Source organism: Kitasatospora sp. NPDC101183 (genome assembly GCF_044767945.1).
Classification (GTDB): Bacteria; Actinomycetota; Actinomycetes; order Streptomycetales; family Streptomycetaceae; genus Kitasatospora.
Window position 1 is genome coordinate 1 of sequence record NZ_JBIWOW010000019.1, and the last position, 52,889, is coordinate 52,889.

Annotated in this window: 53 protein-coding genes and 1 pseudogene (1 of these 54 running past the window's edge); 20 read left to right on the forward strand and 34 right to left on the reverse strand. The window is 74.1% G+C overall.

Going from position 1 to position 52,889, the window contains the following annotated elements; translation table 11 throughout:
* Both ACIRRS_RS25615 and ACIRRS_RS25620 read left to right on the forward strand, forming a co-directional pair.
* A pseudogene (locus ACIRRS_RS25615) lies at positions 1 to 94 on the forward strand (ABC transporter ATP-binding protein); the annotation flags it as partial.
* Positions 95 to 138: 44 nt separating this feature from the next.
* A complete protein-coding gene (locus ACIRRS_RS25620) occupies positions 139 to 2,703 on the forward strand; it encodes an ABC transporter permease (protein ID WP_402975090.1) in 2,565 nt (854 codons plus the stop codon).
* Here ACIRRS_RS25620 and ACIRRS_RS25625 read toward each other — a convergent pair.
* Positions 2,690 to 3,934, reverse strand: coding sequence for an RNA-guided endonuclease InsQ/TnpB family protein (locus tag ACIRRS_RS25625; protein ID WP_402975092.1), 1,245 nt, complete (start codon positions 3,932 to 3,934; stop codon positions 2,690 to 2,692). The genes ACIRRS_RS25620 and ACIRRS_RS25625 overlap by 14 nt on opposite strands.
* 290 nt (positions 3,935 to 4,224) lie before the next feature.
* Between ACIRRS_RS25625 and ACIRRS_RS25630 the strand changes: the two genes are divergently transcribed.
* A complete protein-coding gene (locus tag ACIRRS_RS25630; RefSeq protein ID WP_402975095.1) occupies positions 4,225 to 4,518 on the forward strand; it encodes a hypothetical protein in 294 nt (97 codons plus the stop codon).
* A 90-nt stretch (positions 4,519 to 4,608) separates the two neighbouring features.
* Here ACIRRS_RS25630 and efeU read toward each other — a convergent pair whose 3' ends face one another.
* The 4 genes from efeU to ACIRRS_RS25650 form a co-directional block, all read right to left on the reverse strand.
* Positions 4,609 to 5,445 (reverse strand): iron uptake transporter permease EfeU, encoded by an 837-nt coding sequence (gene efeU / locus ACIRRS_RS25635; protein ID WP_402975097.1) that lies wholly within the window; start codon positions 5,443 to 5,445, stop codon positions 4,609 to 4,611.
* A gap of 35 nt (positions 5,446 to 5,480) precedes the next feature.
* On the reverse strand, positions 5,481 to 6,767 hold the full coding sequence (gene efeB / locus ACIRRS_RS25640) for an iron uptake transporter deferrochelatase/peroxidase subunit (RefSeq protein WP_402975100.1): 1,287 nt from the start codon (positions 6,765 to 6,767) through the stop codon (positions 5,481 to 5,483).
* 151 nt (positions 6,768 to 6,918) lie between these two features.
* Positions 6,919 to 8,070: an iron uptake system protein EfeO gene (gene efeO, locus ACIRRS_RS25645; protein ID WP_402975103.1), complete on the reverse strand. Its 1,152-nt coding sequence runs from the start codon at positions 8,068 to 8,070 to the stop codon at positions 6,919 to 6,921.
* A gap of 133 nt (positions 8,071 to 8,203) precedes the next feature.
* Positions 8,204 to 9,034, reverse strand: coding sequence for an ABC transporter ATP-binding protein (locus ACIRRS_RS25650; RefSeq protein ID WP_402975106.1), 831 nt, complete (start codon positions 9,032 to 9,034; stop codon positions 8,204 to 8,206).
* A 260-nt stretch (positions 9,035 to 9,294) separates the two neighbouring features.
* Here ACIRRS_RS25650 and ACIRRS_RS25655 point away from each other — a divergent pair, with 260 nt between their 5' ends.
* Positions 9,295 to 10,890 carry a M4 family metallopeptidase gene (locus tag ACIRRS_RS25655; protein ID WP_402975109.1) on the forward strand — a complete coding sequence of 532 codons (1,596 nt, stop codon included), beginning with the start codon at positions 9,295 to 9,297 and terminating at the stop codon, positions 10,888 to 10,890.
* 10 nt (positions 10,891 to 10,900) lie between these two features.
* On the opposite strand, the gene ACIRRS_RS25660 is transcribed toward ACIRRS_RS25655, so the two are convergent.
* Positions 10,901 to 11,887: a hypothetical protein gene (locus tag ACIRRS_RS25660; protein ID WP_402975112.1), complete on the reverse strand. Its 987-nt coding sequence runs from the start codon at positions 11,885 to 11,887 to the stop codon at positions 10,901 to 10,903.
* A 68-nt stretch (positions 11,888 to 11,955) separates the two neighbouring features.
* Between ACIRRS_RS25660 and ACIRRS_RS25665 the strand changes: the two genes are divergently transcribed.
* Positions 11,956 to 12,975, forward strand: coding sequence for a phosphotransferase (locus tag ACIRRS_RS25665; RefSeq protein WP_402975115.1), 1,020 nt, complete (start codon positions 11,956 to 11,958; stop codon positions 12,973 to 12,975).
* Between the two features lie 44 nt (positions 12,976 to 13,019).
* Here ACIRRS_RS25665 and ACIRRS_RS25670 read toward each other — a convergent pair whose 3' ends face one another.
* The 8 genes from ACIRRS_RS25670 to ACIRRS_RS25705 all read right to left on the reverse strand — a co-directional run bounded on the left by ACIRRS_RS25670 (position 13,020) and on the right by ACIRRS_RS25705 (position 20,251).
* Positions 13,020 to 13,976 carry a helix-turn-helix transcriptional regulator gene (locus ACIRRS_RS25670; protein WP_402975118.1) on the reverse strand — a complete coding sequence of 319 codons (957 nt, stop codon included), beginning with the start codon at positions 13,974 to 13,976 and terminating at the stop codon, positions 13,020 to 13,022.
* A 42-nt stretch (positions 13,977 to 14,018) separates the two neighbouring features.
* Complete coding sequence (locus ACIRRS_RS25675; protein WP_402975121.1) at positions 14,019 to 16,451, reverse strand: excinuclease ABC subunit UvrA; 2,433 nt, start codon at positions 16,449 to 16,451, stop codon at positions 14,019 to 14,021.
* Positions 16,448 to 16,981 carry a pyridoxamine 5'-phosphate oxidase family protein gene (locus tag ACIRRS_RS25680; RefSeq protein WP_402975124.1) on the reverse strand — a complete coding sequence of 178 codons (534 nt, stop codon included), beginning with the start codon at positions 16,979 to 16,981 and terminating at the stop codon, positions 16,448 to 16,450. The genes ACIRRS_RS25675 and ACIRRS_RS25680 overlap by 4 nt, the downstream gene beginning before the upstream one ends.
* A gap of 136 nt (positions 16,982 to 17,117) precedes the next feature.
* A complete protein-coding gene (locus tag ACIRRS_RS25685) occupies positions 17,118 to 18,167 on the reverse strand; it encodes an SDR family oxidoreductase (protein WP_402975127.1) in 1,050 nt (349 codons plus the stop codon).
* Between the two features lie 83 nt (positions 18,168 to 18,250).
* The gene (locus ACIRRS_RS25690) at positions 18,251 to 18,817 is read right to left on the reverse strand and encodes a TetR/AcrR family transcriptional regulator (protein WP_402975130.1); all 567 of its coding nucleotides are present in this window, start codon (positions 18,815 to 18,817) and stop codon (positions 18,251 to 18,253) included.
* Between the two features lie 68 nt (positions 18,818 to 18,885).
* Positions 18,886 to 19,491: a class I SAM-dependent methyltransferase gene (locus tag ACIRRS_RS25695; RefSeq protein WP_402975133.1), complete on the reverse strand. Its 606-nt coding sequence runs from the start codon at positions 19,489 to 19,491 to the stop codon at positions 18,886 to 18,888.
* Positions 19,484 to 19,981: a hypothetical protein gene (locus ACIRRS_RS25700; RefSeq protein ID WP_402975136.1), complete on the reverse strand. Its 498-nt coding sequence runs from the start codon at positions 19,979 to 19,981 to the stop codon at positions 19,484 to 19,486. The genes ACIRRS_RS25695 and ACIRRS_RS25700 overlap by 8 nt, the downstream gene beginning before the upstream one ends.
* A gap of 39 nt (positions 19,982 to 20,020) precedes the next feature.
* Complete coding sequence (locus ACIRRS_RS25705) at positions 20,021 to 20,251, reverse strand: hypothetical protein (protein ID WP_402975138.1); 231 nt, start codon at positions 20,249 to 20,251, stop codon at positions 20,021 to 20,023.
* A 120-nt stretch (positions 20,252 to 20,371) separates the two neighbouring features.
* Here ACIRRS_RS25705 and ACIRRS_RS25710 point away from each other — a divergent pair, with 120 nt between their 5' ends.
* Positions 20,372 to 20,944 carry a hypothetical protein gene (locus ACIRRS_RS25710; RefSeq protein ID WP_402975141.1) on the forward strand — a complete coding sequence of 191 codons (573 nt, stop codon included), beginning with the start codon at positions 20,372 to 20,374 and terminating at the stop codon, positions 20,942 to 20,944.
* Between the two features lie 37 nt (positions 20,945 to 20,981).
* Here the strand turns inward: ACIRRS_RS25710 and ACIRRS_RS25715 are convergent, their stop codons facing one another.
* The 3 genes from ACIRRS_RS25715 to ACIRRS_RS25725 all read right to left on the reverse strand — a co-directional run bounded on the left by ACIRRS_RS25715 (position 20,982) and on the right by ACIRRS_RS25725 (position 25,748).
* Positions 20,982 to 23,069, reverse strand: a complete 2,088-nt coding sequence (locus tag ACIRRS_RS25715; protein ID WP_402975144.1) for an acyltransferase family protein — start codon at positions 23,067 to 23,069, stop codon at positions 20,982 to 20,984.
* Between the two features lie 124 nt (positions 23,070 to 23,193).
* Positions 23,194 to 24,927: a glycosyltransferase family 2 protein gene (locus ACIRRS_RS25720; RefSeq protein WP_402975147.1), complete on the reverse strand. Its 1,734-nt coding sequence runs from the start codon at positions 24,925 to 24,927 to the stop codon at positions 23,194 to 23,196.
* Between the two features lie 254 nt (positions 24,928 to 25,181).
* Entirely contained in the window at positions 25,182 to 25,748 is a 567-nt protein-coding gene (locus tag ACIRRS_RS25725) for a GNAT family N-acetyltransferase (RefSeq protein WP_402975150.1), read from the reverse strand.
* A gap of 306 nt (positions 25,749 to 26,054) precedes the next feature.
* On the opposite strand from ACIRRS_RS25725, the gene ACIRRS_RS25730 reads away from it, so the two are divergent.
* Positions 26,055 to 26,936 (forward strand): lysozyme, encoded by an 882-nt coding sequence (locus ACIRRS_RS25730; protein ID WP_402975153.1) that lies wholly within the window; start codon positions 26,055 to 26,057, stop codon positions 26,934 to 26,936.
* Between the two features lie 37 nt (positions 26,937 to 26,973).
* On the opposite strand, the gene ACIRRS_RS25735 is transcribed toward ACIRRS_RS25730, so the two are convergent.
* The gene (locus ACIRRS_RS25735; protein ID WP_402975156.1) at positions 26,974 to 27,345 is read right to left on the reverse strand and encodes a hypothetical protein; all 372 of its coding nucleotides are present in this window, start codon (positions 27,343 to 27,345) and stop codon (positions 26,974 to 26,976) included.
* A 151-nt stretch (positions 27,346 to 27,496) separates the two neighbouring features.
* Entirely contained in the window at positions 27,497 to 28,132 is a 636-nt protein-coding gene (locus ACIRRS_RS25740) for a maleylpyruvate isomerase N-terminal domain-containing protein (RefSeq protein WP_402975159.1), read from the reverse strand.
* A 162-nt stretch (positions 28,133 to 28,294) separates the two neighbouring features.
* Between ACIRRS_RS25740 and ACIRRS_RS25745 the strand changes: the two genes are divergently transcribed.
* Both ACIRRS_RS25745 and ACIRRS_RS25750 read left to right on the forward strand, forming a co-directional pair.
* On the forward strand, positions 28,295 to 28,909 hold the full coding sequence (locus ACIRRS_RS25745) for a LysE family transporter (RefSeq protein ID WP_402975162.1): 615 nt from the start codon (positions 28,295 to 28,297) through the stop codon (positions 28,907 to 28,909).
* Between the two features lie 51 nt (positions 28,910 to 28,960).
* Positions 28,961 to 29,749 carry an alpha/beta fold hydrolase gene (locus ACIRRS_RS25750; RefSeq protein WP_402975165.1) on the forward strand — a complete coding sequence of 263 codons (789 nt, stop codon included), beginning with the start codon at positions 28,961 to 28,963 and terminating at the stop codon, positions 29,747 to 29,749.
* On the opposite strand, the gene ACIRRS_RS25755 is transcribed toward ACIRRS_RS25750, so the two are convergent.
* From ACIRRS_RS25755 to ACIRRS_RS25765, 3 genes are all read right to left on the reverse strand, one after another.
* The gene (locus ACIRRS_RS25755) at positions 29,724 to 30,164 is read right to left on the reverse strand and encodes a DUF2785 domain-containing protein (protein WP_402975167.1); all 441 of its coding nucleotides are present in this window, start codon (positions 30,162 to 30,164) and stop codon (positions 29,724 to 29,726) included. The genes ACIRRS_RS25750 and ACIRRS_RS25755 overlap by 26 nt on opposite strands.
* A 33-nt stretch (positions 30,165 to 30,197) precedes the next feature.
* Positions 30,198 to 30,362, reverse strand: a complete 165-nt coding sequence (locus tag ACIRRS_RS25760) for a hypothetical protein (RefSeq protein ID WP_402975169.1) — start codon at positions 30,360 to 30,362, stop codon at positions 30,198 to 30,200.
* A 73-nt stretch (positions 30,363 to 30,435) separates the two neighbouring features.
* The gene (locus ACIRRS_RS25765; RefSeq protein ID WP_402975172.1) at positions 30,436 to 31,065 is read right to left on the reverse strand and encodes a TetR/AcrR family transcriptional regulator; all 630 of its coding nucleotides are present in this window, start codon (positions 31,063 to 31,065) and stop codon (positions 30,436 to 30,438) included.
* A gap of 148 nt (positions 31,066 to 31,213) precedes the next feature.
* Between ACIRRS_RS25765 and ACIRRS_RS25770 the strand changes: the two genes are divergently transcribed.
* The 3 genes from ACIRRS_RS25770 to ACIRRS_RS25780 all read left to right on the forward strand — a co-directional run bounded on the left by ACIRRS_RS25770 (position 31,214) and on the right by ACIRRS_RS25780 (position 33,948).
* The gene (locus ACIRRS_RS25770) at positions 31,214 to 31,972 is read left to right on the forward strand and encodes an SDR family oxidoreductase (protein ID WP_402975175.1); all 759 of its coding nucleotides are present in this window, start codon (positions 31,214 to 31,216) and stop codon (positions 31,970 to 31,972) included.
* A gap of 120 nt (positions 31,973 to 32,092) precedes the next feature.
* Complete coding sequence (locus ACIRRS_RS25775) at positions 32,093 to 33,037, forward strand: ADP-ribosylglycohydrolase family protein (RefSeq protein ID WP_402975178.1); 945 nt, start codon at positions 32,093 to 32,095, stop codon at positions 33,035 to 33,037.
* A 71-nt stretch (positions 33,038 to 33,108) separates the two neighbouring features.
* Positions 33,109 to 33,948 carry a GNAT family N-acetyltransferase gene (locus tag ACIRRS_RS25780; RefSeq protein WP_402975181.1) on the forward strand — a complete coding sequence of 280 codons (840 nt, stop codon included), beginning with the start codon at positions 33,109 to 33,111 and terminating at the stop codon, positions 33,946 to 33,948.
* Positions 33,949 to 34,202: 254 nt separating this feature from the next.
* Here ACIRRS_RS25780 and ACIRRS_RS25785 read toward each other — a convergent pair whose 3' ends face one another.
* Positions 34,203 to 34,829, reverse strand: a complete 627-nt coding sequence (locus tag ACIRRS_RS25785) for a MerR family transcriptional regulator (protein WP_402975183.1) — start codon at positions 34,827 to 34,829, stop codon at positions 34,203 to 34,205.
* A 131-nt stretch (positions 34,830 to 34,960) separates the two neighbouring features.
* Between ACIRRS_RS25785 and ACIRRS_RS25790 the strand changes: the two genes are divergently transcribed.
* Complete coding sequence (locus tag ACIRRS_RS25790; protein ID WP_402975186.1) at positions 34,961 to 35,422, forward strand: DUF3291 domain-containing protein; 462 nt, start codon at positions 34,961 to 34,963, stop codon at positions 35,420 to 35,422.
* 2 nt (positions 35,423 to 35,424) lie between these two features.
* On the opposite strand, the gene ACIRRS_RS25795 is transcribed toward ACIRRS_RS25790, so the two are convergent.
* From ACIRRS_RS25795 to ACIRRS_RS25805, 3 genes are all read right to left on the reverse strand, one after another.
* Positions 35,425 to 36,723 (reverse strand): alpha/beta hydrolase family protein, encoded by a 1,299-nt coding sequence (locus ACIRRS_RS25795; protein ID WP_402975189.1) that lies wholly within the window; start codon positions 36,721 to 36,723, stop codon positions 35,425 to 35,427.
* Between the two features lie 169 nt (positions 36,724 to 36,892).
* Positions 36,893 to 38,104 carry an acyl-CoA dehydrogenase family protein gene (locus ACIRRS_RS25800; protein WP_402975192.1) on the reverse strand — a complete coding sequence of 404 codons (1,212 nt, stop codon included), beginning with the start codon at positions 38,102 to 38,104 and terminating at the stop codon, positions 36,893 to 36,895.
* A complete protein-coding gene (locus tag ACIRRS_RS25805; RefSeq protein ID WP_402975195.1) occupies positions 38,104 to 39,141 on the reverse strand; it encodes a phosphotransferase family protein in 1,038 nt (345 codons plus the stop codon). The genes ACIRRS_RS25800 and ACIRRS_RS25805 overlap by 1 nt, the downstream gene beginning before the upstream one ends.
* A 138-nt stretch (positions 39,142 to 39,279) precedes the next feature.
* Here ACIRRS_RS25805 and ACIRRS_RS25810 point away from each other — a divergent pair, with 138 nt between their 5' ends.
* From ACIRRS_RS25810 to ACIRRS_RS25820, 3 genes are read left to right on the forward strand one after another with little or no spacing between them, the layout of a single operon-like run.
* Positions 39,280 to 39,597, forward strand: a complete 318-nt coding sequence (locus ACIRRS_RS25810; protein ID WP_402975198.1) for a hypothetical protein — start codon at positions 39,280 to 39,282, stop codon at positions 39,595 to 39,597.
* Entirely contained in the window at positions 39,597 to 40,991 is a 1,395-nt protein-coding gene (locus tag ACIRRS_RS25815; RefSeq protein WP_402975201.1) for a hypothetical protein, read from the forward strand. The genes ACIRRS_RS25810 and ACIRRS_RS25815 overlap by 1 nt, the downstream gene beginning before the upstream one ends.
* A 20-nt stretch (positions 40,992 to 41,011) precedes the next feature.
* Positions 41,012 to 41,788, forward strand: coding sequence for a hypothetical protein (locus ACIRRS_RS25820; protein WP_402975204.1), 777 nt, complete (start codon positions 41,012 to 41,014; stop codon positions 41,786 to 41,788).
* A gap of 24 nt (positions 41,789 to 41,812) precedes the next feature.
* Here ACIRRS_RS25820 and ACIRRS_RS25825 read toward each other — a convergent pair whose 3' ends face one another.
* The 3 genes from ACIRRS_RS25825 to ACIRRS_RS25835 form a co-directional block, all read right to left on the reverse strand.
* Positions 41,813 to 42,424 (reverse strand): hypothetical protein, encoded by a 612-nt coding sequence (locus tag ACIRRS_RS25825; protein WP_402975207.1) that lies wholly within the window; start codon positions 42,422 to 42,424, stop codon positions 41,813 to 41,815.
* 92 nt (positions 42,425 to 42,516) lie between these two features.
* Positions 42,517 to 42,876, reverse strand: coding sequence for a hypothetical protein (locus ACIRRS_RS25830; RefSeq protein WP_402975210.1), 360 nt, complete (start codon positions 42,874 to 42,876; stop codon positions 42,517 to 42,519).
* A 308-nt stretch (positions 42,877 to 43,184) separates the two neighbouring features.
* On the reverse strand, positions 43,185 to 43,583 hold the full coding sequence (locus tag ACIRRS_RS25835) for a hypothetical protein (RefSeq protein ID WP_402975538.1): 399 nt from the start codon (positions 43,581 to 43,583) through the stop codon (positions 43,185 to 43,187).
* A 314-nt stretch (positions 43,584 to 43,897) separates the two neighbouring features.
* On the opposite strand from ACIRRS_RS25835, the gene ACIRRS_RS25840 reads away from it, so the two are divergent.
* On the forward strand, positions 43,898 to 44,857 hold the full coding sequence (locus tag ACIRRS_RS25840; RefSeq protein ID WP_402975213.1) for a GNAT family N-acetyltransferase: 960 nt from the start codon (positions 43,898 to 43,900) through the stop codon (positions 44,855 to 44,857).
* Positions 44,858 to 44,897: 40 nt separating this feature from the next.
* Complete coding sequence (locus tag ACIRRS_RS25845; protein WP_402975216.1) at positions 44,898 to 45,449, forward strand: nitroreductase family protein; 552 nt, start codon at positions 44,898 to 44,900, stop codon at positions 45,447 to 45,449.
* Between the two features lie 17 nt (positions 45,450 to 45,466).
* On the opposite strand, the gene ACIRRS_RS25850 is transcribed toward ACIRRS_RS25845, so the two are convergent.
* The 4 genes from ACIRRS_RS25850 to ACIRRS_RS25865 all read right to left on the reverse strand — a co-directional run bounded on the left by ACIRRS_RS25850 (position 45,467) and on the right by ACIRRS_RS25865 (position 50,103).
* A complete protein-coding gene (locus tag ACIRRS_RS25850) occupies positions 45,467 to 45,769 on the reverse strand; it encodes a hypothetical protein (RefSeq protein ID WP_402975219.1) in 303 nt (100 codons plus the stop codon).
* Positions 45,770 to 45,879: 110 nt separating this feature from the next.
* Positions 45,880 to 47,958 (reverse strand): HelD family protein, encoded by a 2,079-nt coding sequence (locus tag ACIRRS_RS25855; protein ID WP_402975222.1) that lies wholly within the window; start codon positions 47,956 to 47,958, stop codon positions 45,880 to 45,882.
* A 310-nt stretch (positions 47,959 to 48,268) separates the two neighbouring features.
* On the reverse strand, positions 48,269 to 48,931 hold the full coding sequence (locus ACIRRS_RS25860; protein ID WP_402975225.1) for a response regulator: 663 nt from the start codon (positions 48,929 to 48,931) through the stop codon (positions 48,269 to 48,271).
* Positions 48,928 to 50,103, reverse strand: coding sequence for a sensor histidine kinase (locus ACIRRS_RS25865; protein WP_402975228.1), 1,176 nt, complete (start codon positions 50,101 to 50,103; stop codon positions 48,928 to 48,930). Before ACIRRS_RS25865 ends, ACIRRS_RS25860 begins: the two co-directional genes overlap by 4 nt.
* A 135-nt stretch (positions 50,104 to 50,238) precedes the next feature.
* Between ACIRRS_RS25865 and ACIRRS_RS25870 the strand changes: the two genes are divergently transcribed.
* The gene (locus tag ACIRRS_RS25870) at positions 50,239 to 50,691 is read left to right on the forward strand and encodes a hypothetical protein (protein ID WP_402975231.1); all 453 of its coding nucleotides are present in this window, start codon (positions 50,239 to 50,241) and stop codon (positions 50,689 to 50,691) included.
* A 32-nt stretch (positions 50,692 to 50,723) separates the two neighbouring features.
* On the forward strand, positions 50,724 to 52,835 hold the full coding sequence (locus ACIRRS_RS25875) for an MMPL family transporter (RefSeq protein ID WP_402975234.1): 2,112 nt from the start codon (positions 50,724 to 50,726) through the stop codon (positions 52,833 to 52,835).
* Between the two features lie 49 nt (positions 52,836 to 52,884).
* On the opposite strand, the gene ACIRRS_RS25880 is transcribed toward ACIRRS_RS25875, so the two are convergent.
* Positions 52,885 to 52,889, reverse strand: partial view of a DUF397 domain-containing protein gene (locus ACIRRS_RS25880; protein ID WP_402975237.1) — the 3' end only. The gene runs 274 nt beyond the window's last position; 5 of the gene's 279 nt are visible here — the last part of the coding sequence; the start codon falls outside the window, past its right edge — the gene reads right to left on this strand; it ends in the stop codon at positions 52,885 to 52,887.

The following is a 52,889-nucleotide window of genomic DNA, read 5'->3' on the forward strand; positions in this document are numbered from 1 at the left end:
CGACGGCCGCATCGTCGACGAACTCCACCAGCCCACCGCCGACACCGTCCTGGACCGCATGCGCCGCTTCGACGCCAAGGGCCGCACCAGCTGACTCGCGCCACCGACCCCCGAGCACCCCAGGACTGACTCTCCCCCATGTTCCGCACCGCACTGCGCACCGTACTGGCCCACAAGGGCCGCCTGTTGATGACGACGCTCGCCGTCATGCTCGGCACCGCCTTCGTCGCGGGCACGCTCGTCTTCACCGACACCCTCGGCAGCGCGTTCAAGTCCCAGAACGCCAAGAGCTACACCGACATCGCCGTCACCGTCAGCGACAACCAGGCCGTCGGCCGCGGCTACGACCACCGCGGCGGCACGGCCACCGGCCCGACCCTCACCGAGGAGACCCGCCGCAAGGTCGCCGCCCTGCCCGGCGCCGCCGAGGCCCGCGGCGTCGTCAGCGGCTTCGCCGGCATCGCCGACCGCAAGGGCGCCCTGATCGGCGACGGCTTCTCCACCACCGGCACCAACTACGTGCCCGGCCCGGACGGCACCGACCCGCGCTACCCGCTGGCCGAGGGCCGCGGCCCGAAGAACGCCGGCGAGGTCGCCCTCGACGCCAAGACCGCCGACAAGGGCGGCTACAAGGTCGGCGACACCGTCCGCGTCGCCGTCAACGGCCCGGTGATGGAGCTGAAGCTCACCGGCGTCCTGCACACCAACGACCCCCGGGTGACCTCCGGCGGCTCCCTCGCCGCCTTCGACACCGCCACCGCCCAGAAGCTCTACCTCAGCCCCGGCCGCTTCGCCGAGCTGGACGTCAAGGCCGCCCCGGGCGCCGACGACGCCGCGCTGCTCACCGCCGTCAAGCAGGCCGTGCCGCAGGGCGACTCCATCGAGGCCCGCACCGGCCGCGAACTCGCGGACGAGCAGGACCGGATGATCGAGCAGGGCTTCAAGACCCTCAGCACCTTCCTGATGGGCTTCGCCGGCATCGCGCTGTTCGTCGGCATCTTCATCATCGCCAACACCTTCACCATGCTCGTCGCCCAGCGCACCAGGGAGCTGGCCCTGCTGCGCGCCGTCGGCGCCACCCGCCGCCAGGTCAGCCGCTCGGTGCGGGCCGAGGCCCTGCTCGTCGGCCTCGCCGCCTCGGCGACCGGCCTGCTCGCCGGCGTCGGCATCGCCGCCGGGCTGCGCGCGCTGCTCAACGGCCCGATGGACGCCAACCTGCCGGACGGCCCGCTGATCGTCTCCCCGACCACGGTGATCGCCGCGATCGCCGTCGGCGTGGTCGTCACCGTGCTCGCCGCCTGGCTGCCCGCCCGCCGCGCCTCCCGGATCGCCCCGGTCGCGGCGATGAGCTCGGCCGACCAGCCGGCCACCCACAAGAGCCTGGTGGTGCGCAACTCCCTCGGCCTGCTGTTCACCCTGATCGGGGCGACGGGCCTGGCGGCGGGCGTCCTCGCCAAGGAGATCAAGCTCGTCGGCCTCGGCGCCGCCGCGCTGATGATCGGCGTGTTCGTGCTGACCCCGCTGCTCTCCCGCCCGCTGATCGCCCTGCTCGCCCCGCTGCTGCGGGCCCTGTACGGCACGCCCGGCCGGCTCGCCCAGCAGAACGCGGTGCGCAACCCCCGCCGCACCGCCGCCACCGCCTCGGCGCTGACCATCGGCGTCACCCTGATCACCGCGCTCACCGTGGTCGGCGCCTCCGTGAACAAGGCGATCGACGCCGCCACCGCGAGCGACCTCAAGGCCGACTACACGGTGGCCATGAGCAACGGCTCGATGCTCTCCCCCGACGTCTCCACCCGCATCGCCGCGGCCCCGGGCGTCACCGCGCTCAGCACCGTCCGCGAGGTGCCCGTCCAGACCGCCCACAACGGCGACGAGGACGAGTGGCTGACGGCGGTGGACGCGGCCTCCATCGACCAGGTCGCCAACGTCCAGGTCCGGGAGGGGTCGGCGGACGCCCTCAAGCAGGGCAAGCTGCTGGTGAGTTCGGCCCGCGCCGAGACCAAGGGCTACCGCGTCGGCGACACCCTCGCCGTCACCTACCCCGACGAGACCAAGGGCTCGCTGGTCGTCGGCGGCGTCATGGAGTCCAACACCGCGCTGGCCGGCATCCTCGCCCCCGAGTCCGTCGTGGGCGCCCACGCGGCGGAGGGCACCGGCCCCAACCGCGTCCTCGTCAAGGGCGCGCACGGCGCCACCGGCGAGCTCAAGCAGGCGCTGCGCGACGCGACCGGCGGCAACCCGCTGATCGCCGTCAAGGGCGAGAAGGACATCAAGGCGGAGAACCGGCGGATCGTCACCGGCATCCTCAACATGATGTACGGCCTGCTCGGCATGTCCGTGGTGATCGCCGTCCTCGGCGTGATCAACACCATGGCGATGTCGGTGTTCGAGCGCCGCCGCGAGATCGGCATGCTGCGGGCGATCGGCCTGGACCGCCTGGGCATCCGCCGCATGGTGCGCCTGGAGTCGCTGCTGATCGCGCTGTTCGGCGGGGTCGTCGGCGTGGGCCTGGGCATCGTGGTCGCCTGGGCGGGCGTGCGCACCCTCGCGGACGGCCTCAAGGACATCACCACCGTGGTGCCGCCGCTGCAGATCGCCGCGTACCTGCTGATCGCGGCCCTGGTCGGCCTGCTGGCCGCACTCTGGCCGGCGCACCGGGCGGCGAGGATGGAGATCCTGGGCGCCATCAAGAGCGATTGACTTCCGCTCCCCGGGCTACGGCCCGGGGAGTTCCTGCCACGGCCGGGTGGCCGTCCAGGTGGGTTCCTGCTTCTTCGCACTGTGCCGGGACGGGGCCCGGTCTTACCTGCGCTCGACAGGCTGTCACCGCCAGTCCGGCGGCCTTGGCGATGTTCACGGCGGCGTTCACGTCCCGGTCCAGCCACACCCCGCACGCCCGGCACTGCCAGACACGGACGTTCAGCGGCTTGGGCCCGTCCTTGACACCGCAGTGGGAGCACACCTGGGAGGTCGGCTCGAACCGGCCGATCCTGACCAGGGACCGGCCGAACTTGACGGCCTTGTACTCCAGCATCGAGACGAACGCCGACCATCCGGCGTCGTGCACGGACTTGGCCAGCCGGGTTCGGGCGAGTCCCTTCACCGCCAGGTTCTCCACGGCCACGGCTTGGTTGTCGCGCATGAGCCGGGTGGAGAGCTGGTGGTGGAACTCGCGCCGGGCATCGGCCACCCGTGCGTGGGCGCGGGCGACCTTCGCCCGCGCCTTCTCCCGGTTCCTGCTGCCCTTCTCCTTGCGGGAGAGGGTTTGCTGGGCACGCTTGAGGCGCTTCTCTGCCCGGCGCAGAAACCGAGGGCTGTCGATTTTCGTGCCGTCGGAGAGGACGGCGAAGTGCCCGAGTCCGAGGTCGAGCCCGATCACCGGCTCGACCTCGGGCAGGATCGTCGGCTCGGTCTCGACGACGAAGCTGGCGAAGTACCGGCCCGCGCTGTCCTTGACCACCGTCACCGAGGACGGCACCGACGGCAGCACCCGCGACCACTTCACCCGCACCGCGCCGATCTTCGGCAGCGACAGGTCCCCGCCAGAAGTGATCTTCCAGCAGGCGTTCGCCGTGAACCGGATTGCCTGTCGCGTGTCCTTGCGGGACTTGAACCGGGGCGGCCCTATCCTCGGGCGCCTACTCTTGAGACCGTTGAAGAAGTTCCGGTAGGCGGCCTCCAGATCCCGCAACGACTGCTGCAGCACCACTGAGGACACCTCCCCAAGCCACGCACGCTCGGGTGTCTTCTTCGCGGCCGTGAGCTGCTTGGACAGCTCAGCGGACGGGATGAACCCCAGCCCGGCGGCACGAGCGGTCTCACGCGCCCGGAGGGCATCGTTGAAGACCATCCGCGCACACCCGAACGCCCGTGCCAGTGCCGAACACTGAGGCCCGTTCGGATACAAGCGGAAGCTGTACCGAAGCTGCATGACATCTGTCTATCAGGCACTACTGACAACAGCTCTGAAGGGTAACCACTGCACAGGTCAGCGCAGAGTTCAGAATCGCTTTCACCACCCGGCTGAAACACGGTGCGCTGTGATCAGTCCTGGTAGCACCTCCCGAGCGGAAAGGAGCCCCCGGGCGGTCCGAGAACCCGTCCGGGGCTCCCGCGCGTCCACGGGCGCGCTGTTCCGCGACGGTGCCTGTTCCTGGGCAGGACCGTGAGGTTCCGTTGCTTCCATGACGGTGACGGATTCATCGCGAACGGGGGGCGTTCATGGAGACCGGTCGGATCAAGGGCAGAGGGCCGGACGGCCGGGAGTACGTCGTCCGGATCTTCACGCAGGGCACCGAGGACGAGGACCGCTGGATCGAATGCCTGACCTGCGGCTACCGCAAGCGGGCCGAGTTCGGCGCGCGGGCGAAGGCCGAGGAACACCTCTCCGGCCACTGCGACGGTCCGCTCCAGCACGAGCGCAACCCGACGGCGGTCGTCGGGATAATGATCGTGGCGGGCTTGTTCGTGCTCGTGGGCATCATGATGATCTGGATGTTCAACCAGCGCCCCTGAGACGCGGAACCGCCCCGCCCGGCGTGCTGCCGGGCGGGGCGGTGGGGTGCGAGGCGGTGCGGGGCGGGGCGGTGCGGTCGAACTCGCGGCTCAGGCGGCCGACTTGGCGACGACGGGCTCGGTCTTCTTCCCGCTGAACAGGCCGAAGAACACGGCCAGCGTCGGCACCAGGTACAGCAGCCAGACGACCAGCTGCAGCACCGTCGGGTCGGGCTGGAAGTTGAACACGCCCTTGAGCAGCGTCCCGTACCAACTGTCCTTGGGGATGGTGCTGGAGATGTCGAAGGCCACCGTGTGCAGCCCGGGCAGCCAGCCGGCCTCCTGGAGGTCGTGCACGCCGTACGCGAGGACGCCGGCGGCGACCACGACCAGCATCGCGCCGGTCCAGGTGAAGAACTTCGCCAGGTTGATCTTCAGCGCGCCCCGGTAGAACAGCCAGCCGAGCACCACCGAGGTGAGCAGGCCCAGCGCCGCGCCGATCAGCGGGTTCCAGCCGTCGTCGGTGGCCTGCACCGCCGACCAGATGAACAGCGCCGTCTCCAGCCCCTCGCGGCCGACCGCCAGGAAGGAGGTGATCACCAGCGCGGCGGTGCCCATCGCGAGCGCCGCGTCCAGCTTGCCGTGCAGTTCGGTCTTGAGGTGGCGGGCGGTGCGGCGCATCCAGAAGACCATCCAGGTCACCAGGCCGACGGAGACGATCGACAGCGTGCCGCCGAGCGCCTCCTGCGCCTCGAAGGTGAGCTGCGAGGAGCCGAACTGGAGCACGGCGCCGAAGACCATGGACAGCAGCACGGCCGAGCCGACGCCGAGCCACACCGGCGGCAGCTTGTCCTTGCGGCCGGTCTTGACCAGGTAGGCGATCAGGATGCAGACGACGAGGCTGGCTTCGAGGCCTTCGCGCAGTCCGATCAGGTAGTTGCCGAACACGGCTGACTCCTAGGGGGGTGTGGGGGGAGACGGGATCAGCCGAACAGGGCCTGGCCCCACCACTCCCCGGGCTTGCGGACGCCCGCCGGGCAGGCGAAGTGGGCGGAGCCGACGTGCTGGATGTACTCGTTGAGCTTGTCGCTGCCCGCCAGCCTCTGCTGGAGCGGGACGAAGGCCTTGCGGGTGTCGCGCTGGTAGGCGAGGAAGAACAGGCCGGCGTCGAGGCGGCCGAGGCCGTCCGTGCCGTCGGTGTAGGAGAAGCCGCGGCGCAGGATCATCAGGCCGCCGTTGGCGTCCGGGTGCGCGAGGGCGACGTGCGAGTTCGCGGGCATGGCCGCGAGGTCGGGCGCGTCGAACTCCTTGGCCTTGCCGTACGGGGCGCCCTCGCCCTTGGTGCGGCCGAAGGTGTCCTCCTGGTCCTTGAGCGGGGCGCGGTCCCAGGTCTCGACGTGCATCCGGATGCGCCGGGCGACGAGGTAGGAGCCGCCGGTCATCCAGTCCGGGCCGTCGCCGGGGGCGGCCCAGACGTGCGCGCCGAGCGTGCCCTCGTCGTTGCCCGCGATGTTGTGGGTGCCGTCCTTGAACCCCATGAGGTTGCGCGGGGTCTGCGCGTCCGGGGTGGTGGAGGAGGTCTTGCCGAAGCCGAGCTGGGACCAGCGGATGCTCACGGTTCCCATGCCGATCCGGGCGAGGTTGCGGATGGCGTGCACGGCCACCTGCGGGTCGTCGGCGCAGGCCTGGATGCAGATGTCGCCGCCGCTGCGCTGCGGGTCGAGCTTGTCGCCCTTGAAGGTGGGCAGGTCGACGAGCGCCTCGGGCCGCCTGGCCTTGAGGCCGAACCGGTCGTTGCCGTCCTTCTCGAACAGGCCGGGCCCGAAGCCGATGGTGAGGGTGAGCCGGGAGGCGGGCAGGCCCAGGGCCTCGCCGGTGTCGTCCGGCGGCGCCTCGGCGGAGGAGGGGACGGCGCCGGTGCCGACCTCGCGGCCGCCCGTCATCGCGGCGGCCGCCTTCGTCCACTCCTTGAGCATCTTCACCAGGGACTCCCGGGTGGCCCGCTCGGAGACGTCGAAGGCGGCGAAGTGCAGCCGGTCCTGGACGGGCGTGGCGATGCCGGCCTGGTGCTCGCCGTAGAAGGGCACCTCGGCGGCGGCGGGCGCGGCGGCGGCGGCCGGGGCCCGGTCGTCCTGCCGGGTGGCGGCGGCCACGGAGCCCACGGCGGCGGCGCCGAGCGCGACGCCCGCGCCCGCCCAGCCGATGACGGCCCGGCGGCTGACGCTCGAACCGGCCGGGGTCTGGTGCTGCTGCTCGTTCTCGGCGTCCATCGGCGGACCGGGCCCTTCTCGTTCTGCTCGTTCTGCTGGCTGGTACTGGACCCACGGAGGCCGTGGCCGCCCGGATCGGGCCGCCACGGCTTCGGTGGGGTGAAGTGGGTCGGGTTGAAGTGGGTCGGGGTGAAGTCGGTCGGGCTGAGCGCTACTTGACGACCACGGCGGCGGCCAGCTTCGACAGCGGCTCGCCCAGGGAGTTGACCGCGTCGGAGAAGGTCTTGCGCTCCGCCTCGGTCACCTTGTCGTAGGAGGTGAAGGTGCCGTCCGCCTGCTTGTACTTGGCGAGCAGGGCGTTGATGGCGGTGAACTCGGAGTCCAGCGTCTTGGCCAGCTCCGCGTCCTTCTCGGAGGCGACGGGCTTGAGCAGCTCGTACGCCTTCTGCGCGCCCTCGACGTTGGCCTGGAAGTCGGCCAGGTCGGTGTGGCTGTAGCGCTCCTCCTCGCCGGTGATCTTGTTGGTCGCGACCTCGTCCAGCAGCGACTTGGCGCCGTTGGCCATGCTGGTCGCGGTGATCTCGGCGGAGGGGATCTTCTTCTGCCAGTCCTTGAGGTCGGCCACCAGCTGGTCGGCGAGGGTCTTCTCCTCGTCGCCGATCTTCCCGTCGGCCCACAGGGCCTTCTCCAGGCGGTGCCAGCCGGTCCACTTCTGGCCCTGCTCCAGCTTGTCCTCGCGGGTGTCGGTCTTGGGGTCGACGTCCCCGAAGCTCTCGGCGACCGGCTCGGTGCGCTCCCAGCCGGTGCGCGAGGGGGCGTAGAGGGACTTGGCCTTCTCCACGTCGCCCGCCTTGATCGCGGTGGCGAAGGCCTCCACGGCCGGGACGGTCGCGTCGGCCTGCTCCTGGGCGTACGTGCGGTACGCGGCGACGGCGGCGCCCAGACGCGGGTCGGCCGGGGCGGCGCTGCCGCTCTCGCCGCCGGTGACGGTGATCTTCTGGCGGATGCCGGCGCCGACCATGCCGGGCTTGCAGGCGATCTCGTACGAGCCGGCCTTGATCTCGGCGTTGACCGTCGCCTTGGTGCCGGGGCCGATGTTCTCCCGCTCGGTGACGATCTTGTCGCCCTCGGCGTAGACGTAGACCTCGGTGGTCTTGGAGCCCTTGTTGGCGATCTCCAGCACGACGTGGCCGGCCGGGAAGGAGGTCTTGGAGACCTCGCAGGCCGAGTCGGTGGCGTTGACCTTGACCGCGTCCGCGCCGCCCGCCGCGTCGTCCTTCTTCGAGGCGCAGCCCGCCAGGGCGGCGGTCGCGACGGCGACGGTGAGCAGCGCGGCTGCGGTGGAACGGCGGCGGGCGGGCATGGGTGCTCCAACGGAAAAGGGCATGGGGGTGCCAAGGCCGGGTAATGCGCCGGGCAATCCGGCGCCACTCGTTTAGCTAAGGCATACCTTACGTAAGAACCCTTTACCTTCGACACCCACCCCCCTTGAGCCGTTACCTTCCCGGTGCCCGGCGGGTGGCGGCGCGGGCCGTCCAGCGGCCCTCGTGGCGGCTGATGCGGATGGGGTGGCCGAAGGTCTCGCTGATGAGTTCGGTGGTCATCACCTCGTCGACGGGCCCGGCGGCCAGGCACTCGCCTCCGCGCAGCAGCAGGGCGTGGGTGGTGGTCTCGGGCAGCTCCTCCAGGTGGTGGGTGACCAGCACGCTGGCCAGGTCCGGGTGCTGGTGGCGCAGCAGGTCGAGGCTGTCGAGCAGCAGTTCGCGGGCGGTGAGGTCGAGGCCGGTGGCAGGCTCGTCGAGCAGCAGCAGGCGGGGGCTGGGCATGAGCGCGCGGGCGATCAGGGCCCGGCCGCGCTCGCCCTGGGAGAGGGTGGTCCAGGCGGCGTCGGCCATGGCGGCCATGCCGAGGGTCTCGATGAGCTGCTCGACCCGCTCGACGGCCTCCGGGCCGGGCTTGCGGTGCAGTTCGGGCTCGATGGTGCCGGCGTACCCGGTGAGCACCACCTCGCGGACGGTCAGCGGCGAGCGCAGCGGGTGGCGCGGGTTGACGTGGCCGAGGTGGGCGCGCAGCTCGCGGATGTCGACGCGGCCCAGGCGGTGGCCGAGGACGTCCACCTCGCCCCGGGTGGGGTGGGAGACGGCGCCGAGCAGGGCGAGCAGGGTGGACTTCCCGGCGCCGTTGGGGCCGAGCAGCGCCCAGTGCTCGCCGGGTTCGATGCTCAGGGTGATCCCGCGCAGCAGGTGGCGGCCGTCGCGGACGACGTCGACGTCGCGGGTGCGCAGCAGGGGGGCGGAGGGGTGCGGGTGCGGGGCGGGCGAGGTCATCCGTGCACCGTACAACCGGCCGGTGGGGGCGGCCTCGTGGCGTCCGAGGGCTGGACGGGCGGGCGGCGGACGGGAGTTGGGGCGCGTGATCGACGTGCGACCGGTGTACGACCGATGCGCGACCGATGTGTGGCCGTTTTTGATTTGCACAGGACACAACTTGGCAAAGTTATGACCTTTCCTCTAGCTGCACCTGACTGTTCGCCATCAATCTCGATCGCAGCTCTCCTCCCTGCATCTCCACCCCACTTGGAGCCTGCGTGACCCCCACCACCGCCCTCCGGCGTGCCCGCACGGCGGCCGCCGTCGCGGTCGTCGCCGCCCTGGCCGCCGTGACCGTCCCCGCCACCACCGCCTCCGCCGCCCCCGGGATGCGCGAGGCCGCGATATCCCAGGCCCGCGCCAACGTCGCCCGCAACGCCGGGGTGTTCGGCTACGGCGCGGGCCAGGGCCTCGTCCTCAAGGACGTCGTCCTCGACGCGGACGGCGCCTCGCACGTCCGCTTCGACCGCACCTACCGGGGCCTGCCCGTCGTCGGCGGCGACCTCGTCGTCCACCAGGACGCGCGCGGCCGGCTCCAGGACTCCACCCGCGCCGCCGCCCACGAGCCCGCCGTGGCCAGCACCGTCCCCAAGGTGCCCGCCCAGGCCGGGGCCGCGAACGCGCTGTCCGCCGCCCCCGGCGTCAAGGAGGCCGTCAGCACCCCCGAACTCGTCGTCTGGGCCGCCGACGGCACGCCCCGCCTGGCCTGGCGCACCACCGTCGAGGGCGTCGGCGAGCACGGCCAGCCGGCGGGCCGCGTCGTCGTCACCGACGCCACCAGCGGCGAGCAGATCGAGGCCTACGACGCCGAGCACCAGGCCACCGGCACCGGAAACTCCGAGTACACCGGCACCGTCGGCCTCGACACCACCGCCAAGACCGGCGGCGGATACACCTTGACCGACCCGGTCCGCGGCCACGTCACCAAGGACGCCAGCAACCTCTCCGCGAGCTCGCTCAAGGCCTCCTCGGGCACGGCCTTCTCCAGCGCCACCAACGTCTGGGGCGACGGCCGCAAGTTCTCCACGGACCGCTCCACCGCCGCCGTCGACGCCCACGCCAACACCGCCTGGACGTACGACTACTACAAGAACGTCCACGGCCGCAACGGCATCAAGAACGACGGCAAGGGCGCCACCGTCTTCGTCCACGTCGGCACCAACTGGGACAACGCCCAGTGGTCCGACGCCTGCTTCTGCATGATGACCGGCGACGGCAACGGCACCACCGACCCCGAGCAGGTCGACCTCGACACCATGGGCCACGAGATGACCCACGGCGTCACCAGCGCCACCGCCAACCTGCGCTACAGCGGCGAGTCCGGCGGCCTCAACGAGTCCACCAGCGACATCTTCGGCACCATGGTCGAGTGGTACGCCAACAACCGGATCGACACCGGCGACTACCTGTTCAGCGACCAGTCCACCCCGCCGTGGCTGCGCCGCTTCGACAAGCCCTCCCTGGACGGCCGCTCGGCCGACTGCTGGAGCAGCTCCGTCGGCAAGCTGGACGTGCACTACTCCTCCGGCGTCGGCAACCACTGGTTCTACCTCGCGAGCGAGGGCAGCGGCACCAAGACGATCAACGGCGTGACCTACACCAGCCCCACCTGCAACGGCTCCTCGGTGGCGGGCATCGGCAACCAGAAGGTCGCCAGGATCTGGTACCGCGCGCTGACCGTCTACATGACCTCCACGACCACCTACAAGGGCGCCCGAGCCGCCTCCCTCAACGCGGCCCGGGACCTGTACGGCGCGGGCGGCGCCGAGTACGCGGCCGTCGCGGCGGCCTGGAGCGCGGTCAGCGTCAACTGAGGCACTGTGGCTAGTGGTCGAACCCGACGTGGACGTGGTCGTGGTGGGTGTCGTCGGTGAAGAACTGGTTGCCGACGCCGCCCGCCGGGGCCAGCGGACCGCCCACGTTGTACGAGCCGGCGGCGGCCGCGTCCCGCATGAACGCCTCGATCAGCGTGCGGGGCGTGGCCCGGTCCACGACGGCCCGGCCGTCGATCCGCCACACGTCGAAGGCCCGGCCCAGCGGATGGTCGCTGGGCCGGGTCGTCCCGAACACGTCCAGCGGGTGGCCGCTGCGCACCACGCTGACGGACAGGGCGTACGGGCCGGCCAGGCGCAGCATCGCCTCCGCCACGCTGTCGTGCACGGCGCCGCTGCGCAGGTCCGCCACCGCCTCGGGCGGCAGTTCGATCCTCGGCTCGGCCAGCACCCGGGCCACCGCCGTGGAGGGCGAGGGCACGGCCGCGCCCGGCGCGCCCGGGTGGAGGTCGGTGACCGTCCAGCGGGGCTCGGCCCGGCTCAGACGCACGTCCACCGTGGTGCCGCCCGCCACCGCCGAGCCGTCCGGCCCGCGCGTCCAGCGGCGGCAGACGACCAGCACGCTCGCGGAGTCGGCGAGCAGGCCTCCGTACTGGGCGTCCACCACCTCGACGCTCGCCTCGGGCGCGGTGTCCGTCAGCGTTCCACCGGCCCGGTCGGCGAGGGCGGGCGGCAGGCCCAGCGCCGCGACCCGGGCGCGGGCCGCCTCCACCCCCTGCCCGCCGGGCGGCCAGGCCGCGAGCGCGGCGACCAGCTCGACGGCGCGGCGCTTGACGTCGGGCTGCAGTTCGTCGGGGCCGGGCTGCCAGAGCGGCGGGTGGGGCAGCGGGGCCTGCGTGGCCTGCGTGGCCGCTCGGACGGGCGTCGGGGGCTCGCTCGGCGCCGCCCGTCCGCCGCCGCTCGCGCACCCGCTCGCCAGCAGGCCCGCCCACAGAACCGTGCGCCGGGGCACGCCCGGGGTGTCCGATCCGGTCGTCATCCGGTCAGTATGCGACCTTGACCGCCCGTCAGGTGTCCGCAGCGCACCGGGCGGCAAAGATGAGCAGTATGCTCTCCCGACCGCCCTTCGGCGAGGAACTCCGGTCCCGGCTCGGCCTGCCCCGCCGGGCCCGCCGCCTCACCAGCAGCCCGCGCTCGCGGGTCTGGCAGGCCGAGCTCTCCGGCAGCACCGTGGTGATCAAGCAGCTCGTCGACGCACCGGAGGCCGACGAGCGCTACGCCCGCGAGGTCGCCGCCCTGCGGCTCGCCTCCCGGGCCGACCCGCCCGTCGTCCCGCGCCTGCTCGGCGCCGACCCGGTGCAGCGCGTCCTCGTCCTCGAACACCTGGAGCACGGGCGGCCCCGCGAGGGCTGGATCGTCGACTACGCCACCGCCCTCGCCCGCCTCCACGCCACCGCCCGCCCCACCGACGCCGAAGCGCTGCCGCGGTGGTCCGGCCCCACCCCGGCCGACGTCGACGCCTTCCTCCGCCTCGCCGACACCCTCGGGGCCCCCGCCCCGAACGGGCTGCGCGCCGAACTCGACGCCCTCGTCGACCGGTTGGGCCGCAACGGCGCCCGCCCCGCCCTGCTGCACGGCGATCCGTGCCCGGGCAACGACCTGCACACGGCGGCGGGGGTGCGGTTCATCGACTTCGAGCAGTCCTCGATCGGGGACGGCGCGGTCGAACTCGCCTACCTGCGCGTCGGGTTCCCCACCTGCTGGTGCGTCACGGCCCCGCCGGCGGGCCTGCTCGCCGAGGCCGAGGCCGCGTACCGCAGCACCTGGCGCTCCCTCACCGGCACGGCCGCCCCCGAGGACCTCGCCGACGCCTGCGCGGGCTGGCTCATCCGGGGCGACGCCCTCGTCGAGCGCGCCCGCCGCGACAGCACCGACCACCTGGCCGTGCTCCCCCACCGCGACTGGACCTGGGGCACGGCCACCGCCCGCCAACGCCTCACCCACCGCCTCCGCACCGTCAGCCGCCTCACAGCCGCCACCCGCACCCTCCCCCACCTCCACCACCTCACCACCCACTGGCCCACCCCCTGGCCCACCCTCCGCCCCCTGCCGACGCACCGCCCGTAGAGGCGGATTCCACTGCGGCGCGAGAAGTCGGCCCGGCCGACTTCCTACGCGTACAGCGCGGTGGCGCGGCGGGCGGCCTCGGCCAGGCGGGTGCGGAGGGCGGGCGGGGCGAGGACCTCGGCCTCGGGGCCGAGGCGGAGGAGTTCGTGGTAGCCGATCTCCCAGGACTCGACCGGGAGCGTCACCGTCACCCACCCCTCCCCGTCCGGCGGGCCCGCCGTGGCGAGGGCGTCGGCGGCGGCGACCGGCTCCAGGAGGACGGCGAGCCGCGAGACCGCGAGCGGGCTCAGCCGCACCGTCGCCCGCTCGCGCAGCATCGCCCGGGCGAACTCCCGCGCCGCCGAGGCCCAGTACGCGGCGAGGTCGAACTCCTCGTCCCGCGCGAACCGCTCCTCCCCCGCCTGCGCCGTCTCGAAGCGGTCCACCCGGTACGTGCCCATCCGCCCGGACGGGCCCCGCGCCGCCAGGTACCACTGCCCCGCCTTGAGCACCAGCCCGTACGGCTCCAGCCGCCGCTCCCGCGTGCCGCCCCGCGCCGCGTACCGCCCGTGCAGCACCCGCTCCTCCCAGACCGCCCGCGACACCTCCGCGAGCAGCGGCGGCGTGGCCGTCTCCCGGAACCACGCGGGCGCGTCCAGGTGGAACCGCCGCACCGCCGCCGCGGGCGCGTCGCCGAGCGCCGCCTCGACCTTGAGCCGCGCCGCGAGCGCCTGCCCGGCCAGGCCCATCTCCCGCAGCGGCCCCGGCAGCCCGGCCAGCAGCAGCACCTCCGCCTCGCCCCGTTCGAGCCCGGTGAGCCTGGTCCGGTACCCGTCGACGAGCCGGTAGCCCCCGCCCCGCCCGCGCTCCGCGTACACCGGCACCCCGGCCTCGGCCAGCGCGGCCACGTCCCGCTGCACGGTGCGCTCGGAGACCTCCAGTTCGGCGGCGAGGTCGGCCGCCGTCATCGCCCGCCGGTTCTGCAGGAGCAGCAGCAGCGCGATCGCCCGGCTCGCCCGCACAACGATCCCTCCACCGACTCCAGCAACGACAGGGCACCATTCTCAGCCCAGCAGCGGCACCCCCGCCGCGTACCGCCGCAGGTACCCGGCCGTCGGGGTGTCCGCCCGCGCCACCGCCGACGGCGTGCCCTGCGCCACCACCGCGCCCCCGTCGGGCCCGGCGCCCGGCCCGAGGTCGATCAGCCAGTCCGCCGAGGCGGCCACCGGGATGTCGTGCTCGGCCACGACCACCGTGTTGCCCGAGTCGAGCAGCGCGTCCAGCGCGTCCACCACCCGCTGGACGTCGGAGGGGTGCAGCCCGGAGACCGGCTCGTCCAGCACGACGAGCCCCGCCCTGCGGCCGGCCGCGCCCCGCTGGATCGCCGAGGCGAGCTTGAGCCGCTGCGCCTCCCCGCCCGACAGCTCGGTGGCGCTCTGCCCGAGCCGCAGGTACCCGAGCCCGACGGCGTCCAGCGCGGCGAGGATCTCCGCGAGCGGCCGGGGTTCGGTGAACACCTCCCGCGCCTCGGCGACCGTCAGCTCCAGCACCTGGTCGACGGCCAGCCCCCGGTGGGTGACGGCCAGCGCCTCGGGCCCGTACCGCCGCCCGTCGCAGGCGTCGCAGACCACCCACAGGTCGGGCAGGAAGTGCATGTCGACGAGCCGGCGCCCGTACCCGGTGCAGCTCTCGCACCGGCCGCCGGGCGTGTTGAAGCTGAACCAGGAGGCGCCGTACCGACCGGTGGCGGCGAACAGGGCCCGGATGTGGTCGAAGGCCTTGCTGTACGTGGCCGGGTTGGAGCGCGGGGTGCGCCCGATGGGCTCCTGGTCGACGACGGCCGCCCAGCCGAACCCGTCGAGCCCGGTCACCGTCCCGACCGCGTCCACGGACGTGCCCTTGAGCGCCGCCTCCACGCCGGAGGCCAGCGCGCCCAGCACGCTGCTCTTCCCACTGCCGCTGACCCCGGTCAGACAGGTGAGCCGCCCGACGGGCAGCCGCAGCAGCTCCACCGCCGCGTTGTGGGCGCGCAGCCCGTGCAGCTCCAGCCAGCCACCGCCCCCGGCGACGGGCCTCGCCGCCCGCCGCAGCCGGGGCGCGAGGCCCGCGAGGTGGCGTCCGGTCGCCGAGCCGGGCGTGGCGGCGGCCAGCGCGGGCGGGCCGGAGACGATCACCTCGCCGCCGTGCCGCCCGGCCCCGGGCCCGAGGTCCACGATCCAGTCGGCGCGGGCGATCAGCTCCGGGTCGTGCTCCACGAGCAGGACGGTGTTCCCGGCCTCCCGCAGTTCGAGCGCGATCTCCAGCAGCTGCTCCTTGTCCGCCGGGTGCAGCCCGGCCCCGGGCTCGTCCAGGACGAACACGAGGTCGCTCAGCTCGGTGCCGAGCTGCGAGACGAGCCGGGTGCGCTGCAGCTCCCCGCCGGAGAGGGTGGCGGCGGAGCGCGAGAGGTTCAGGTGTGCCAGCCCGAGCCGCTCCAGCAGGCGCAGCCGCCGCCCGAGGTCGGCGAGCAGCGGCTCGCCCACGGCCCGCCGCCGCTCGTCGAGGCCTTCGCCGACGGCGCCTGCCCAGCGCCGCACCTCCCGGACGTCCACCTCCATCAGGCCCGGGTACGTCAGCCCGCCGAGGCGCACCGAGCGGGCGGCCCGGTCGAACCCGCTGCCGTCGCAGTCCCGGCAGGGCTCCTTGCGCAGGTACGGCAGGTACCGCTGCTTGGCGTTCGCCGTCCGGGCGTTGGCGAACACCCGCTCCACCTCGGCGAGGGCCCCGCGCAGCGGCTGGGTGGAGGTGTACGTCATCCGCGAGGTCTCGTGCCGGTTGGGGATGTCGACGGTCGCCTCGACGGCCTCCTCCCCCGTCCCGTGCAGGACCTCGCGCCGGAACGCCTCGGGCAGCCGCTCCCAGGGCTCGTCGAGGTCGACGCCGCGCAGGGCGGCGAGCGCGGGGACGAACAGGTGCTCGCCGGAGCGCCACTTGGCGTACCAGGGGGAGGCGCCCTGGAAGAGGGGCAGGTCGGGGCGGGTGATGACGAGGTCCTCGGCCGCCTGCCAGCGCCCGCCGGCGCCGTGGCAGTGGGGGCAGCCGCCTTCGGGGGTGTGCCGGTCGAAGTGCGAGGTGGTCAGCGCCGGGGCGCCCGGTTCGAGCCGGGGCAGCCGGGAGTAGAGCAGCCCGAGGTGGCCGTCGATGCCGGTGAGGGTGGCGACGGTCGAGCGCGGGTTGCGGTTGAGCCGGCGCTGGTCGACGGCGAGGGTGGCGCCGAGGCCGAGGATGCGGTCGACCTGGGGCCGGTTGCGCTGGGTGATGTACTGCCGGACGAACGGCGACAGGCCTTCCAGGTACCGGAGTTGGGCCTCGCTGTGCAGGGTGTCGACGGCCAGCGAGGTCTTTCCGCTGCCGCTGACGCCGGTGAAGGCGACGAGCCGGCCCTTGGGGATGCTGACGGTGACGTCGCGCAGGTTGTTGGTGCGCGCGCCGACGACCTCGATGGTGCCGCGCGTCACGCCTGCCCGTCCTTCGCCAGCAGTTCGGCCGGGTGGGCGGCGAAGACGGTCATCCACTGCGGCTCCAGCCGGTAGTAGACGACCTCCTCGTCCCAGTCGAACATCTCGGCGCCGTAGAGGTCCTTCAGGTAGGCGAGCAGCTCCGCCCAGCCCTCGGCGGGCTCGGCGCCGTACGGGTTCAGCACCTCGACCCTCCCGTGGGTGAACACGCCGAGCTCCTCCCCCCGCATGTGCGCCGCGCTGGCGGCGGGGCGGGCGGCGAGGTGGCGGGCCTTGGCGGCGGTGCGGGCGGTGCCGAAGTGCCAGCGGCCGTGCAGGAAGTGCCCGTCCGCGCCGCTGATCCGGGGCTCGCCCTTGGCCGTCACGGTGGACAGCGCGAGGGTGCACATGCCGGTGAGGACGCCGGTGAGCTGTTCGGCGGTGAGGGTGCGCTCGCTGCTGACGATCGACCGCAGGTGCGCGGTGGAGCGGGCGAGCGAGGCGTCGAGGAGGGCCTGGAGCCGCTGGAGCTCCTCGGGGGTTTCGCGCATGGGGAGGGTTCCTGTCCGATCGGTGGTCCCGGCCGGCGCCACCACGGCGTCGGCCGACGCCTCCCACTGTTCCCCCGTAACCCGACACCTCCTGTCGTGTTTCCCGAAGAACCCTCCGTACGGGAAGGGAGCCGGCTCAGGGCGCCTCCGCCACCAGCCGACCGGCCCAGCGCTGGAGCGCGGGGACGACGGGCGGGTGGGTCAGCCCGGCGGCGGCCGCGAGGCGCTCGGCGGAGGCGGTGTCGTACCGGTCCTCGGAGAGGAAGGTGAGCGCCTCGGGGCTGGCGCCGGTGATGCCGCGCGGCAGGTGGCGCACCAACCCGACCGGGATCATCGCGCGCGGCGGGCGCACCCCGAGGTGGGCGGCCAGCTTCTCGACGAGCTCGGGGAAGTACGGCGTCGCCGGGTCGAGGACGGTGTGCGACTGGACGGGCCCCTCGTCGAGCGCGGGGACGGCGGCGAGGAACGCGGCCAGGTGGTCCACCGTGACCACGGGCACGAAGGTGCGCTTCGAGCCGGGCAGCACGGGCAGCTGCCCGGCCTGGAGCTGCCGCACGACGGCGGCCAGCCCGAAGCGCTGGCCGTACTCGCCGGTCTGCGAGTGCCCGATGACGTTGCTCGGGTTGACGGTCGTCACCGGGACGCCCAGCTCGGGGGCGGTGACGCGGACGGCCGCGTCGCCGAGCCGCTTGGAGGCGGGGTAGGCCCCGTCGGTGCTGTACAGGGCGTCGGCGGCCTGGGCGTCCAGGGGGTAGCGCGGCCGGGGGTCGCGCCCGGTGCGGTAGCCGGAGAGGTGGACGTGGCGGCGCAGCCCGGGCAGGGTGGCGGACCAGCGCAGGGCGTTGAGGGCGCCGTGCACGTTGACGGGCTCCGCCTCGGCGCGGGTGAGGCCGAACTGGTAGCGGGCGGCGAGGTTGTAGACGTCGCGCACCTCGCCGAGCCGGTCCTCGCCCCCCGGGCGCAGGCCGAGGCCGGGGGCGGTGACGTCGGCGGCGACGGTGGTGAGGCCGCGCTCGTCGCCGCCGTGGGTGCGCAGCCAGCGGCGCAGGGCGGCGCCGGCCGTGGTGCCGCGGAAGGTGGCGGCCACCGGGGTGCCCCGGCCGAGGAGTTCGAGGACGAGCCACCGGCCGATGAAGCCGGTGGCGCCGATGACGAGGGCGCGGGGCGGCGGCGGGGTGGGCGACATGCGGGTTCTCCCGTGGTCTGTCGACTGGTGCCGGTGCGTACCGGTGCGCCGACTCGTGGATGTCAGGACACGCCTCTGGGGCGTCAGGGCGCGCCGGACAGCAGCCGCAGCACTGCCGTCCTCGCGTCGTCGAGGGGTTCGAGGTCGCGCCGGACCTTGGCGAGCAGCGCCGCGCCCTCGATCAGGGCGAGGGCCTGACCGGCGGCCCCGGTCGGGCGGCCCTCGGCGGCGAGCCTTCGGGCGAGGACGTCCCGCCAGCCGTCGTACACCTCGGCGCAGACGGCGCGCAGCGGTTCGTTGGCGCCGGAGACGTCGAGGGCGACGGTGGCGATCGGGCATCCGGTGCGGTACGCGGAGCGGTGGAGGCGCTCGGCGAAGGCCTCGGCGAGCGCCTCGGCGAGTTCCGCCGCCGTGGCGCCCCGCTCCGCCCGGGAGGTGAGCAGCTCCTCGGTCTCCCGGCCGGCCTGGAGCAGCGCGGCGGCGACCAACTGGTCCTTGCCCTCCGGGAAGTGGAAGTAGAGCGAGCCGCGCGGAGTGCCGGTGTCGGCGAGGATCCGGTTGAGCCCGGTGCCGTGGTAGCCCTGTGCCTCGATCAGTGCGCGGGTGCCGGCGATGAGCCGGGCCCGGGTCTCGTCCCCCTTGGCTCCCATGGCGGACGACGATAGACCGGTCTGCATATTCCTGTCGACGGTCCAACCGGCCATCTCCGGGGTCGAGTTCAGGCCGGGCGCTCCAGGACGAACAGCGTCCAGTGCACGCCCCCGCGCCCGTGCAGGTCCTGACGGGAGGCACGGTGCACCACGCGCAGGCCGAACTCCCGCGCCAGGGCGGGGGTTTCCTCGGCGGGGACGTTGTACATCCGCCGCCCGGCGGGGACGGGGCCGTGGCGCACGGTGAGGGAGAGCCGGCCGCCGGGGGCCAGCAGGGCGCCCACCGTCCGCAGGGCGGAGCGGCGTTCGGCGGGGTCGAGGTGCATCCAGACGGCGGTGACCAGGATCAGGTCGTAGCGCTCGCCGCCCTCGCGGACGGCCGGCAGCTCGGGCAGGGCGTCCGCCAGCCAGCGCACGCCGCTGCCCGCGTGCAACCGCTCGCCGTGGGCGCGCAGTTCGGGCGTCGGCTCGACGGCGAGGACGCGGTGCCCGAGGGCGGCGAGGGCGGCGGCGTCGCGGCCGGTCCCGGCGCCGAGGTCGAGGACGGCAGCGGGGGCGGGCGGGTAGTGGGCCAGGAGCTCGCCGTGGACCTCGGTGAAGGTCACGCTCTCGTACTGGACGGCGAGTTCGTCGGCCGCCTCGCCATAGCCGAGGGTGCCTGCGGGCCTAGTCATTCGTCTCTCCTACCAGGACGGCGTCGCCGGCGGCAGCCGCGACGGCGAAGAAGTCGCGCAGGTCGCGCAGGTCGCCGGCGACGCGGACGGCCCAGGTCTCGGACCAGGGCGTGGCGTAGCCGAGCGCGGCGACCGTCCGGGCGAGGACGGCGTCCTGCTGGCGGACGAGTTCGCCGAGCGCGGAGTCGCGCAGGAACAGCGAGGCGGTGGCGACCTGTTCGGGGCTCAGCAGCAGCGGCTCGCCGCGCTCCCGGCGCCCGGGCCCGCCGTAGATCGGCAGCCGGGCCGCCGGGTCGGGGTGGAGGCCGTTCTCGGTGAGCGCGAGTTCCATCAGCAGCGCGGTGCGGCGGACGCCGAGGGCGAGCCCGGCGGCGGCGAGCTCGTCGTAGCCGACGCCGAGGTGCCGGGGCACCAGCTCGCCGAGTTCCTCGGGCGAGCAGGCGTCGACGGCCTTGCCGGGCAGGCGGCGCCAGAAGTGATCGACACTCACCCGCACAGCCTAACGAAGAGCGGACGGCGCGGAAGCCGATCACGCCTCGCCGGGGTGCCAGGCGGGCCATTCCCACGGGCGGTCGGTCCAGTGGACGCGCTGCGGGTCGCGCGGGTCGAGGTCGGGGAACAGCTGGTGGATGCGGGGTTCGAACTCCTCGGGCGCGAGCGGCTCCCAGCCGTGGCCCTGGAAGTGGACCAGCCGGTAGCGGCTGTCGGTGCGGAACCCGGCCACGTCGACCAGGGGTGCGGACGTGCTGTTCGTCTCCATGACCCCAAGCATGTGACCCGGCGGCAACCCGCGCCCGCCCGGACCCCTCTTCCGGGTCATGTCCCCGCGTCCGCGCGCTCGTTGAGCACGGGAAGGGTTCGTCTCCGGAAGGACGAGGACATGACGGGGCAGCCGCCCACCCAAGGGCCGTGGCAGTGGCCGCAGAACGCCTGGCAGCCTCCCCCGGTGCCCGCGCCTCCCCCGCCGGGCCCGCCCCCACACCCGGCCCCGCCGCCCGCGCGGCGCCGCCCGCGCCGGGCGTGGGCGGCGGCGGCCGTCGGCACGGGCGCGGTGCTGGCGGCCGTCCTGGTGACCTGCGGGCCGGGCGCGGGCCCGGACGTACGGCCGGCGGCGCACGTCACCCCGGCGCCGACGCCGGTGCCCTCGCCGCTGCCGGCCCCCGCGCCGGACCAGGGCCCGGCGGCGGAGTACTCCCTCGCCGAGACGACGCAGGCGACGCAGGCGGCCCAGGCCGGGCAGTCCGCGCCGTCCGCCTCCGGCTCCCCGGCCGCGCCGCACCCCAAGGCCGCGCGCTCCCCGCACCCGGCCGGCCGCAGCGCCTCCGCCGCCCCGGCCCCCGGCGCCGCCCTGCCGAGCCTGGGCGCGGGCAACCCCTGCGACCAGGGCGAACACGTGGCCCACTGGCCGGCCGACTCCGAGCAGGCCCGCATCTGCCGTCACCTGTACGGGTGATCGGTGGCCCCGCCCCCCACGGGCGGGGCCACCGGGCTCAGTGGGCCGCGCCCAGCAGCCCCTTGTCCAGGCGCGGCGCCAGCACCCGGGCGAGGGTGTCGGTGATGTGCCCGGTGTCCCGGTAGAGCACCAGGCCCTCCAGCACCGCCGGGCAGCTCGGCCCGGTGGCGGGGCACAGCAGCGGCCCGAGGTCGAGTGTCCGTACGCCGTAGCGGGCGGCGAGGCCGCCGTCCAGCATCGGGTCGGGTTCGAACGCGGTGTCGCGCGGGAAGACGCAGGCGTCGGAGCGTCCGTCCGAGGCGGCCAGGCAGGTGGGGATGTCCTTGCCCGGCATCGGGGTGTCGCCGAGGTACGCGAGCGGGGCGCCGAGCGCGGCGAGCCGGTCGAGCGTGCGGGTCCAGCCCTGGGTGCGCTCCTCCGGGCCGCCGTACCGGTTGAGCCCGGCGAGCAGCACCAGCCGGGGCTTGGCCTCGTTGGCGAGCCTGGTCAGCGTGTTCTCCCGCCAGCGGTCGCACTCCTCGAAGGTGCGGCCGAGGACGTTGTTGCGGACGGTGATCGTGGCGAGCGGGCAGCCCGGCTTGACCAGCACCTCCAGCGCCCAGTGCCGCTGCTGCGCCATGGCGATCCCGGCGGAGATCCACTGCCCGGCGTGGGAGTCGCCGAGGAGCACGATCCTGTCGGGGCTGTGCTCGTCGCCGAAGAGGCAGCGCGGGCTGGCGTCGGCGTTGAGGGCGATCTCGCAGCCCTTGCCCGGCGGGAAGTCCTCGCGGGCCCGCGCCAGTGAGGGCGTCAGCGAGGTGAGCACCGTGCCGGGGGCGAGCAGCGAGGGCCCGTCGACGGCTCCGGGAGGGGCGGGGACGGAGGCGGCGGAGGCCGTGCCGAGCGCCCGGACCGTCCCGCCGCCGAGGGTGAGCCCGGCGATCAGCGGGATGACGAGCGCGCTGGCACCCACCGCGAGGCCGCGCCGGGGCGCGGCGGTGCCGCCGTGGCGCAGCGGCTGCTCGACGAGGCGCAGGGTGAGCCAGGCGGGCAGCGCGCTGGCGGCCGTCAGGGCGGCCAGGGCCGTCCAGGAGAGCGTGCCGTAGCGGGCCTGCGCGATGGTGATCACCGGCCAGTGCCACAGGTACCAGGCGTACGAGAGCCGGCCTGCGGCGCGCAGCGGGCGGGCGGTGAGCGCGCGGCCGGCGGCGAGCGGGGTGGCGGCGGTGCCGGCGAGCAGCAGGGCGGCCGCGCCGAGGACGGGCAGCAGGGCGGCGGCGCCGGGGAAGGGGGTGTTGCGGTCGTACAGGAAGAGCGGGCCGACGACGGCGGCCAGTCCGGCCCAGCCGAGGACCGTCAACCCCACGCGCACGCCCGCCTGTTGGCCGACCCGCCGGGCGAGCAGCGCGGCGCAGGCCCCGGCGGCGAACTCCCAGAGCCGGCTGCCGGTGGAGAAGTAGGCGAGCGGCGCGGAGGTCTCCGTCCAGCGCAGGCACAGCGCCAGCGAGAGGCCCCCGATGCCGAGCGTCGCCACGGTGATCGCGGCCGTGCGGCGGCGCCCGTGCAGGTAGCGGGCGAGGCCGAGCAGCAGGACGCCCCAGAGCAGGTAGAACTGGTTCTCCACGCTGAGCGACCAGAAGTGCTGCAGCGGGCTCGGGTCCCGCTCGGAGGCCAGGTAGTCGGTCTGCTGGCCGACGAAGCGCCAGTTGGCGAACTGCCCGGCGGAGGCGATGAGGTCGCGGGCGAGGTCGGTGCCGCGCAGCGGGTCGAGCAGCGCCCCGCCGGCGGCGGCGGTGGCGACGAGCACGGTGGCGGCGGCGGGCAGGATGCGCCGGGCGCGGCGGGCGGCGAAGTCCCACAGGCCGAGCGGGCGGCCGGTGAGCATGCCGGTGATGAGGAAGCCGGAGATGACGAAGAAGACGTCGACGCCGACGTAGCCGCCGGTCAGGCCGGGCACCCCGGCGTGGAAGGCGAGGACGGAGAGGACGGCGACGCCGCGCAGCCCCTCGATGTCGGGGCGGAACGCGCTGCGCCGGCGTTCGACGTCGCCGGTGGTCGTGGCCGCGGGCGGGCGGGTGACCTGGACGACGCCGGGCAGCAGCTCGGCGGCGGTTGCGGAGGACGGAGGTGGTACGGCCGTTGACACGGCGGTGCTCCTTGCAGATGGCGGCGGTGGTCTGGGCCGCCGGCCGATGGGGCGGCCGGGCGGCGAGTCCGCGCCGGTGGGGCGACGCGCAAGGAATCGACGGGGAAGAGGAGTTGACGGTGCGTCAGAAGACGAGCGGGTCGGCCCAGCCGGAGGCGAGCAGCCCGCACAGCGCCAGGACGGCGGTGACGGCGACGGCCTCGGCGCGCCCGAACCCGAGGTCGGACCGGCGCCCGGTGGGCGGGGCGACCTCGCCCGCGGCGGCGCCCTTGCCGCCGGTGGTGGCGCCGAGCAGCGGCCAGAGGGCCTTGATCAGGGGGATCATCGTGTACGCGGTGAGCGCGAGCAGCCCGGTCAGGGCCCAGTACGGCTGCCAGCCGTACAGCGTCACGGCGCGGACGAGGCCGGCGAGGCCGGCCAGGATGACGAACCCGAGCCAGCCGACCCCGATGCGGGCGACGGCGCGGGCGAGCGAACTGCCGCCGGAGACGGCGCCGGTGGGCACCCAGTCGGCGGAGCGGCGGCGCAGGGCGTGGGCGATGGCGACCACGTGGCAGAGCCCGCCGAGGAGTTGGACGCGGGTGACCTCGAAGCGCCAGCGGGTGCGGGACATCGCGGGCAGCAGGACGAGGGCGACCCAGATCGGCGGCAGGAAGGGGAGCACCTGCCAGGGCTGGATCTCCTCGGGCCGGAAGAACAGCATGATCAGGGCGGGCAGCGGCACGGCGAAGACGTTCACCGCGCTGGTGACGTAGCCGAGGATGCCGTTCCAGAAGCAGAGCCGGGCGGAGCGCGGGAGCGGGCCCCGGCGGAAGTCGGGGTCGCCGACGAGCGCGAGGGAGCCGAGGCACCAGCGGTACTGCTGGCTGATGAAGGCGGGCAGCCCGGTGGGCGACATGCCCTTGGCGACCAGGGCGGGCACGTACCGGGTGGTCCACCCGGCGCGGGCGAGCGAGAGGCCGGTGTAGAGGTCCTCGCTGTGGTCGATCTCCGCGAAGCCGCCGACCCGCTGGAGGGCGGCGCGGCGGTAGAGGGCGTTGGTGCCGCAGCAGACGGTGCCGTCCTGGGCGTCCCGGGAGGGCTGGATCCAGCGGTAGAAGATCTCCTGGGTGGCTCCGGCCGCGCGCTCCAGCCAGGACATGTCGGCGTCCGTGTCGAAGCACTGCGGGCTCTGCACGATGCCGACCTCGGGGTTGTCGAGGTAGGGCACCAGGTGGTGCAGGAAGTCGGGGCGCGGGCAGAAGTCGGCGTCGAGCACGGCGACGATCTCGCCGTCGCCCTCGGCCAGGCCGTGGTTGAGGTTGCCGGCCTTCTTGAAGCGGCCCCGGTCGGGGCGGGCGCGGTACTGGAAGCCGTAGCCCTCGGCGAGTTCGCGCACCTCGGGGCGGTCGGCGTCGTCGAGGACCAGGACGGTGAGGGCGCCGGGCCAGCGGACGGCGGCGGTGTGGCGGTAGGCGTTGTCCAGGACGGCGAGGGGTTCGCCGGCGGTGGGCAGCAGCAGGTCGACGCTGGGGTGGCGCGCGGGGTTCCAGGCGCGCAGCAGCAGGTCGTGGGAGTCGCGGGTGTAGCGGCGGGCGCGCTGTCCGTCAACGACGGACAGCAGCCAGGTGGCCGCGTTGAGGACGGTGAGCAGGAGGAACGGCCACAGCAGCGGCTTGCTGAGGGCGAACAGGCCGAGCGTGGCGGTGGCCCCCGCGTAGGAGAGGGTGGCGCAGAGCAGCACCCAGCGGCGCTGCGGGCCGAAGTACCAGTAGAGCTCCTCGTCGTCGGGCGGGCCGGGAAGACGGAGGTCGGCGTCGGGCCCGCCGGGGCGCCCGGCGTCGGCGTCGGGCATGGCGGTGCCATGGAGTACGGGCATGCGGAAGTGGCCCCCCTGGGCGTGGGACGGAACGTGGCCGGTCCCCCTCAGCCTCTCACATTGGCCTAGACCAATCGTGAACACGGCATGACTTCTCCGCATCACCGCTGGTCAAAGACTTGACGGCCCGTCACTGCCGGACGGACCGTCAAACGATCAACGATTGACCGTTGGAACACTCTGGTGCCGCCGCCTACCCGCCGGTCACCTCCGCACCCCCGGTCATCCGCCGTCACACCTCGGCCGCGCCGCCGTCAGACCGCCGGGAGCGACTTGGTCAGCTGCTCGAAACGGAGGTCCGGCCGCAGCGGCAGCCCGAACCGCTCGTCCCCGTACGGGAACGGGCTGTAGACGCCGGTGCGGCGGAACCCGCGCCGCTCGTACCAGGCGATCAGGTCGGCGCGCTGCTCGACCACCTTCATCTCCAGCTGCCCCACGCCCCACTCGTCCCGCGCCACCCGCTCCGCCTCGGCCAGCACCAGGCGGCCGATCCCGCCGCCCTGGAGGGTCGGGCGGACGGAGAACATGCCGAAGTACGCGCTGCCCGGGCGCCGCTCCAGGTGGCAGCAGGCGACCAGCTCGCCGTCGAGCTCGACGACCAGCACCACGCCCTCCGGGTCCTCGACGGCCTCGGTGACGCTCTCCGGGTTGGTCCGCTGCCCCTCCAGCAGGTGCGCCTCCGTCGTCCAGCCGGCCCGGCTCGAATCGCCCCGGTACGCGGACTCGACCAGCGCCACCAGCGCCGGCACGTCGGCGCGCGTGGCGGGCCGGAAAGTCGGCTCCCCGGTGAATCCGGCGGAACCTGCGGTGGTCTCGGACATGGCGATCTTCTCCTCGTACGCACGACAGGCCGCCCGGGCGGGCGACCTGCGGGCATCGTGCCACAGGCCCCCGCCGGGACCGCCACGGGCCCGGGACCAGCCCGAATGCATCTACGCGCGTCCCGATCGAGCCCAGCGCCCCCTTCCCAGGGGCTCCCGGGGGCCTCTGACGATCGCTCACGATGTGGTGCGGACCTCCTGGCACGCTGGCGAGTACATGGCTACCCTGCTCCCCGGCCAAAGGTCCCAACCTCCGGCCTCATCAGGCCCTTTGGGCCGTCCGCACCGGACCCTCAGGAGTGCCCCATGCCCCGACCCGTCCGCACCCCGGGAGCAGTCGCCCGCCGCCGGCTCCCCGCCCTCGCCACCCTCACGGCCGCCGCCGCGCTCCTCACCGGACTCGCCGCCCCCGCGTACGCCGCCGAGCCGAACACGGCCGCCGCCGCCCCCGTCGTCGAGGGCCGGGCCGGATTCCACCCCGAGCGCGACTTCGCCGGCTCCACCGTCGCCGCCCACGAGGGCCGCCCCGTCGCCACCCCGGCCGTCGCCGACCTCGCCGCCACCCAGACCAAGGGCCTGGACGTCTCCGGCTACCAGGGCAGCGTCAACTGGAGCTCCGTCGCCGCCAACGGCGCCCGCTTCGCCTACGTCAAGGCCACCGAGGGCACCGGGTACACCAACCCGTCCTTCGCCCAGCAGTACAACGGCTCGTACCACGCCGGCCTGATCCGCGGCGCCTACCACTTCGCCCTGCCCAACGCCTCCTCCGGCGCCACCCAGGCCAACTACTTCGTCAGCCACGGCGGCGGCTGGTCCGCCGACGGCAAGACCCTGCCGCCCGCGCTCGACATCGAGTACAACCCCTACGGCGCCACCTGCTACGGCCTGAGCCAGAGCGCGATGGTCGGCTGGATACGCTCCTTCAGCACCACCGTCCACAGCCGCACCGGCCGCTACCCGACCATCTACACCACCACCAACTGGTGGTCGCAGTGCACCGGCAACTACGGCGGCTTCGCCTCCACCAACCCGCTGTGGATCGCCCGCTACTCCTCCGGCCCGGGCACCCTGCCCAACGGCTGGGGCTACCAGACCTTCTGGCAGTACGCCGACTCGGGCGTCTTCCCCGGCGACCAGAACCTCTTCAACGGCGCCGCCGACCGCCTCCGCGCCCTCGCCCTGGGCTGATTCCCGACGGGGTGCCCGGCGCTCACCCGCCGGGCACCTACCGGGGGTCGACCAGCTCCGGGGCGAAGACCGTCCCCAGCGGCTCGGGGCCCACGTAGCGCCGGCAGGCGCAGGCGCGCAGCTCGTAGGCGAACGGGCGGCCGTCCGCGTCCCAGGCGACGGGCGTCTGCGACTCCTCGTGGCAGCGCCCCTGGTCGTCGTGCACGGCCAGGTGGTGGGTGCAGCCGCAGACCGGCTCGGGCGGCCGGTTCGCCTCCGCCAGGGCCAGGCGGCCCGCGTGGGCGGCCTCCAGCAGCTGCAGCTTGCGCGTGTGCCGGGTCCTGAGCGCCTTGCGCCCCCGCTCGGCGAGGCCTCCGCAGCCGTAGATCACGGCGGGCAGCAGCCACCAGTACGCGAGAACTTCCCCCATGACTCCCCCCGGCCTCGGCGTATCGCCCGATCATAGGGCCTACGTGCGCGAACGGCGCCGCCGCTCCCTGCGCACCTGTACGAGGGTGACCGCCGAGACGATCAGGCCCGGGAGCAGCCACACCAGGTTCAGCCAGCCGCTCACCGGATCATCACCTGATCACCGGCAGGACCGCTGCGGCGCCCTCGCGGCCCGTCGCCGCCTCGATGAAGGCCACCGGATCGGCGACCTCCGCCAGCATCGCCCGGGTGAAGTCCAGCGCCGCCTCCGCGGGCGGCGGGCCTCCGACCGCGGCGATCAGGTCCAGCAGGTGGACGGTCGCCTCCATCAGGGCCACCTCCCCCAGCGCCCCGACGGTCGCGCTGCCCAGCAGCGGGTGCGCGACGGCCGCCGACGGCGCGACGTCCGCCAGGGCCTCCAGCGCCGCCGGGCCCTCCACCCCGAACCGGGCCACCAGCACGGCCGGTTCGGCCAGCCGGGCCGTCTCCCTCGCCGCGTCCGCGACCTGATCCGCGGCCGTGTGCGCGATCCCGCCCGGCCGGTTGTACGCCCGCAGGACGCCCGCCCCGGAGGCCACCTCGGCCGGCCCGTCCACCAGGGCCTCCCGCAGCCCGGTGAACATCTCCGGCACCGGCGCCACGTGCGCGTACAGCTCGCGCACCGTCCACCCGGTCAGCCGCGTCGGCTTCTCCCACTCCCCGGCCGAGAACGCCTCCCCGCGCCGCGCCCAGGAGGCCCAGGCCTCGGCCAGCATCGCGCGGACGGGATCGACCTGAGGATCACTCATGGACACGCTCCTTCTCGGTTGCGAAGCCCCCACGCTACCCCGGGGCCCGCGAAATCCCCTTGCGGCCCCGGTGGTTCGAGCGCCACCATGCCGTCGCATGAACCTCGCCACGAACCGACAGCAGCAGCCCCTCCGGCCCAGGAGGCCCGACCCCCTCCGCACGTGAGGGCCCTCGTCACCGGGCTGCTCGCCGGGTACGGCGTGGCCGTCCCGGTGGGGGCCGTCGGCGCGTACCTGGTCTCCCTCACCGCCCGCACCTCGCTGCGCACCGGTGCCTGCGCCGCCCTCGGCGTCGCCACCGCCGACGGCCTGTACGCCCTGCTCGCCGTCCTCGGCGGCACCGGCCTCGCCCCGCTGCTGACGCCCGTCGCCGGGCCGCTGCGCCTGGGCGCCGCCGTCGTGCTGCCGGCGCTCGCCGCCCGCACGGCCGTCACCGCGCTGCGCACGAGCGGCCCGCTGGAGCAGCGGCCGCCGCCCTCCCCCGCCCGCGCCTACCTCGCCCTGCTCGGGCTCACCCTGCTCAACCCGCTCACCGTCCTGTCCTTCGCCGCGCTGATCCTCGCCGACGGCGCCCGGGCGGGCGACACCCCCGCCCGGCTCGTCTTCGTCGCCGCCGTCCTCGCCGCCTCGGCGAGCTGGCAACTCCTGCTCGCCGCCGGCGGCGCGCTGCTGGGCCGCGCCCTCACCGGCCCCCGCGGCCGCCTCGCCACCGCCCTGGCCTCGGCCGCGCTGGTCGGCTGGCTCGCCGTCCGCCTCCTGTTCGACGCACTCCCCTGATATCCGTACGGGCCCGGAATGATCGCGCCCGCCTGGCAGTTGGAGCCTCTCATGCACCTCACCCTTTCCGACGGCACCCGCATCGACTACGAGGACCACGGCGACGGACCGCTCGCCCTCTACGCGCACGGCGCGCTCCTCAGCCGCGAGGTCGAGGACCAGTGGGGCCTGCTCGACTGGCAGGCCGTCAAGGACCTGCCCGGGCGCCGGTTCGTCCGCTACGACGCCCGCTCGCACGGCGCCTCGGGCGACGGCAGGCCCCTCGCCGAGGACCACACCTGGGAGCGGTTCGCCGCCGATCTCGTCGAGGTCCTGGGGCAGTTGGGCGACGGGCACCCGGTGGCGGGCCTGGGCGCCTCACTGGGCGCGGCCAGCCTGCTGTGGGCGGCCGTCGAGGACCCGTCGCGCTTCGACCGGCTGGTGCTGGTCATCCCGCCGCCCGCCTGGGAGGCCAGGGCCGAGAAGGGCGGCGCCTACCGGGAACTCGCCGAACTGGTGCGCACGCAGGGCGCCGACGCCTTCGTCTCGCAGATCGGCACCGGCCCCGTCCCGCCCTCGCTGGCCGACCACCCGTTCCCGTCCAAGACCGTCGGCGCGCACCCGGGCCGGCTGCCCGCCGTCTTCGAGGGCCTGGCCCTGTCCAACCTGCCCCCGCGCGAGCGGATCGCCGAACTCCGGCTCCCCACCCTGGTCCTGGCCCTCGCCGACGACCCCGGCCACCCGCTCTCCACCGCCGAGGAACTCGCCGGGCTCATCCCCGGCGCCGAGCTGCACGTCGCCACCGACTCCGCCGGGATCGGCGCCTGGGCGCAGCTCATCGCCCGCTTCCTCGCCGCCTGAGGCCGCTCCGTAGCATCGCAGGCATGGACGACAGCCGCCCGCCGACGGCCTCGCCCTCGGTCAGCTCGGCGCGGGTGAGGACGAGGGCGATCGCGTTCGCCAGGCGGTCGTCCTCCACCTGGTCGAGGACGTGGCCGGTGGGCGCCGTCAGCCGCGCGGCGGCGAGGTCGGGCATCCGCGTCGGCGCCACCTCGGGGCGGAGGCCGAAGTCGCCGAGCAGATCGGCGCCGTGCGCCACCGCGTGGAACCGGCCGAGGGTCTCGTCGTGGCCGCGAAGGTCCGTCTCGGCCGGGTACCAGCGCTCGAACGCGTCCACCCAGCCGGGCCGGAAGTCCCCGGCCCGCACCAGCACGGCGAGGACGAGGGGCACGAACGTACGGGCCTCGGTGCGCGGATCGGCGAACCTGGCGGCCATCTCGTCCCGGTTCCGGCCGCCGGGGCGCCGCGATCACGCCCGGGCGATCCAGGTCGCGAGGACGGCGTGGGGCTCGCCGTCGCTCACCAGCGGGTCGGGGTCGGCCGGCGCCCGGGACCGCTCACGCACCAGCGCGTCCGTCACTTGGCCGGCGGGCACGGCGGAGTCGGCGTCCACGACGCCCTTCCAGTCGGTCATGGCGGGCCGACAGGCCGCCCCCGGAGCCGTGCGCCTGCGAATCTCCGCAGGCCAGATGCCCGATCGGCCTCCGTCAGAGCCCGGCGCCGAGCATGCGCAGCACCAACTCGCCGTAGCGGCGGCCGAGTTCCTCCGGAGTCTCGCTGGAGCGGTCGGTGTACCAGCGGGAGACGTCGATGCCCAGGGAGGTCACGGCCCGGGCCGCCGTGCGCACCTCGGCGACCTGGAAGGCGCCGGCCGACGCGCCCTCCTCGATCAGGGCGCTGACCTCCCGCTCGATGTCCAGGCGCAGCGCCGCGACGACGGCGTACGCCTCCTCGGGCAGGGCGTGCAGCTCGTAGTTGACCACCCGGCCGACCGTACGGGCCCGGGCGTGCCAGGCCGTGAACTGCTCGACCAGGTGCCGCATCCGCTCCACCGGCCCGCCCCCGGCCGAGGCCGCCGCCCGGACCAGCGCCAGCGTGGCGGCGTGCCCGGCCTGGCTGATCTCGGCGAGCAGCGCCGCCTTGGAGTGGTAGTGGATGTACAGCGCCGCCGGGCTCATCCCGGCCGCCGTGGCGATGTCCCGGGTGGTGGTGGCGTGGAAGCCGCGCTCCGCGAAGGACTCGACGGCGGCCTGGAGCAGCCGCTGCGCCGCCTCGGGGCGGGCGTCGGCCCCGCCGGGCAGGGTGGGCCAGAGGTCGGCGATCGGCGAGCTGGTCATGGCGCCATCCTCCCAGAAGACTCGTACAGGCTTTCCCCTCCGCGACTGCGCGACGGGGAGGGCTGTTGACAGGTTCCCCCACCCACACCATGCTGAGCAAGCGCTTAGTCAGCCTGGGTGAGCCCAGTCAGCGAAAGGCAGGACCCCCGTGGTGCACTCCTTCAAGGGCCGGGTGGCCGTCGTCACCGGATCGAGCCGGGGCATCGGCCTCGGGATCGCCCGCGAGCTGGTCGCCCGGGGGGCGAAGGTCTGCCTGACCGCCCGCGGCCCCGAGGCGCTCGCCGAGGCCGTCGAGGAGCTCGGCGGCCCCGAGTGCGCGATCGCCGTCGCGGGAAAGGCCGACGACCCGGCGCACCAGGAGGAGGCGGTGGCCCGCACCCTGGAGGCGTTCGGGAGGCTGGACCACCTCGTCAACAACACCGGCATCAACCCCGTGTACGGCCCCGTCCTCACCACCGACGAGGAGGCCGCCGCCAAGATCCTCGCCGTCAACGTCCTCGCCCCGCTGGCCTGGACGCGCCGCGCCCACGCCGCCTGGATGGGCGAGCACGGCGGCTCGGTCGTCAACGTGGCCTCCGTCGCCGGCATCCGCTCCTCGCTCGGGATCGGGATGTACGGCGTCAGCAAGGCCGCCCTGATCCGGCTGACCACCGAACTCGCCGCCGAACTCGGCCCGCAGGGCATCCGCGTCAACGCCGTGGCCCCGGCGGTGGTGAAGACGAAGTTCGCCCAGGCCCTGTACGAGGGCCGGGAGGAGAAGGTCGCCGCCGCCTACCCGCTGGGCCGCCTCGGCGTTCCGGAGGACGTGGCGGGCGCCGTCACCTTCCTCCTCTCCGAGGACGCGGCCTGGATCACCGGCCAGACCGTGGTCCTGGACGGCGGCGTCACCCTCGGCGGAGGGCTCTGACCCTCTCCTCCGGCCCCACCGGCAGCTACTGAGCAGCCCTCGGGCCGCCCCGCCCTCCCGGCGGGGCGGCCTCCCCATATATGGGTGCGCCCGGGCGGCGGCGGCTGCCAGGATGCCCGCATGACACCGCTCACCGCCGCTCGCGACTCGTTGGAAGGCCTCGCCCTCGGAGACGGCTTCGGGGAGCGCTGGTTCCCCCTGTTCCGCACGCCCCGCGAGGCCGTCCGGCAGATCCGGGAACGGCGCCTGCCCGTCGAAGCCGCCTGGCACTGGACGGACGACACGGCGATGGCCCTCTCCGTCTTCGGCGTGGTCGCCACCTACGACTCGGTGCACCAGGAGCGCCTCGCCCAGGCCTTCGGCGTCCGCTACACCGCCGACCCCGGCCGGGGATACGGCCACGGCATGCACCTGCTGCTCCCCGAACTGGCCGAGGACCCGGCGAGTTGGCGCACCCGCGCCCGGGCGCTCTTCGACGGGCAGGGCAGCCTGGGCAACGGCGCCGCCATGCGCGTCGCCCCGCTCGGCGCCTGGTTCGCCGACGACCTCGACGAGGCCGCCGAACAGGCCGCCCTCTCCGCCGAAGTCACCCACGCGCACCCCGAGGGGATCGCGGGCGCGGTGGCCGTCGCCCTGGCGGCGGCGCTGGCCTCCCGCAGCCGCACCCTCCCGCCGCCCGACGGCGGCGAACTGCTCACGGCCGTGGCCGACCGCACCCCGCCCGGCGCCGTCCGCGACGGCCTGCGGCGGGCCGCCGACCTGCCCGCCGCCACCGAGGCCTGGCGCGCCGCCGACCTGCTCGGCAACGGCCAGAGGATCTCGGCCGCCGACACCGTCCCCTTCGCCCTCTGGTCGGCCGCCCACCATCTCGACTCCCTCACCGACGCCCTGTGGACCACCGCCGAGGGCCTCGGCGACGTGGACACCACCTGCGCCGTCACCGGCGGCGTGGTCGCCGCCCGTACGGGCCTGGCCGCCGTGCCCGGCGACTGGCTGTACCAGCGGGAGCCGCTGCCCGCCTGGGTCGGCGAGTTGGCGGAGGAACCGGTGGGGGACGACGGCTGACAAAGGCCTCCGACGCCCCCGGCTGGCCCATTCACGTGCGGCCGATCACCGGGCTGGTGTGCAATCGACGGATGACGATCAGGACGAGCACGCCGACGATCGACGAACTCCCCTCCCTCCTCCGCGCGTTGGCCGCCTGGCAGCACGACGACCGCACCGCCCAGCTCCACCCGGGAGACCTCGGCTGGTACTGGCGGTTCGGCACGCGGCGGACGGCGGAGTCCCTCCGTACCTGGAGCCGGTCGGGCGTTCTGCTGGCCGTCGGCCTGCTGGACGGGCCGGACGTACTGCGCCTGGAGATCGCGCCGGAGGCCCTGCACGACGACGAGCTGACCCTGCGGCTGGCCGAGGGCGCGGCGGACGTGGCCTCCGTGGCCACACCCGCGGACGCGCCGCTCCGGGACCAGCTGCTGCGGGACGGCTGGGAACCCGGCGAGGCCTGGACCCCGCTGCGCCGCGACCTCACCGCTCCCGTCCCGGCCCCCGACGCCCGCATCGAGACGGCCGGGCCGGAGCAGGCCGCCGACCGCACCGCCGTCCAGCGCGCGGCGTTCGCCGGCTCCACCTTCACCCCCGAGCGCTGGCACACCATGGCCGCCGGCGCCCCGTACGCCGCCGCCCGCTGCCTCCTCGCCCGCGACGACCACGGCCGCCCGGTCGCCGCCGCGACGGTGTGGTCCGCGGGCGAGGGCAGGCCCGGCCTGATCGAGCCGATGGCCGTCCACGCCGACCACCGCCGCCTCGGCCACGGCCGCGCCGTCACCCTCGCCGCCGCCCACGCGCTCCGCGCACTCGGCTCCTCCAGCGCCGTCGTCTGCACCCCGAGCGACAACACCGCCGCCGTCGCCACCTACCGCTCGGCCGGCTTCCAGCAACTGCCGGACCTCCGCGACCTCCACCGCAAGGCGTAGCGCGCGGACGGCGGCGGCCGAGCGCGAAGCCGGGGGCCGGGCCCCGGCTTCGCCGAACACGGGCGCGGGCGCGTCGGAGACGAGACGCGCCCCCTCCTCCGGGACCGGCCCGATCGCGGCGCGCGCCACCGCGCCCCGCACCTCGCCGTACCGCACCTCGACCGCCATGCCGACACCTCCGCCCTGGCCATTCCGGATCGTTCGGGCCCGACCATAGCGCCTGCCACTGACAGTGCCGCCCCGGCGACGGTCCGTCAGGCGTCCCGCCGCACCGACTCGTTCTCCTGGGCCAGCCGCCGCAGCGCCAGCAGGGCCGGCTCCAGGAGGACGGTGCGCACCAGGGCGCTCTCCGCCTGGTCGAGCGGGTCGGCCTGCGGGTCGAGCTGGTCGAGGTCGACGGCGGCGATCCCGGCCGAGAGGGCCGCGTAGCGCAGGAGCGCCGGGTGGGCGATCTCCTCGCCGAGGGAGCGCAGGGTCTCCAGGGTCTCGCCGAGGGCCGCCCGGGCGGGGGCGTGCGCGGAGACCTCCCAGCCGAGTTCCCGGAGGAGTGCGTCGACCTCGGCGGCCCCGGGGGCGGGGGCGGGTTCGGAGTCGGAGTCGTCCTCCTCGGCGGGGCGGGCGCCGAGGACGATCCCGAGCACCTGGTGGCGCTCCCCCGCGTGGGCGGCGACGCCGCCGAGCACTTCCTTGGTGGCGCTGACGCTGAGCCCGCGCACCCCGATGAGGGCGCGGACGAGGCGCAGGCGGCGCAGGTGGGCCTCGTCGTACTCGGCCTGGGTGGCGGCGGTGGCCCGGCCGGGCGGCAGCAGGCCCTCGCGCAGGTAGTACTTGATGGTCGCGGTCGGGACCCCGCTGCGGCGGCTCAGCTCGGACATGCGCACGACTGTTCGATTTCCATCCTGTCGACCCTGTCGACGACTGGCCATTGGATACCGATACTGTCTAGCATGGATAGTGCCACTACCCAATGTCGCGTCGAACGCCGACGAGGCGTAGCCGAGGAGTCCCCGCCATGCCCACGCTCCCCTGGATCACCCCGAACCCCGCCGCCCCCGGCACCGAGGCCGTCGTCATGGCCTCCCGCTTCGAGGTCCGCTCCCTCGCCGACGTGCCGCGCTTCTTGGCCAAGTCCCTGGTGGTCTGGCGCCAGTTGCGCACCACGCCGGGCGTCGTCGGCGCCTCGCTGGTCGCCCGCCCGCTCAAGCGGACCTTCTACACCCTCTCCGCCTGGGAGAGCCGCGAGGCCCTGAACGCCTTCGCCGCCGCCGAGCCGCACCGCGGTGTCATGACCGGACTGCGCCGCACCACTCGGGAGTCCACCTTCACCTTCTGGCGGACCCCCGTCGAGCAGCTCCCCGTCACCTGGCCGGAGGCCTACCGGCGCATCGACGCGGAGCGCACCCGGAACCAGCGGACGCAGGGCCCGCAGGCTCAGGGCCCGCAAACTCAGGGCCCACAGGCTCAGGGCTCGTAGGCTCAGGGCTCGTAGACCATCTCCGGGAACGCCGCCGAGGGCCCGTCCAGCAGGTGGTCGTCGTGCCCGCGCAGCCACCGGTCGAAGAAGTCCGCCACGTACGTCCGCGTCGCGAGCACCGCCCGCTCGGGCCGGATGCCCCCGATCGTCTCGCTCACCGGGCCGGGCTTGACCGCCCCCTGGGCGGCGAGCTGCGGCAGCAGCGACTCCGCGTCCGTGTACGAGCCGTGCCGCGAGCCCTCCAGCGTGAAGTCGGCGTGCCAGCCGGTGCTGTTGCGCCACAGCGCGTCCCAGCCGGGCTGCTGCTGGTGCGGCCCGGAGTCGGGGTTGCGGGTGCCGAGCAGCAGGAACGGCCGGTCCAGGCCCTTCTGGGCCACGTCCGCCAGGAAGACGCCGGTGCGCCCGTCCGGGCCGGGGAAGTGCAGCTGCCCGTCCATGTTGACGGCGGCGGCGATCCGGGGGTCGTCGTGCATGGCCTGGAGCGCGGTGGAGCCGCCACCCGAGTGGCCGACCATGCCGATCCGGTCGAGGTCCATCGCGGCGCCGAGGCCCGGCGGCAGCTGGGTGCGCGAGTACTTCAGGTGCGGCAGCTCGTCGAGAACGAACCGGGTGTCGTCGACCCGGGTGGCGATCATCTTGCGCAGCAGCGCGCCGGCGTCCAGGTCGGGCGCCGCGAACAGCCCCGGCATCACCGAGGTCGCCAACTCCCCGTTCGGGAGCGAAACTTCGGAGGCCTCCCAGGTGTGGTCGACGGTCACCACCACGTACCCGCGCGAGGCGAGGTCCTCCACCAGGCCCGTCCCCCAGGTGCGCGGGTCCCCCAGGCCCGCCGAGTACAGCACCACCGGCCGCGCCCGGCCGGGCAGCGCGGGCGCGTCGGCCCGGGCGTGGGTGCGCACGCCGGCCCAGTCGGTGCGGTCGGGCTCGAAGCCGATGTTCGACTGGACGACGCTCCCGGCGCTGCCGAAGTGCGCCGCCGCGTCGGGGGTCATGTAGGGCGCGCGGTCCTCGCCGATCGCGTGGCGCCCGGTCGGGTACCAGAAGCTGATCATCAGCTCGCGGGACCGCCCGGGCTTCCACGGGTCCTCCCGGTCCCGGTCGACCAGGTGCACGCTCGTGGTGCCGACCGCGTACGGGCCGGTGGGCGCCGGCAGCGCCGCCCTCGCCTGCGTCGCCGCCCGGGACGCCACCGGCGCGGGCCCCTGCGAGGCCGCCATCGCGCCGGGCGCCCCCGCCGCCCCGAGTGCCACCGCCGCCGCCAGCACCACCGCCGCCACCGCCCGTCCCCGTGTGCCGCTCATGCCCCGTCTCCTCCGTGCTCGCCCCGTTGTCGGTACGGGGGAGACGCTACGGGCGGGGCGGGGCGCGGCCGTCACACCGGGGAGCCAACTCGCCGACGGATACCCAGGTATGACGGTGCCATGGACCGGACGGACGAGGGGGTACCCCGGTATGACGCGCCTTGCGGGTCTACCGGTGCTTCCGCAGCTCGCGGCGGGCGAGCGAGCGCTTGTGCACCTCGTCCGGCCCGTCCGCGAGGCGCAGCGTGCGCACGCCCGCCCAGAGCTGGGCGAGCGGGGTGTCCTGGCCGACACCGGCGGCGCCGTGCGCCTGGACGGCCTTGTCGAGGATCCACTCCACGGTGCGCGGGGTGGCGATCTTGATCGCCTGGATCTCGGTGTGGGCGCCCCGGTTGCCCACCGTGTCCATCAGCCAGGCCGTCTTCAGCACCAGCAGCCTCAACTGCTCGATCCTGACCCGGGATTCGGCCACCCAGTCCTGCACGACCCCCTGCGCGGCGAGGGGCTTGCCGAAGGCCACCCGCGCGTTCGCCCGGCGGCACATCGCCTCCAGGGCGCGCTCGGCGATGCCGACGGCGCGCATGCAGTGGTGGATGCGGCCGGGGCCGAGGCGGGCCTGGGCGATGGCGAAGCCGCCGCCCTCCTCGCCGACCAGGTTCGCGGCGGGCACGCGGACGTCCTCGAAGAGCAGTTCGGCGTGGCCGCCGTGGTCGGCGTCGTCGTAGCCGAAGACCGTCATGCCGCGCTCGACGGTGAGGCCGGGGGTGTCGCGCGGGACGAGCACCATGCTCTGCTGGCGGTGCGGCTCGGCGGTCGGGTCGGTCTTGCCCATGACGATGATCAGCTTGCAGTCGGGGTTCATCGCCCCGGTGATGTAGAACTTGCGCCCGTTGATCACGTAGTCGTCGCCGTCGCGCACGATCCGGGTCTCGACGTTGGTGGCGTCCGAGGAGGCGACCTCCGGCTCCGTCATCGCGAAGGCGGAGCGGATCTCCGCCTCCAGCAGCGGGCGCAGCCAGCGCTCCCGCTGCCCGGGGGTGCCGAACTGGGCGAGCAGCTCCATGTTCCCGGTGTCCGGCGCGGCGCAGTTCAGCGCGGGCGGGGCGAGGTGGGGGCTGCGGCCGGTGATCTCGGCGAGCGGGGCGTACTGGAGGTTGGTGAGGCCGGCGCCCTGCTCGCCGGGGAGGAAGAGGTTCCACAACTCCCGCTTGCGGGCCTCGGCTTGGAGATCGGCGACCACGGGCGGGACGGACCAGGGCGTACGGGCCGGGTCGGCCAGTTGCTCGGCGAGCACGGGTTCGGCGGGGTACACCTGCTCGTCCATGAACGCGAGGAGCCGCTCGCGCAGTTCGGTGGTCCGGGCGTCGTGGGCGAAGTCCATCAGTGCTCCTTGAGGGTGCTGAGGCCGTGCCGGGCGAGGATCGGGGGCATCTCGGCGGCGCGCTCGAACCCGGCGCCGAGGGTGCGGCCCTGCTGGAAGCGGAAGTGGATGCCCTCGGCGACGACGGCGAGCTTGAAGGAGGCGAAGGCCACGTACCAGTCCAGGTCGGCGGCCTCGCGGCCGGTCGACTCGGCGTAGTGCGCGACCAGTTCGTCCGCCTTCGGGAAGCCGGGGGCGGTGGCCGCGAAGGGGATGATGCCGCCGCCGACACCGGCGAGTTCGGTGTACATCACCAGGAGGCCGACGTCGGTCAGCGGGTCGCCGAGGGTGGACATCTCCCAGTCGAGCACGGCGGCGATCCTGTCCTCGCCGTCCTCGGCATCGACCAGGACGTTGTCGAGCCGGTAGTCCCCGTGCACGAGCGCGGGCGCCGGTGAGACGGGCAGCCGCTCGGCGAGCAGGGCGTGCAGCCGGTCCACCTCCGGCAGGTCGCGGCTGCGGGAGGCGGCGAACTGCTTCTCCCAGCGCCGCAGTTGGCGCTCCAGGTAGCCCTCCGGGCGCCCGAAGTCCGCGAGGCCGACGGCCTCCGGGTCGATCCGATGGAGGGCGGCGAGGGTCTCCACCAGCCGCAGCCCGAGCGCGTGCACGCGCCGCTCGCCGAGCGCCGCCAGCGGCGCGACCTCGCGGTGGGCGGTGCCGGGGACGTACTCCATGAGGTACCAGGGCGCGCCGAGCACCTCCGTACCGGCGTCGATCAGCAGTGTGCGCGGGACGGGCACGTCCGTACCGCCGAGCGCCGTCATCACGCGGTACTCGCGCCCCATGTCGTGCGCGGTCGCGAGCACGTGCCCGAGCGGCGGACGGCGGAGTACCCACCGCCGGTCACCGTCCGCGAGCAGGTACGTGAGGTTGGAGCGCCCGCCCTCGATCAGCTCCGCCCGCAGCTCCCCCCTGACGCCGCCGGGCAGCTCCCGCTCCAGGTGGGCGCGGAGTCGGGCGAGGTCCAGCCCGGGCGGGTCGGCGGGGTGGTCGGACATCGGGCGGCTCCCTGAGGGTGGCGTCGTTGACTAAGCGCTTGCTTAGCATTCAACCGGAGGGTGTTTCTTGTCAATGCCACACGGTGTCCCCCGGGCCTCTTCCGCGTTTCCAGTGGAGGACCACGGGAAGGGCCCGACATGGGATACGACACGACGCTCATCGACGCCGCCACCGTCACCAAGGCGGCCTCCGAGGTGCAGGCCACCAGCGAGAACGGCCGCCGGAACACGCTGATGGAGGACGCGACCGCGGCGGGGGCCGGGCACCCCGGATGGAAGGCCTCCACCGCCGCCGCGGCCTGCGTCCGGGCCTGGCAGGTCCGGCTCCGCCGGGAGGCGGACGAGATCGAGGCGGCCGCGAGGGCCCTCGCCGCCTCCGCCCACAGCTACGTCACCACCGACCGGGCCCTGGCCGACGCCCTCACCGGGGACGCCGCCCGACTGCGGGGCGCCTGATGCTCACCGTCGACGCCCTCACCAAGGCCGACCCCCGACTGTGGCACCACGCCGGGGACGACGCCGCCACCACCGCCCGGCACTGCGAACACGTCGCCTCCGTCGCCCGCGACGAAGTCGCCCGCACCCTCGGCACCGTCTGGAACAGCCCCGCCGGCGACTCCGCCCGCGCACGGTTCGCCCGGCACGCCGAGTCCTACGAGGCGGCGGCCATGGCCATGCGGGCGACGGCCCGGACGTACGACAGGCTCGCCACCTCCGTCGAAACCGCCCAGGCGGCACTCCACGGCGCGCTCGACTACGCGAGCCGCCACCGGCTCACGGTCCACCAGGACGGCTCCGTCCGCGCCGATCCGGCGACGCCCACCCCGGAGGACACGGTCGAACAGGCCCGGCACCTGATCCTCTCGGCACTGCGCTCCGCCACCGAGGCCGACACGGCGGCCGCCGACGCGCTGCGGACACTGGCAGGGCTCGCCTCCCTCCAGGACCCCGCCGCCGCACGCGAGTTGCTCAACGGGGACGGCATCGGCGCACTCGCCGTCGCCCTGCGCCTCCAAGGCGGCGCGGGCGGGGGCGGGCTGCACGGGATCAACGTCCCCCAGCCCCTGATCGAGGCGGCCCGGATGGCGTCGGCCGAGACGGGGGTGAGCCTCGACCTGATCCTCGCCGTCCTGTGGCAGGAGCAGCAGTGGTACCAGAACTTCGAACCGGACCTGAACGGCCCCCTCACGGCGGCTGGGCGGGAGGCCGACTGGGCCGCCGAGGAGACGTTCAAGCCGACCAAGTCCCTCGGAATCACCCACATGAAGCTGGCCACGGCCCGCAGCGTCATCGACGCCTCCCCCGGCGACTTCCCGGACCTCGACGGACTCACCGACTCCCAACTCGCCCGCCACATCGAACAGCACCCCGACGAGGACGTCCGCCTCAGCGCGCACTACCTGAAGCAGCTCCGGAACGACCCGCACGGCGCGACCACCGACAAGGAGCTCTTCATGCTCTACGCGGCCGACACCCAACAGGTCCGCGACTCCAACGCCCGCTACGGCGACGACAGTTCGCAGCGCGGCGGCTCGATCAAATCCCGGGCCGACAACTGGGACCACCTCCAGCAGTCCCTCCGGGACGCCGACGCCTGGAACGGCCTCCCGGAGAGCGAACGCCGCAAGGCCCTCGACACGCTCGCCGCGCAGACTCCGTACGATCGCAAGGTGGACCTCAACCCGCTCTACTCCGGCGCCGGAGTCTCCTCCAGCACGTACGGAACCGGCCCCCTGCCACCCGACCGGGCACAGTTCCCCCCGACGCCGACCCCGCAGTCCCCGGTCAGGCCCGAACCGACGGTGCCCGCACCACGCCCCGGTCCGCCTCCGATCCCTCCGGCCAAGTGAGGCCGCTCACGGGGCGGTTGGTGGCGGCTGCGATCTTGCTGGCCTCGTCGGCCGCGTGCAGCGGCGGCCCACCGCCCCCGGTGCCGCTGCCGACCGAGGTGCCCGCGACGTCCCCGTACGGCACCGCCGACGAGCTGCTGGCGGCCCTCGGTCGCAACGGCATCCCCTGCACGGTCACCCTCCACGATGCGCAACGGGACGGCGGTTCCGGCACCGACTGCACGGCGGTCGTCGACGGCGTCTCCTTCGAGAACGAGATCAGTGCCTTCGGGCCGGGTACGAACCTCGACGCGATCGGAACCTCCGTCGCGTACCGCCGCGGCCAGGGCCAGACCCTCGTCGCCGCCGGACGCTGGTACGTCTACGTGCGCAACCCCGCCTACGCGGCCCGCGTCGCCGAGGCCCTCGACGGAGTCGTCCTCCCGGGCAAGGACCTGCCCGTCCCCTCCTACTCCCTCCCCGCCATCCCCGCCGCCCCCCGCTACGCCACCACCCAGCAACTCGCCGACGCCCTCGACGCGGTGGCCGGCTGCACCGACCGCAAGGACACCGGCGACGGCGCCCTCACCTGCCGGACCGGCTCCCGCATCGGCCACTCCCCCAACTGCGCGACCCTCCAGCTCCACCCGGACGACGCGACCCGCGACAAGGCCCTTCGCATCGCCATCTCCCACCCCGGCGTCCCCGTCTCCCTCGCCACGGCCGGCAACTGGACGATCAACCTCTGCGACTACACCCTGGCCGACCAAGTGGCCCACGCCCTGGGCGGCGTGGTCGTCTCCTACGACGGCCGGTGACCCGTACAGGCGTCCGTACGTTCCTCACCAGACCTGTCTCGCCCAGTCACCCCGGACGCGGTAGGCACGACCGTCGCCGAGTTCCTTCACCCCGCCGGAAACGACCTCCCTGTAGTACGGGTACTGCTCCGTCACCGCCGCCAGCAGGAACTCCAGGAACCCGCCCTCGAACAGGTCCCACTCCAGCATCGAGTCGAGCTTGGCGGCGACCGGCCACCGGTCCGGGTCCGGACCCCGCATCAGCCAGAAGAAGTGGTCGGAGTTGTAGTTGTTGGCCCACTTCAGCAGCCCGCCCTCCACCGGGAACAGCGGATACGGGCACTCGTCGTGGTCCCCGTCCTCGTAGGCCTGCGCCAGCATGGCGCAGTACCCGTAGGGTTCCGTCGTGCCGTACAGGAACCCCTCGAAGCCCAACGGCTGCCCGACCGTGACGCTGGGAGCCATCGACGGCGTGAAGATGTGCAGCTCGCCGCTGATGCTGATCGCCCCGTACCGGTCGACGAACGCCCGGTAGTCCGCAGGCAGTTGAAAGCCGATCGCCTCGGGCGCGAGCTCCCACGGCACCGCCACCACCCCCTCCGAGGGCGGCGGCCCGATCACCGCGCCGAGCCGCTCCAGCATCCCCTCGATGTCCACGTTCGCTCCCCCGGTCGACCGCTCCCGTCAGAACACCCTCATCCTGCCGGACGGTGACGACATCCGGTGGCGTCCGCGGCGGAGGTCGTCGGTCAGGGAACGTCCCAGGCACCCGCGCCCGTGAAGGCCGTCGCGGCGGGGACTTCGGCGGTCCGCAAGGACATGGTGAACCATGATCGTTCGATCACCGTGCCCATGACCCGCTCGGCCAGGAGGAACAGCTTCGGACCCCAGAGTTCGGTCGGGTCGGTGACGTCGATCAAGCCGCCGCACCAGGCGGGGTTCCAGCGGGGGTCCCCCTCCCGGAGGGGTGTGACGGGACCGTAGGGCTCCTCGTGGACGACGAGTTCGCCGTCGACCGCGTAGTGGACGCTGTCACCGCCGTTGACGTCGAGTTGGAGCCCGAAGCACCTGCCTCCTCCCCTCGACAGCGAGCGCAGCACTCCGGGCACCGCTCCGGCACATCCGACGACCTCCAGGGCGAAGACCAGCCCCGCGACCGTGCCGACGCCGACGTGGTGGCGCGAGGCGGTAGGGGCTGCCGTCGGGGACGAACCAGTGGGTGGGGTGGTCGGCGGGGACGGTGTACGGGTGGGCGGGGTCGGTGACCATGCGGACGATCAGTTCGGTGGCGGTGCAGTCGACGCGGAGTTGAGCTCCCGGTGGGCCGGTTCGTCATCCTGTCCCCCGCGCATGGCTGCGATCGTCCGTTCCCGCGATCACCGCAACCCCAACGTGCCTGGCGGTGGCTGGAGTTCGCTCAGCCCTCCTCGCACGGCCTGCTCAGCTCCACGTGATCGTTGCGCACCATCACCTGCGCCAGCCGCGCTGCAGCCGCCACCACGTCGGTCCAGGACGGTGCGTCCAGGTAGGCCTCGTCCCCGGCATCGGCACCTACCGCGTCCTGCACCACCCCGTAGGCGGCGCCGAGGCGCGCCATCAACTCGACCTCCTCGTCGGTACGGAGGCTCTGCCCCAGCCAGGGGCGCGGGTCGTCCGCGTCGCAGAAGTCGTCGAACAGCACGTGCACGATGTGGTCGAGGTCCTCGAACTCCTCCGGGTCGAGCCACACCTCGCGCTGCCAGGTCGGGCTGGCCAGGGCGACGACCGCCGGGACGACGTGCATGCGGTGGTAGGGCAGGGCCACGCCGTGATCCATCACGAGCCGAGGCTACCCATTCCGCCCGCGCCTGCTCGCCTGCTCGCCTGCTCGCCCGCTCACCCGCTCACCCGCTCACCCGCTCACCCGCTCACCCGCTCACCCGCTCACCCGCTCACCCGGCGAGGGTTTCGTGCTGAAAACCCGTTGCTTCTTGATCGGATGCCGCTCTACGCTGGCGGCCCTCGTCGTCGTTCCCGCAGAAGGGAGGCCCGTGATGTTCACCCCGAACCCGGCGCTTCCGATCGGCCGCACAAACTCCTAGACCTGCCCTGATCGGGTAGCGCCTCCGGCTCCACCGCCTCGGAGGCACCGTGATCTTCCGTCCCACCGTCGAGTCCGACCTCGACGGCTATCTCCCGCTCATCGTCACCGGCCCGGCCGGCGGCATCACGCCCGACGCCTACCGGGCCAAGCTCGCCGGCGGCCAGTACCGTCCCGCCTGGACGTGGGTCGCCGAAGGCGCCCCCGGCGCGGCGCCGCTCGCGCTCGCCGTCTGGTGGGGCGGCCCGGGCGACGCCCTGCCCGGGGCGCTCGACGGCGTGTTCGTCCGCGAATCCGTGGGGTCGCCCGCCGAACGCACCGCGCTGGCCGCCGAGTTGCTCACCGCAGCACACGCGGCGTACGCCGGGGCGGGCGCGGCCGTTCCGCCCGAGTTCCACCTCTTCCTGCCCGGCGACTGGCACGACCGGCCCGAGGTGGTCGCGGAGGTCGCCTGGCGGCGGGAGGCGGCCCGACGGGCCGGGCTCCCGGTGAGCCTGGAGCGGCTGCGCTACGAGTGGACGCCGAGCGCCGGCCTGCCGGAGCCGGCGGGGCGGCTGGTCTTCCGGGCCGAGCCCGAGGACGAGGTGTTCGTCGACCTCTTCCGCCGCGCGCTGGAGGACACCCTCGACGCCGCCTCCCACAAGGAGGCCCACCGGCTCGGCGCCGAGGCCCAGGCGCGGCAGGACGTCGCGTTCTACCGCGACTCCATGCCCGGGGAGCGCTCCTGGTGGCGCACGGCCCGGACGCCCGGCGGCGAGGTGGTCGGCTTCGGCCTCCCCTCGCGCAACCACACCTCCCCGGTGGTGGGCTACCTCGGGGTCCTGCCGGAGCACCGGGGTCACGGGTACGCGGACGAGATCCTCGCCGAGATCACCCGGGTCCTGGCCGCCGAGACGGACCCGCAACGGGTCCTCGCCGACACCGACCTGACGAACACCCCGATGGCCAGGGCCTTCGAGCGCACGGGCTACCGCACCATCGCCCGCCGCCTGGTGCTCTCCGCGCACTGATTCCGGAATACACGCGGGCAGGCGCCCGTTGCAGCGCAGCATGCACGATCATCAGGAGCCGCCCGGCGGCATACACCCTCTGCTCGCCGGGCGCTTCAGCCCCTCCCGGTTCGATCCGTCGGGGGTGGTCGACGACCGTGCCCTCGCGCTGCTGCTGGAGGCAGCGCGGTGGGCGCCGTCGGCGGGGAACTCCCAGCCGTGGGGCTTCTTCACGGGCAGGCCCGGTGAGCCGGAGCACGACCGGCTCCTCCCCCACCTCGCGCCGAGCTCGGCCCGCTGGGCGACGGACGCGGGCCTGCTCGTCGTCGCGCTGACGCGTCGGCACGTCGACGACTCGCAACTGCTCTACTCCGAGTTCGCGGACTACGACCTCGGCCAGGCCGTCGCCCACCTGACGGTCCAGGCCGAGGCCATGGGCCTGGCCGCACACCAGTTCCGGGCCTTCGACCTGGAGGGGCTCACCAAGGAGCTGGACCCGAACCCGGGCTGGGCGATCGTCTCCATGATCGCGGTGGGCACGGCCGCCGGCGACCCGCCCGAGGGCCGCACCCGGCACAGCCCCGCGCACCTGCGCTCCGCCCCCTGGTCGTGATCACTCGCACCACGGGCTCAGCTCACCGAGGCACCCGGGGCGAGCTCGAGGCCCGCTACCGCGAGGAAGTCCTCCAGGCTGATGTCACCACCGCCGGTGCCGTCGTCCCACTCGACGAGGAGCCCCGACAGGCCTCCGTTCCACGACTCCGCCGTGTCGGCCTCGACCTCGGGCCCGGTGTGCCACTCGACGCAGCCCAGGCCGTGCCGGTACCGGAGGTACAGGTACTGCCCGCCCACCGTCCAGGCGTCCCACTGCGACGGGCAGGCGGAGCACGTCTGCACGACCCGGATCAGCTTGCGCCCCTCGTCCGTATCCATGTCCGTTCCAGGATGGTCGCGGGGTGGGCGTCGTTCCGGCAATCGATTTCGACTCGCCCCTGCAGGCCGCGCAGGAAGTCGGCCCCGCCGACTTCCTGCGCAGAGCCCGCCTACCGAAGCGCGAGCGTGCAGAGCCGCTTCGTCGCCCGGGTCAGGGCCACGTACAGGTCCCGTTCGCCCGCCGGGCGGGCGGCGACGATGCCGTCCGGGTCGACCACGACCGCCTCGTCGAACTCCAGGCCGCGCGCCTCCGAGGCGGGGACCAGGCGGGCGTGGGCCTCGACGCCCGCCGCCGCCAGGGCGGCGAGGCGGTCGTCCGCGCAGACGACGCCGAGGAGTTCGCCCGGGTGGGCGGCGGCCTGGGCCCGTAGCAGGCCGAGGAGTTCGTCGGCGAGGCGGTCCGGGGCGACCGCGACCGTCCGGGGCTCGTCGCCGTGGCGGATCGAGCGGACGGGCGGCTGGTCCGGGGCGATGCGGGTGAGGAGTTCCGCAGTGGTGGCGAGGATCTCCTGGGTGGTGCGGTAGCTGACGGTGAGCGTCCGCAGGTCGAAGCGCCGGCCCAGGTGCGGGGCGAGCGCCTCGTTCCAGTCCCGCGCCGTCGCCGCCGGGCCCGCCTGGGCGAAGTCGCCGACCAGGGTCATCGACCGCCCCGGGCACCGCCGTACGATCATCCGCCACTGCATGGCCGTCAACTCCTGCGCCTCGTCGACGACGACGTGCCCGTAGGCCTGCTCGGGCGGGCCGTCGACCAGGCTCGCCGCCTCGTCGAGGAGCGGCACGTCGGCCTCGGTCCACGGCGCGCCCGGGGTGCGCAGCAGCAACGCCCGTTCGGCGTCCGCGAGGTGCGGCAGGTGCTCGGCCAGTGCGTCGGTGTCGGTCAGCAGGGCGTCGACGACCCCACCGGGGGCCAGTCGCGGCCAGAGCTCCTCGACGGCCCGGTCCACGTGCGCGTCGTCCAGGAGCGAGGCCCGGACGGCGTCGGCGTCGAACTCCTCGGCGCCGGTGGAGGGTTCGCCGTCCAGGCCGAGGTTGCGCAGGTCGCGGGTCGCCATCTTGTCGAGGTCGATGCCGGTGAGCTGGGCGACCTCGGCGTCCATGCGCTCCAGGTCCTCGGCCATGCCCCGGGCGAGCGCGCTGGTCAGGGCGTCCACGAGCAGCTCCAGGAACAGCCGGCGCGCCCGGTTGTGGGCGAGGCCGCTCCCCCGCGCCGCCTCGCGCGCCTCGGCGACCCGATCCTCCCCCAGGCTGACCCACTCCTGCCCGACGCGGACGGTGAAGTCCCCGCCGGGCGCCTGCCGCGTGCGGACCAACTCACCCAGCGCGTCCGCCAGTTCGGTGCCGCCCTTCAGCCGGGCCACCGCGAACCCGTCCACGGCGCCGGGCCGGACGCCGGCCAGTTCCTCACAGGTCGCCAGGACGACGTCGTTCTCCCCGAGGGAGGGCAGCACCTGGGAGACGTAGTCCAGGAAGCGCGCGTTCGGCCCGAGGACGAGCACGCCGCGCTCGGCGGCCTTCGGGAACGCGTACAGCACGTACGCGGCGCGGTGCAGCGCGACCACGGTCTTTCCGGTGCCGGGGCCACCCTGCACCACCGTCACCCCCCGGTGCGAGGAGCGGACGATCGCGTCCTGCTCGACCTGGAGCGTGGCGACGGCCGATCCCATCCGGCCCGTACGCCGCTCCTCCAGCGCGGCCGCCAGCGGGCCGTCACCGACGACGTCCCCGGAGGCGGGCTCGGAGCCGTCCAGCAGCTCGTCGCTCACGGCGGTCACGGTGCGGCCCGCGAGGCTCAGGTGGCGGCGGCGCCGCAGGCCGAGCGGGTGCACGGGCGTCGCCTCGTAGAAGGCCCGCGCCGCCTCCGCCCGCCAGTCCACCAGGGCGGGCAGCTCGTCCTCGTCCCGCTGCAGGCCGAGCCGGCCGATCCGCAGCACCGTCCCGTCGGTGAGGTCGATCCGGCCGAAGACCAGCCCGCCCTCCGCGCCCTCCAGCCGCCGCACCTCACCCGCCAGCCGCCCGGCGGCCAGCTCCCGCTCGTACACCTCACCCGCACCGTCGGCCACCGACGCGAGCACCCGGCCCAGCTCCGCCCGCGCCCCCGCGAGCCGCTCGTCGAACAGCTCGCCGATGGCGGACACGTGCGCCCGCTCCAGCTCGACCTGCTGTGCGGTGTTGCCGTGGATCTGCGACAAAGAGACGCCCCTCTCGATTCGACGCACCACTATGCAGAGGCATTCCGGGAAAGTAAATATTGACTTCGCCGCTGGACGTGTGGCTTTCGATTTAGGGCACCGGCAGTTTTTCGGGTATTTACGGTGGGGCCGGTTGCATGCCCCACCAGGGCGATCCCATCGGGGAGTGGAGGTGGAGGTGCCGTGGAGGAAATTCGCGCAGCGGGGGTTGACGGGCCTTTCTTCCGGCGTCTCTCCTATTGCCGGGCGGCCGGTCCGATCCACTGAATGATCACGCGCCGGCGGCCTGCCTCTCGTCCTGGCTCTTGTCCTACCTCTCGCCCCAGGTTTCGCCGAGGCCCGCCTGGATGGCGAGGACGGCGAGGCGGACGCGGTTGGTGGTGTCCGTCTTGGTCATCAGGTTCGACACGTGGGTCTTCACCGTGGTGAGGCCGATGTGCATGCGGTCGGCGATCTCATGGTTGGAGAGCCCGGCGGCGATCAGGCGCAGCACCTCCTCCTCCCGGTCGGTGAGGCGGGTGGCGGCGGGCCGGCGGTCGGGGCGGGTCTGCCAGGCGTGGGCGGCGCGGGCGACGACGCGGTGGAGGACGGTGGGGCTGTACGGGCTGTCGCCGGCGGCGGCGCGGCGGACGGCGTCGAGGACGGCGGCGGGGGCCACGTCCTTGGCGAGGAAGCCGCAGGCGCCGGCCTCCAGGGCGGGGTAGAGGCGGTCGTCGTCGTCGAAGGTGGTGAGCACGACGACGCGGGTGGCCGGGAGCAGGCGCAGGATCTCCCGGGTCGCGGTGGTGCCGTCGGTGCCGGGCATGTGGAGGTCCATCAACACCACGTCGGGACGCGCGAGTTCCGCCAGCCGTACGGCCTCAGAGCCGTTGGCGGCCTCCCCGGCGACGGCCAGGTCCTCGGTCGACTCGCACAGCATCCGCACGCCCGCCCGGACGAGCTGCTGGTCGTCGACGATCAGCACGCTGATCACGGCCGCGCCGCCGAACCCGCTGCGGGCAGCGCCGCGGCGATCCGCCAGCCGTCCCGTACCGGGCCCGCGTCGATCGTGCCGCCGACGAGGGCGACGCGTTCGCGCATGCCGAGCAGGCCGTAGCCGCCGTCCGCCGGGGCGGGCGGCGCGGGGCGCGGCAGGTCGTTGACCAGTTCCAGCACCAGGGTTCCCTCCGTCAGTTCCATCCGCAGCCGGACCCGGGCGGCCGGTCCGGCGTGCTTGACCACGTTGGCCAGGCCCTCCTGAACGAGCCGCAGGACGGTCAGCGACCGTATCGCGTCCAGTTCGGCGATCCGGGGGTCGATGTCGGCGAGGACGGCCGGGCCCGACTGCCGGGCGCGCTCCACCACGTCCTGCACGGCGGCGGGCAGGTCGGTGGTGTCGGCGAGCAGCGGGGCGAGGTGGTCCCCGGCCGGGTCGCGCAGCGCGGCGAGCAGGCCGCGCAGGTCGGTGAGGGCGGTGTTCGCGCTGGCGTGCACGTCGTCCAGGACCTCCGCGATGCGAGGGTCGGTCTGCGGCAGGACGTGCCGGGCGACGCCGACGCGCAGCACGGTGGAGGCCAGGTGGTGGGCGACCATGTCGTGCAACTCCCGGGCGATCGCCGCTCTTTCGCCCATGCGGGCGCCCCATTCGGCGAGGTCCCGGCTGCGTTCGGCCTCCAGCGCCCGGCCCTGGGCGGCCCTGGTCGCCAGCTCCGCCGAGCGGATGTAGGCGGCGAGCAGCACGGGGACGCTGACGATCACCGCTGCCCGGTAGAGCCCGGAGGGCAGGGTGGACGTCAACGGCGGCCCGAGGTGCAGGAGTTGCGCCGCCGCCAGAGCCAGCGAGGTGACGAGGGTGGGCAACCCCCAGCGCCGGACTGCGAGTTCGAAGAGGGCGGCGCTGGCCCCGATCTTCGCCTCCACCGTCACCGGCGGGGAGCACAGTTCGGCCAGCGCCAGCAGCCCGCACTGGCCGAGCGCCGCCTCCCAGGGGCGGAACCCCATCAGCGCGCCCAACGCCAGCACCCCGAGGCCGATGGACCAGTCGACGGCGCCCAGGGATTCGGGTCGACGCATGAGCAGCAGGTAGCCGAGGCCGAAGGCCACCAGCGCCAGCCGCATCAGCCCGAACCGTCGGCCGAACAGGCGGTCCATCCGTTCGCGAAGCACGGGACGAGACACTACGGGCCTGCGGCCGGGGGCGACTCCTCCTCCAGGCGGACGATCCGCCTCCTCCTTCCGGTCGGACGGTTCGGGCCCATCGCCCGAGGTGGCGGGCGGTCCGGCCCGGCGAGCCTGGGGCCCATGACCGAACATCCTGAACGCGTCGCCGTGGACGATGACTTGGCAGTGACAGCTGTCTCACCACAGGCCGACGGCCGGTTCGCGCGCCGGGGCCGGCACAACCGGGCGGCCGTCGTCTTCGCCGTCTCCGGCCTGGTCGTCGCCGGCTGGGCCGTCCTCGTCGCCCTCTTCGCGGACCCGCAGGTGCGGGTGACGTGGGCGGGCTTCGACGGCCTGGAGGCCACGGCGATGGGGCTGGCCGGGCGGCTGGCCGCCCGCAGCGACCCCCTGGTCAGCCTGGCGGCCGCCGGACTGGCCGTCTTCATGATCACCGACCTGTGGTTCGACGTCACCACCGCCCCCGCCGACGCCCTGCCGACCTCCCTCGCGATGGCGGGAGCGGTCGAACTGCCCTACGCCGCCGGGTGCCTGGCGTACGCGCTGCGCACCTTCGACCGGATGCGGCGCCGATGAGCCCGCGCCCCCGATCTCACGGAGCCTCCCACGTGATCGCCTCACTCGGACGATTCGCCGCCGTACGCCGCCGGTGGGTCGTCGCCGTCGCCCTGCTGTTCGCCCTGGTGGCCGGCGTCTGGGGCACCCAGGTGTTCGGCGCGATCACCGGCGGAGCGGGCTTCGACGACCCGCACAGCGAGTCCACCCGCGCCGACCGCGTACTGGCCGGGCCGCTGGGCCGGCAGCAGACGGACCTGGTGGTGCTGTACCGCAGCGCCGAACTGACCGTCGACGACCAGCAGTTCGCGGGCAAGGTGCAGTCGGCCGTGGCGGGCGTGCCCCGCGAGGACGTGGCGCGGCTGGATACGTACTGGTCAAGCGGCGTATCCGACTTGGTAAGCCTGGACCGCCGCTCCACGTACGTGGCCGTGCAGTTCAAGTCCGCCGACGACCAGGAGCGCGTCAAGGCGCTGCAGCGGATCGAAGGCCGGTTCAAGGTGGACGGCCTGGACGTGTCGTTCGGCGGCGTCACGGCGATGACCGAGCAGGTCAACACCCTCACCGGCCGGGACATCGGACGAGCGGAGTTGCTCTCCGTCCCGCTGCTGCTCCTGCTGCTCGTCCTGATCTTCCGCAGCGCCCTGGCCGCCCTGCTGCCGCTCGCCACCGGCGCCCTGGTGGCGCTCGGCTCGTTCACCGTGCTGCGGGTCCTGACGTATGTGGTGCCGATCTCCAGCAGCGTGATCAACGTGATCACCATCCTCGGGCTCGGACTCGCCATCGACTACGCCCTGTTCATGGTCAGCCGCTTCCGCGAGGAACTCGCCGCAGGCACCCCGCTGGACCTCGCCGTCCAACGCACCACGGCCACGGCCGGACGGACGGTCGCCTTCTCGGGCCTCGCCGTCGCCATCTCCTTCGCCGGGCTGGCGCTCTTCCCGTCCCGCTTCCTCAGCTCGATGGGCTACGCGGCGGTGTCGGTGGTCGCCTTCGCGGTGCTCAGCTCGCTCACGGTGCTGCCCGCGCTGCTGCGGATCGTCGGGCACCGGGTCAACTCCTGGCGGATTCCGATGCCCTGGGACGGCCGTGCGAGGGCGGCGGCGGCACGGCCGGAGACCGAGGGATTGTGGTACCGCACGGCACGGCTGGTGATGCGGCGCCCGCTGCTGGTCACCGTGGGGACGGTGGCACTGCTGCTCGGCCTCGGCGCGCCGTTCCTCGGCGTCAACTGGGCGCGGCCCGGGGACTGGGTGCTGCCCGCGAACGCGGATGCGCGGGTCGTCACGCAGCGGCTGTCCACCGAGTTCCGGTACGACCCGAACAAGGTCCTCACCGCCGTCGTGGAGTTCCCGGCCGAGGCCGACCGGCCCGCGTTGGACGCGTACGCCGGTCGCCTGAACGCCGTACCGGGCGTGAGCGGTGCGGCGGTCACGGCCGTCCACGGGAACGCTGCGCGGGTCACGATGCGGTACGCGGTGGACCCGATGTCGGAGAAGGCGCGGGTGATGGTGGGGCAGCTGCGGGCGCAGGCGCCGCCGGAGGGTGCGCGGACACTGCTGACCGGGATGCCGGCGAGCCGGGTGGACATCGTCCGGATGATCGGGGAACGGGCGCCGTGGATGGGGGTGTTCGTGGCGGTGGTGTCGGCTGTGGTGCTCTTCCTGGCGTTCGGGTCGGTGACCATTCCGCTGAAGTCGGTGGTGCTGAACCTGCTGTCGCTCGCTGCGGCGTTCGGCGCGATCACGTGGATCTTCCAGGACGGCCATCTGCAGGGGTTGTTGGGGTTCACCTCGATCGGCGCGATCGATGCGGACTTTCCGGTGCTGATCGTCGCGATCGCGTTCGGTCTTGCGATGGACTACGAGGTGTTCCTGCTCTCCCGGATCAAAGAGGCCCACGACCGGGGCGCTGCGCCGGAGGAGGCGATCGCCCTCGGGCTGGAACGGAGCGGACGGATCATCAGCAGTGCGGCGTTGCTGCTGATCGTGGTGGTGTGCGGGTTCCTGACGTCGTCGATTGCCTTCATGCAGATGATCGGCGTCGGCCTGGTCATCGCCGTCGCCGTGGATGCGACGCTGGTCCGGGCCGTTCTGGTGCCCGCGACCATGCGGCTACTGGGGAAATGGGCCTGGTGGTCACCCGGTCAGCGAGTGCAGGGATAGAGACGGGCGTGGCCTGGCGGCTTGCCGCCAGGCCACGCAGAGTTCGTCGTCAGA

What these genes read in the sequence shown, in the direction of transcription:
- ACIRRS_RS25620 (WP_402975090.1), top strand. Translation starts at nt 139, where the DNA reads ATGTTCCGCACCGCACTGCGCACCGTACTGGCCCACAAGGGCCGCCTG.
- ACIRRS_RS25625 (WP_402975092.1), bottom strand. Translation starts at nt 3,934, where the DNA reads ATGCAGCTTCGGTACAGCTTCCGCTTGTATCCGAACGGGCCTCAGTGT.
- ACIRRS_RS25630 (WP_402975095.1), top strand. Translation starts at nt 4,225, where the DNA reads ATGGAGACCGGTCGGATCAAGGGCAGAGGGCCGGACGGCCGGGAGTAC.
- efeB (WP_402975100.1), bottom strand. Translation starts at nt 6,767, where the DNA reads ATGGACGCCGAGAACGAGCAGCAGCACCAGACCCCGGCCGGTTCGAGC.
- efeO (WP_402975103.1), bottom strand. Translation starts at nt 8,070, where the DNA reads ATGCCCGCCCGCCGCCGTTCCACCGCAGCCGCGCTGCTCACCGTCGCC.
- ACIRRS_RS25650 (WP_402975106.1), bottom strand. Translation starts at nt 9,034, where the DNA reads ATGACCTCGCCCGCCCCGCACCCGCACCCCTCCGCCCCCCTGCTGCGC.
- ACIRRS_RS25660 (WP_402975112.1), bottom strand. Translation starts at nt 11,887, where the DNA reads ATGACGACCGGATCGGACACCCCGGGCGTGCCCCGGCGCACGGTTCTG.
- ACIRRS_RS25665 (WP_402975115.1), top strand. Translation starts at nt 11,956, where the DNA reads ATGCTCTCCCGACCGCCCTTCGGCGAGGAACTCCGGTCCCGGCTCGGC.
- ACIRRS_RS25680 (WP_402975124.1), bottom strand. Translation starts at nt 16,981, where the DNA reads ATGCGCGAAACCCCCGAGGAGCTCCAGCGGCTCCAGGCCCTCCTCGAC.
- ACIRRS_RS25685 (WP_402975127.1), bottom strand. Translation starts at nt 18,167, where the DNA reads ATGTCGCCCACCCCGCCGCCGCCCCGCGCCCTCGTCATCGGCGCCACC.
- ACIRRS_RS25690 (WP_402975130.1), bottom strand. Translation starts at nt 18,817, where the DNA reads ATGGGAGCCAAGGGGGACGAGACCCGGGCCCGGCTCATCGCCGGCACC.
- ACIRRS_RS25695 (WP_402975133.1), bottom strand. Translation starts at nt 19,491, where the DNA reads ATGACTAGGCCCGCAGGCACCCTCGGCTATGGCGAGGCGGCCGACGAA.
- ACIRRS_RS25705 (WP_402975138.1), bottom strand. Translation starts at nt 20,251, where the DNA reads ATGGAGACGAACAGCACGTCCGCACCCCTGGTCGACGTGGCCGGGTTC.
- ACIRRS_RS25710 (WP_402975141.1), top strand. Translation starts at nt 20,372, where the DNA reads ATGACGGGGCAGCCGCCCACCCAAGGGCCGTGGCAGTGGCCGCAGAAC.
- ACIRRS_RS25720 (WP_402975147.1), bottom strand. Translation starts at nt 24,927, where the DNA reads ATGCCCGTACTCCATGGCACCGCCATGCCCGACGCCGACGCCGGGCGC.
- ACIRRS_RS25725 (WP_402975150.1), bottom strand. Translation starts at nt 25,748, where the DNA reads ATGTCCGAGACCACCGCAGGTTCCGCCGGATTCACCGGGGAGCCGACT.
- ACIRRS_RS25730 (WP_402975153.1), top strand. Translation starts at nt 26,055, where the DNA reads ATGCCCCGACCCGTCCGCACCCCGGGAGCAGTCGCCCGCCGCCGGCTC.
- ACIRRS_RS25735 (WP_402975156.1), bottom strand. Translation starts at nt 27,345, where the DNA reads ATGGGGGAAGTTCTCGCGTACTGGTGGCTGCTGCCCGCCGTGATCTAC.
- ACIRRS_RS25740 (WP_402975159.1), bottom strand. Translation starts at nt 28,132, where the DNA reads ATGAGTGATCCTCAGGTCGATCCCGTCCGCGCGATGCTGGCCGAGGCC.
- ACIRRS_RS25750 (WP_402975165.1), top strand. Translation starts at nt 28,961, where the DNA reads ATGCACCTCACCCTTTCCGACGGCACCCGCATCGACTACGAGGACCAC.
- ACIRRS_RS25755 (WP_402975167.1), bottom strand. Translation starts at nt 30,164, where the DNA reads ATGGCCGCCAGGTTCGCCGATCCGCGCACCGAGGCCCGTACGTTCGTG.
- ACIRRS_RS25760 (WP_402975169.1), bottom strand. Translation starts at nt 30,362, where the DNA reads ATGACCGACTGGAAGGGCGTCGTGGACGCCGACTCCGCCGTGCCCGCC.
- ACIRRS_RS25765 (WP_402975172.1), bottom strand. Translation starts at nt 31,065, where the DNA reads ATGACCAGCTCGCCGATCGCCGACCTCTGGCCCACCCTGCCCGGCGGG.
- ACIRRS_RS25775 (WP_402975178.1), top strand. Translation starts at nt 32,093, where the DNA reads ATGACACCGCTCACCGCCGCTCGCGACTCGTTGGAAGGCCTCGCCCTC.
- ACIRRS_RS25780 (WP_402975181.1), top strand. Translation starts at nt 33,109, where the DNA reads ATGACGATCAGGACGAGCACGCCGACGATCGACGAACTCCCCTCCCTC.
- ACIRRS_RS25790 (WP_402975186.1), top strand. Translation starts at nt 34,961, where the DNA reads ATGCCCACGCTCCCCTGGATCACCCCGAACCCCGCCGCCCCCGGCACC.
- ACIRRS_RS25795 (WP_402975189.1), bottom strand. Translation starts at nt 36,723, where the DNA reads ATGAGCGGCACACGGGGACGGGCGGTGGCGGCGGTGGTGCTGGCGGCG.
- ACIRRS_RS25800 (WP_402975192.1), bottom strand. Translation starts at nt 38,104, where the DNA reads ATGGACTTCGCCCACGACGCCCGGACCACCGAACTGCGCGAGCGGCTC.
- ACIRRS_RS25805 (WP_402975195.1), bottom strand. Translation starts at nt 39,141, where the DNA reads ATGTCCGACCACCCCGCCGACCCGCCCGGGCTGGACCTCGCCCGACTC.
- ACIRRS_RS25810 (WP_402975198.1), top strand. Translation starts at nt 39,280, where the DNA reads ATGGGATACGACACGACGCTCATCGACGCCGCCACCGTCACCAAGGCG.
- ACIRRS_RS25815 (WP_402975201.1), top strand. Translation starts at nt 39,597, where the DNA reads ATGCTCACCGTCGACGCCCTCACCAAGGCCGACCCCCGACTGTGGCAC.
- ACIRRS_RS25835 (WP_402975538.1), bottom strand. Translation starts at nt 43,583, where the DNA reads ATGGATCACGGCGTGGCCCTGCCCTACCACCGCATGCACGTCGTCCCG.
- ACIRRS_RS25845 (WP_402975216.1), top strand. Translation starts at nt 44,898, where the DNA reads ATGCACGATCATCAGGAGCCGCCCGGCGGCATACACCCTCTGCTCGCC.
- ACIRRS_RS25850 (WP_402975219.1), bottom strand. Translation starts at nt 45,769, where the DNA reads ATGGATACGGACGAGGGGCGCAAGCTGATCCGGGTCGTGCAGACGTGC.
- ACIRRS_RS25870 (WP_402975231.1), top strand. Translation starts at nt 50,239, where the DNA reads ATGACCGAACATCCTGAACGCGTCGCCGTGGACGATGACTTGGCAGTG.